The sequence below is a fragment of the Bradyrhizobium sp. SZCCHNS3002 genome, from assembly GCF_032377435.1.
Lineage (GTDB): Bacteria > Pseudomonadota > Alphaproteobacteria > Rhizobiales > Xanthobacteraceae > Bradyrhizobium.
This window is the reverse complement of record NZ_JAUHHY010000021.1, coordinates 1-57,671: the sequence shown is the minus strand read 5'-3', so window position 1 is coordinate 57,671 and position 57,671 is coordinate 1. Positions and strand designations below refer to the sequence as shown.

44 protein-coding genes (1 of these 44 running past the window's edge) are annotated in these 57,671 nt (G+C 65.0%); 30 read left to right on the top strand and 14 right to left on the bottom strand.

Annotated features, from left to right (window positions below; genetic code table 11):
- Nucleotides 1-322, top strand: the end of a protein-coding gene (locus tag QW845_RS31005) for a DUF1223 domain-containing protein (RefSeq protein ID WP_315805314.1). It extends 389 nt beyond the left edge of the window; the window shows 322 of its 711 coding nt (coding positions 390-711); the start codon falls outside the window, past its left edge; it ends in the stop codon at nt 320-322.
- Between the two features lie 9 nt (nt 323-331).
- On the opposite strand, the gene QW845_RS31000 is transcribed toward QW845_RS31005, so the two are convergent.
- The 5 genes from QW845_RS31000 to QW845_RS30980 all read right to left on the bottom strand — a co-directional run bounded on the left by QW845_RS31000 (nt 332) and on the right by QW845_RS30980 (nt 8,636).
- Nucleotides 332-2,551, bottom strand: coding sequence for a tetratricopeptide repeat protein (locus QW845_RS31000; RefSeq protein WP_315805313.1), 2,220 nt, complete (start codon nt 2,549-2,551; stop codon nt 332-334).
- A gap of 57 nt (nt 2,552-2,608) precedes the next feature.
- Nucleotides 2,609-4,831 (bottom strand): tetratricopeptide repeat protein, encoded by a 2,223-nt coding sequence (locus QW845_RS30995; RefSeq protein WP_315805312.1) that lies wholly within the window; start codon nt 4,829-4,831, stop codon nt 2,609-2,611.
- 69 nt (nt 4,832-4,900) lie between these two features.
- Nucleotides 4,901-6,313 (bottom strand): mannose-1-phosphate guanylyltransferase/mannose-6-phosphate isomerase, encoded by a 1,413-nt coding sequence (locus QW845_RS30990; RefSeq protein ID WP_315805311.1) that lies wholly within the window; start codon nt 6,311-6,313, stop codon nt 4,901-4,903.
- 12 nt (nt 6,314-6,325) lie between these two features.
- On the bottom strand, nt 6,326-7,342 hold the full coding sequence (locus QW845_RS30985; protein ID WP_315805310.1) for an NAD-dependent epimerase: 1,017 nt from the start codon (nt 7,340-7,342) through the stop codon (nt 6,326-6,328).
- Nucleotides 7,343-7,352: 10 nt separating this feature from the next.
- The gene (locus QW845_RS30980; RefSeq protein ID WP_315805309.1) at nt 7,353-8,636 is read right to left on the bottom strand and encodes a nucleotide sugar dehydrogenase; all 1,284 of its coding nucleotides are present in this window, start codon (nt 8,634-8,636) and stop codon (nt 7,353-7,355) included.
- A gap of 188 nt (nt 8,637-8,824) precedes the next feature.
- Here QW845_RS30980 and QW845_RS30975 point away from each other — a divergent pair, with 188 nt between their 5' ends.
- Nucleotides 8,825-9,787, top strand: coding sequence for a lysylphosphatidylglycerol synthase transmembrane domain-containing protein (locus tag QW845_RS30975; RefSeq protein ID WP_315805308.1), 963 nt, complete (start codon nt 8,825-8,827; stop codon nt 9,785-9,787).
- 1 nt (nt 9,788) lies between these two features.
- On the opposite strand, the gene asnB is transcribed toward QW845_RS30975, so the two are convergent.
- From asnB to QW845_RS30960, 3 genes are all read right to left on the bottom strand, one after another.
- Nucleotides 9,789-11,759 carry an asparagine synthase (glutamine-hydrolyzing) gene (gene asnB / locus QW845_RS30970; RefSeq protein ID WP_315805307.1) on the bottom strand — a complete coding sequence of 657 codons (1,971 nt, stop codon included), beginning with the start codon at nt 11,757-11,759 and terminating at the stop codon, nt 9,789-9,791.
- A 38-nt stretch (nt 11,760-11,797) separates the two neighbouring features.
- The gene (locus tag QW845_RS30965) at nt 11,798-13,756 is read right to left on the bottom strand and encodes a TIGR04372 family glycosyltransferase (RefSeq protein ID WP_315805306.1); all 1,959 of its coding nucleotides are present in this window, start codon (nt 13,754-13,756) and stop codon (nt 11,798-11,800) included.
- 421 nt (nt 13,757-14,177) lie between these two features.
- The gene (locus tag QW845_RS30960; protein WP_315805305.1) at nt 14,178-15,239 is read right to left on the bottom strand and encodes a hypothetical protein; all 1,062 of its coding nucleotides are present in this window, start codon (nt 15,237-15,239) and stop codon (nt 14,178-14,180) included.
- Nucleotides 15,240-15,689: 450 nt separating this feature from the next.
- Here QW845_RS30960 and QW845_RS30955 point away from each other — a divergent pair, with 450 nt between their 5' ends.
- The 18 genes from QW845_RS30955 (at nt 15,690) to QW845_RS30870 (ending at nt 35,154) form a co-directional block, all read left to right on the top strand.
- Nucleotides 15,690-17,192: an MBOAT family protein gene (locus tag QW845_RS30955; RefSeq protein ID WP_315805304.1), complete on the top strand. Its 1,503-nt coding sequence runs from the start codon at nt 15,690-15,692 to the stop codon at nt 17,190-17,192.
- 266 nt (nt 17,193-17,458) lie between these two features.
- A complete protein-coding gene (locus tag QW845_RS30950; RefSeq protein WP_315805303.1) occupies nt 17,459-18,571 on the top strand; it encodes a hypothetical protein in 1,113 nt (370 codons plus the stop codon).
- A gap of 483 nt (nt 18,572-19,054) precedes the next feature.
- On the top strand, nt 19,055-20,542 hold the full coding sequence (locus QW845_RS30945) for a PfkB family carbohydrate kinase (RefSeq protein WP_409997986.1): 1,488 nt from the start codon (nt 19,055-19,057) through the stop codon (nt 20,540-20,542).
- 9 nt (nt 20,543-20,551) lie between these two features.
- Nucleotides 20,552-21,274 (top strand): nucleotidyltransferase family protein, encoded by a 723-nt coding sequence (locus QW845_RS30940; protein ID WP_315805302.1) that lies wholly within the window; start codon nt 20,552-20,554, stop codon nt 21,272-21,274.
- A gap of 108 nt (nt 21,275-21,382) precedes the next feature.
- Nucleotides 21,383-22,321, top strand: a complete 939-nt coding sequence (locus tag QW845_RS30935) for an NAD-dependent epimerase/dehydratase family protein (protein ID WP_257170486.1) — start codon at nt 21,383-21,385, stop codon at nt 22,319-22,321.
- On the top strand, nt 22,318-22,926 hold the full coding sequence (locus tag QW845_RS30930) for an SIS domain-containing protein (protein WP_315805301.1): 609 nt from the start codon (nt 22,318-22,320) through the stop codon (nt 22,924-22,926). Before QW845_RS30935 ends, QW845_RS30930 begins: the two co-directional genes overlap by 4 nt.
- 12 nt (nt 22,927-22,938) lie before the next feature.
- Complete coding sequence (locus tag QW845_RS30925) at nt 22,939-23,937, top strand: NAD-dependent epimerase/dehydratase family protein (protein ID WP_315805300.1); 999 nt, start codon at nt 22,939-22,941, stop codon at nt 23,935-23,937.
- A gap of 45 nt (nt 23,938-23,982) precedes the next feature.
- Nucleotides 23,983-24,831 carry a transketolase gene (locus QW845_RS30920; RefSeq protein ID WP_315805299.1) on the top strand — a complete coding sequence of 283 codons (849 nt, stop codon included), beginning with the start codon at nt 23,983-23,985 and terminating at the stop codon, nt 24,829-24,831.
- Nucleotides 24,828-25,751, top strand: coding sequence for a transketolase family protein (locus QW845_RS30915; RefSeq protein ID WP_315805298.1), 924 nt, complete (start codon nt 24,828-24,830; stop codon nt 25,749-25,751). The genes QW845_RS30920 and QW845_RS30915 overlap by 4 nt, the downstream gene beginning before the upstream one ends.
- Before the next feature lie 8 nt (nt 25,752-25,759).
- On the top strand, nt 25,760-26,797 hold the full coding sequence (locus tag QW845_RS30910) for a zinc-binding dehydrogenase (protein ID WP_315805297.1): 1,038 nt from the start codon (nt 25,760-25,762) through the stop codon (nt 26,795-26,797).
- 24 nt (nt 26,798-26,821) lie between these two features.
- Nucleotides 26,822-27,439: a hypothetical protein gene (locus tag QW845_RS30905; RefSeq protein ID WP_315805296.1), complete on the top strand. Its 618-nt coding sequence runs from the start codon at nt 26,822-26,824 to the stop codon at nt 27,437-27,439.
- Nucleotides 27,426-28,463: an aminoglycoside phosphotransferase family protein gene (locus QW845_RS30900; protein ID WP_315805295.1), complete on the top strand. Its 1,038-nt coding sequence runs from the start codon at nt 27,426-27,428 to the stop codon at nt 28,461-28,463. The genes QW845_RS30905 and QW845_RS30900 overlap by 14 nt, the downstream gene beginning before the upstream one ends.
- Nucleotides 28,464-28,490: 27 nt before the next feature.
- The gene (locus QW845_RS30895; RefSeq protein WP_315805294.1) at nt 28,491-29,153 is read left to right on the top strand and encodes a class I SAM-dependent methyltransferase; all 663 of its coding nucleotides are present in this window, start codon (nt 28,491-28,493) and stop codon (nt 29,151-29,153) included.
- Nucleotides 29,154-29,832: 679 nt separating this feature from the next.
- Nucleotides 29,833-30,780, top strand: coding sequence for a TylF/MycF/NovP-related O-methyltransferase (locus QW845_RS30890; RefSeq protein WP_315805293.1), 948 nt, complete (start codon nt 29,833-29,835; stop codon nt 30,778-30,780).
- A gap of 57 nt (nt 30,781-30,837) precedes the next feature.
- Nucleotides 30,838-31,926 (top strand): GSCFA domain-containing protein, encoded by a 1,089-nt coding sequence (locus QW845_RS30885; RefSeq protein WP_315805292.1) that lies wholly within the window; start codon nt 30,838-30,840, stop codon nt 31,924-31,926.
- Between the two features lie 44 nt (nt 31,927-31,970).
- Nucleotides 31,971-32,864, top strand: a complete 894-nt coding sequence (locus tag QW845_RS30880) for a hypothetical protein (RefSeq protein ID WP_315805291.1) — start codon at nt 31,971-31,973, stop codon at nt 32,862-32,864.
- A 7-nt stretch (nt 32,865-32,871) separates the two neighbouring features.
- The gene (locus tag QW845_RS30875) at nt 32,872-33,846 is read left to right on the top strand and encodes a hypothetical protein (RefSeq protein ID WP_315805290.1); all 975 of its coding nucleotides are present in this window, start codon (nt 32,872-32,874) and stop codon (nt 33,844-33,846) included.
- A 327-nt stretch (nt 33,847-34,173) separates the two neighbouring features.
- Nucleotides 34,174-35,154 (top strand): TylF/MycF/NovP-related O-methyltransferase, encoded by a 981-nt coding sequence (locus tag QW845_RS30870; RefSeq protein WP_315805289.1) that lies wholly within the window; start codon nt 34,174-34,176, stop codon nt 35,152-35,154.
- A 6-nt stretch (nt 35,155-35,160) separates the two neighbouring features.
- On the opposite strand, the gene QW845_RS30865 is transcribed toward QW845_RS30870, so the two are convergent.
- Genes QW845_RS30865 through QW845_RS30850 form a run of 4 tightly spaced genes read right to left on the bottom strand, consistent with a single transcriptional unit; the run spans nt 35,161 to nt 42,408 of the window.
- Nucleotides 35,161-37,140 (bottom strand): acyltransferase family protein, encoded by a 1,980-nt coding sequence (locus QW845_RS30865; RefSeq protein ID WP_315805288.1) that lies wholly within the window; start codon nt 37,138-37,140, stop codon nt 35,161-35,163.
- Entirely contained in the window at nt 37,118-38,200 is a 1,083-nt protein-coding gene (locus QW845_RS30860; protein ID WP_315805287.1) for a hypothetical protein, read from the bottom strand. Before QW845_RS30860 ends, QW845_RS30865 begins: the two co-directional genes overlap by 23 nt.
- 24 nt (nt 38,201-38,224) lie before the next feature.
- On the bottom strand, nt 38,225-40,189 hold the full coding sequence (locus QW845_RS30855) for an acyltransferase family protein (protein ID WP_315805286.1): 1,965 nt from the start codon (nt 40,187-40,189) through the stop codon (nt 38,225-38,227).
- 14 nt (nt 40,190-40,203) lie between these two features.
- Entirely contained in the window at nt 40,204-42,408 is a 2,205-nt protein-coding gene (locus tag QW845_RS30850; protein WP_315805285.1) for a TIGR04372 family glycosyltransferase, read from the bottom strand.
- Nucleotides 42,409-42,799: 391 nt separating this feature from the next.
- Between QW845_RS30850 and QW845_RS30845 the strand changes: the two genes are divergently transcribed.
- The gene (locus QW845_RS30845; RefSeq protein WP_315805284.1) at nt 42,800-44,869 is read left to right on the top strand and encodes a TIGR04372 family glycosyltransferase; all 2,070 of its coding nucleotides are present in this window, start codon (nt 42,800-42,802) and stop codon (nt 44,867-44,869) included.
- An 87-nt stretch (nt 44,870-44,956) separates the two neighbouring features.
- Here the strand turns inward: QW845_RS30845 and QW845_RS30840 are convergent, their stop codons facing one another.
- Together QW845_RS30840 and QW845_RS30835 are read right to left on the bottom strand one after the other, a co-directional pair.
- Entirely contained in the window at nt 44,957-47,047 is a 2,091-nt protein-coding gene (locus QW845_RS30840; RefSeq protein WP_315805283.1) for a TIGR04372 family glycosyltransferase, read from the bottom strand.
- Nucleotides 47,048-47,194: 147 nt separating this feature from the next.
- Complete coding sequence (locus QW845_RS30835; RefSeq protein WP_315805361.1) at nt 47,195-47,464, bottom strand: hypothetical protein; 270 nt, start codon at nt 47,462-47,464, stop codon at nt 47,195-47,197.
- A gap of 397 nt (nt 47,465-47,861) precedes the next feature.
- On the opposite strand from QW845_RS30835, the gene QW845_RS30830 reads away from it, so the two are divergent.
- From QW845_RS30830 to QW845_RS30790, 9 genes are all read left to right on the top strand, one after another.
- A complete protein-coding gene (locus tag QW845_RS30830) occupies nt 47,862-49,067 on the top strand; it encodes a class I SAM-dependent methyltransferase (protein WP_315805282.1) in 1,206 nt (401 codons plus the stop codon).
- Nucleotides 49,064-49,600 carry a WbuC family cupin fold metalloprotein gene (locus tag QW845_RS30825; RefSeq protein ID WP_315805281.1) on the top strand — a complete coding sequence of 179 codons (537 nt, stop codon included), beginning with the start codon at nt 49,064-49,066 and terminating at the stop codon, nt 49,598-49,600. Before QW845_RS30830 ends, QW845_RS30825 begins: the two co-directional genes overlap by 4 nt.
- Nucleotides 49,597-50,337 (top strand): SDR family oxidoreductase, encoded by a 741-nt coding sequence (locus tag QW845_RS30820; RefSeq protein WP_315805280.1) that lies wholly within the window; start codon nt 49,597-49,599, stop codon nt 50,335-50,337. Before QW845_RS30825 ends, QW845_RS30820 begins: the two co-directional genes overlap by 4 nt.
- Before the next feature lie 69 nt (nt 50,338-50,406).
- Nucleotides 50,407-51,672 (top strand): class I SAM-dependent methyltransferase, encoded by a 1,266-nt coding sequence (locus QW845_RS30815; protein WP_315805279.1) that lies wholly within the window; start codon nt 50,407-50,409, stop codon nt 51,670-51,672.
- 148 nt (nt 51,673-51,820) lie between these two features.
- Nucleotides 51,821-52,663 (top strand): ABC transporter permease, encoded by an 843-nt coding sequence (locus tag QW845_RS30810; RefSeq protein ID WP_315805278.1) that lies wholly within the window; start codon nt 51,821-51,823, stop codon nt 52,661-52,663.
- Between the two features lie 33 nt (nt 52,664-52,696).
- On the top strand, nt 52,697-53,446 hold the full coding sequence (locus tag QW845_RS30805; RefSeq protein ID WP_315805277.1) for an ABC transporter ATP-binding protein: 750 nt from the start codon (nt 52,697-52,699) through the stop codon (nt 53,444-53,446).
- 43 nt (nt 53,447-53,489) lie between these two features.
- The gene (locus tag QW845_RS30800) at nt 53,490-54,557 is read left to right on the top strand and encodes a glycosyltransferase family A protein (protein ID WP_315805276.1); all 1,068 of its coding nucleotides are present in this window, start codon (nt 53,490-53,492) and stop codon (nt 54,555-54,557) included.
- A complete protein-coding gene (locus tag QW845_RS30795) occupies nt 54,554-56,650 on the top strand; it encodes a TIGR04372 family glycosyltransferase (protein WP_315805275.1) in 2,097 nt (698 codons plus the stop codon). Before QW845_RS30800 ends, QW845_RS30795 begins: the two co-directional genes overlap by 4 nt.
- A gap of 269 nt (nt 56,651-56,919) precedes the next feature.
- Nucleotides 56,920-57,671 (top strand): NF038122 family metalloprotease (locus QW845_RS30790; protein WP_315805274.1); only part of this gene is annotated, 752 nt, incomplete at its 3' end.

The window sequence follows — 57,671 nt, the reverse complement described above, 5'->3', positions numbered from 1 at the left end:
TCGCGCCAGAGGCGCGAGCGCGACGGCGGCGCGCCTCAAGCTCGCACGCAATGGCGACAAGCTCACGGTCGAGGTCGGCGGCGGTGAAGGACGCGGACGCCTGCTCCTGGTCGGCTTCGATCATCGGCATGAAACGTCGATCCGCCGCGGCGAGAATGGCGGCCGCACGCTGGAGGAGCTGAACGTGGTGCGCTCGGTGCGCCCGCTGGCAGATTGGAGCTGCAGCGCGCTGCGCCTCACCGAGCCGATGCCGGAGGGCGAGGATGCCGCGGTGATTCTCGAAGCGGCGGACGGGCGCATCGTCGGTGCAGCGCGGCTGTAGCCGCCACGATCAGGAGGAGGCACAATAACGGCGCCAGAACAGACGATAGCCCTCCTCCACCTTGCGCGTGTAGGTCTCGACATTGCCGGCGGCGGAGTTCGCGACCATCGCCGGCAGTTGCGCCCGCAGCTTCGCCAGTTCCGCGGGCTGCGCCGCATGCTTCAGGGCGATGGCGATGTACCCGTCATCGTCCTCCGCCACGAACTCTGCGAGCCCGACCGCCGTGTTGATGGCGGCCGCCGCCCGCGCCGCGGCGCCGTGGCCGAGCCTGGCGACGACGGGCACGCCGGCCTGCAACGACTCCCAGGTGCTGACGCCGCCATTCTGCGGGAACGGATCGAGCGACATGTCGATCGCGGCGAACTGCGCGATGTGCTGATCGCGCGTCGACAGGCCGAGGCAGGTGATGCGCCCCTCGGCGATGCCATGCGCCACGAACCGGGCCACGAGGCCATCGCGCAGCAGGGGCTCGTCGAGCGCACCGTTCTTGATGACGATCCGCGAGTCCGGCAGCGCGCCCATCAGCCGCGACCAGAGCGCAAGCGCTGGATCGGAGATCTTGTCGATGCGGTTGAACACGCCGAATGTGACGTAGCCGTTGCGCAGCATCGGCAGCGGCGTCGGCTGCCATCCCGGCAAGGGATCGGTGGTGATGACGGCCGGCAGGTCGTAGACCTGCTCGGCAAACAGAGGACGCGCGGCCTCGGGCACGGTCACCGGATCGGCGAAGAAGTAGTCGATGGTCGGAAGCCCCGTTCCGGTGCCGCTGCCCCACGCGGTGACCTGCACCGGCGCCGGCTTGCGCGCGAACACCGGCAGCCGGTTGCCGGCGGAATGGCCGGAGAGGTCGACGAGGATATCGACCTGATCAGCCTCGATGCGATCGCTCATTTCCTCATCGGACATCTGCCAGGCGTCGACCCAGAGGTCGGCGGCGGAACGGCAGCGCTCGGTCATGCCATCCTGCAGCGGCGAGCAGGAGTAGCAGACGACCTTGAACGCCTGATGGTCGTGGTGGCGCAGGACGGGCAGGAACACCAGCGCAGCCGAGTGATTCCTGAAATCGGAGGAGACGTAGCCGATGGTCAGCCGCCGCTCTGGATCGCGGTCGCGAACCGGCGGCGGCCGGCGCACGATCTTGCTGCCGATCCTGGTCCACCATTCCCGGCGCGCCGCCTGGTGCTGAGCGAAGTCGGTGTCCGGCATGAAGTCGAGCAGGAAGATCTTGGCAGTGATCGCATCACCGAAATCCGGCTTGATCTCGAGCGCACGCTCGAAGTGCTGCAAGGCCGTTGCGAGATCGCCCTGCTTGCAGAAGCATTCGCCGAGCCAGGTCCAGGCGACCTCGGAGGCCGGATTGAGCTCCAGCACCTTGCGGCACGCGTCCATCGCCGGCGCGATATTGTCCTTGATGGCGCTGAGCTGCGCGAAGCCCAGCAACGCCACGTCCTGCCATGGATCGAGCGCCAGGGCGGCCTTGAAGTCGGCCATGGCCCGCTCGAACCGTCCGGCCTGCTGGTGCAGGCGGCCGCGCTGTGCCAGCACCTGCGCGGCATTGGACTTGATTGCAAGCGCGGCGTCGAACGCCGCGAGCGCCTCGTCGGAATGGCGCAGATTGATGCTGGCGAGGCCCTTGCCGAACATCGCCTCCATGTGGCGGGGATTGAGCGACAATGCGCGGCCGAAGCTCTCGTTGGCCTCCGCGTTGCGACCGAGCGGCAGCAGCGCCATGCCGCGGTTGCAGTAAGCGTCCGCATAGTCGGGCTTGAGCGCGATCGCCCGGTCATGGGCTGCGATCGCCTCCTCCGGCCGTCCCAGGCGCATCAGCGTGTTGCCGAGGCCCGTGAGCGCCACGAGCAGGTTCGGCTTCAGCGCAATCGCCCGCTCCTGGCATTTGCGCGCCTCCTCGAACCGCTTGCGGTTGAACAGCGCAAGGCCGAGATTGGAGAGCGCCTCGGCATTCCGCGGCTCGATCTCGACGGCCTTGATGAGCGCCTGCTCGGCCATCTCCATTTGTCCGCTGTCGAGCGCCGTCACGCCGAGCAGATGCAGCGCATCGAAATGATCGGGCAGCAGCGCCAGGATCTGGCCGCAGATCGCCTGCGCCTCGGCGCGACGGCCGCCGCGATAGGCGGCGACGGCCTGTTGCATCAGCGCATCGGCCTGCTTGCGATGCTTCTTTTGCAGCCTCGCATTCTGAAACGCGCGGGAACCGACGTCGCTTGCCAAAAGACGGCCTCCGGAGTGACGCGTAGATCGACAGAACAGGCGTACTGCGGACGGCGCTCAGCCGCCGGCGGCACAATAGCGGCGCCAGAACTGGCGATAGCCTTCCTCGACCTTGCGCGTGTAGGTCTCGACATTGCCGGCAGCGGAGTTGGCCACCCGCGCCGGCAGCTCGGCGCGGAGCCGAGCCAGCTCGGCCGGCTGGGCCGCGTGTCGCACGGCGATCGCGATGTAGCCCTCGTCGTCCTCGGCCACCCAGTCGTCGAGCCCGACCGCCTTGACGATCGCGCCGCCGGCCCGCGACGCCGCGCTGCTGCCGAGCTTGGCAACCACGGGCACGCCGGCCTGCAGCGATTCCCAGGTGCTGACGCCGCCATTCTGCGGGAACGGATCGAGCGAGATGTCGATGTTGGCGAACGCTGCGATGTGCTCATGGCGCATCGACGCGCCCAGACACGTAAGGCGGCTCTCGCCGACGCCGTGCGCGGCGAAGCGGGCGATCAGCGTGTCGCGCAGGAATGCATCCTCAAGCGCGCCGTTCTTGATCACGACGCGGGCGTCCGGCAGCGCCCGGAGCAGCGCCGACCACACCGTCAGCACCTCGTCGGAGATCTTGTCGACGCGGTTGAAGACACCGAAGGTGACGTAGCCGTTGCGCAACATCGGCAGCGGTGTCGGCTGCGCGTCCGGCAGAGGATCCGTGGTGATCAGTGCCGGCAGATCGTAGACCTGCTCGGCGAACAGCGGCCGTACTGTTGCCGGCACCGTCACCGGATCGGCGAAGAAGTAGTCCATGGTGGGCAGGCCGGTGCCGGTCGCATTGCCCCACGCGGTGACCTGGATCGGCGCGGGCTTGCGGGCGAACACGGTGAGCCGGTTGCCGGCCGAATGACCGGAGAGGTCGACGAGAATATCGACCTGATCGGCCTGGATGCGATCGGCGAGTTCATCGTCGGACAACTGAGATGCCTCGATCCAGCCATCGGCCGCAGCCTTGCACTGCTCGGTGACGGAATCGACCAGCGGCGAGCACGAGTAGCAGATGACCTTGAACGCCGCGTGGTCGTGATGGCGCAGCACCGGAAGGAAGGTCAGCGCGGCCGAATGGCTGCGGAAGTCGGACGACACGTAGCCGACCGTGATGCGGCGATCCGGATCGCGGTCGATGGCGGCAAGCTGGCGCTGCGGGATATGCGCGCCGATCCGCTCCCACCATTCGCGGCGGACGGCCTGATGCAGGGCGACGTCGGCGCCGGGATAGAAATCGAGCGCGAAGATCTTCTTCATGATCGCATCCTCGAAATCCGGCTTGATCTCGAGGGCGCGATCGAAGTGCTGGATGGCGCCGGCCGTGTCGCCCTGCTTCGCGAGGCACGTGCCGAGCCAGATCAGCGCGACTTCCGACGCCGGATTCTGCTCCAGCACCCGCTTGCAGGCCAGCATCGCTGGCGCGATCCGCTCGGTGAGCACGCAGACATGCGCCTTGCCGAGCAGCGCCGCTTCGAGCCCGGGGTCGATCGCCAGCGCGGCATCGAAATCGGCCTCGGCCTCGGCGAACCGTCCCATCTGCACATAGAGCCGGCCACGCTGCGCGATGACGGCCGCCGTCCCCGGCTTCATGGCAAGCGCGGCGTTGAAGGCGGCCAGCGCCTGCTTGAGGTGCCGCAGGTTGACGCTGACCAATCCCTTGCCGAAGGTCGCCTGCATGTGCCGCGGCGCCAGCGCCAGGGCGCGGTCGAAACTCTGTCTGGCCTCTTCGTTGCGCAGCAGGAGCAGTTGCGCCATGCCGCGATTGCAGTAGGCGTCAGCGAAGTCGGGCTTCAGCGCGATGGCGCGGTCGTGCAGATCGATCGCCTGCGCGAACAGCTGCATGTTCATCAGGGTGTTGCCGAGGCTGGTCAGCGCCGTGGCGAAATTGGGCTTGAGCGCGACGGCGCGCTCCTGAACCGCGCGCGCCTCCTCGTAGCGCTTCATGCTGAACAGCACGAGGCCGAGATTCGCCAGGGCCTCGGCATTGCGCGGCTCCACCGCGACGGCGCGAGTCAGGGCCTGCTCGGCGAGATCGAGCCGGCCACTGTCGAGCGCGGAGGCGCCGAGAAGGTGAAGCGCGTCGAAATGATCGGGCACGAGGGCCAGCGCCTGACCGCAGATGGCCTGGGCATCGGCATGCCGGCCGGCCCGATACGCCTCGACGGCCTTCGGCAGCAGGCCGTCGGCCTGCTTGCGGTTCTTCTTCTGCAGGCGCGCGTTCTGGAACGCACGCGATCCGATCGTGCTTTGCAAGGAAGCTCTCCGGCGGACGACTCCGGGGCTGTCTAGCACGGCTCGCGTGATTCGCGGCGAGACCCCGCCCTACTCGCGGCGGTAATCGTCCTCGATGCGGATGATGTCGTCCTCGCCGAGATAGGACCCGGTCTGGACCTCGATCAGCTCCAAGAGGATCTTGCCCGGGTTCTCCAGCCGGTGCACCGCGCCCATCGGGATGTAGATCGATTCGTTCTCATGCACGGTCTGAACGGTTTCGTTCACCGTGACCCGCGCCGCGCCGCGCACCACGATCCAGTGCTCGGAGCGATGATAGTGCTTCTGCAGCGACAGCCGCTGGCCGGGCTTGACGATGATGCGCTTGACCTGATGGCGCTCGCCATTGTCGACCGACTGATAGCTGCCCCAGGGCCGGTGCACCTTGATGTGGGCCTCGGTGACCTCCGGCGCCACGGTCTTGAGCTTGGCGACCAGCCGCTTCAAGCCGTTGGCATCGCGCTGGCGCGACACCAGCACGGCATCCTGCGCCGCCACCACGACGAGATCGTCGACGCCTTCGAGCGCGACCAGCGCCTTGTCGGTGACGACGTTGCAATTGCGGGAATCCTCGAACACGGCGGTGCCGCGCGCGGCGTTGCCCTGCCCGTCCTTGTCGGACAATTCCCAGACCGCATGCCAGGAGCCGACGTCGGACCAGCCGCACGACACCGGGGCCACGGCCGCACGCTCGGTCTTCTCCATCACGGCATAGTCGATCGAGATCGGCTTGGCCGCGGCGAAGGCGTCGGAGTCGAGGATGATGAAGCTGAGGTCGCGGCCGGCCTTGGCAACGGAGTTGGTGACCGTCTGCACGCTGTCGGCATCGAACTTGCGGTATTCGTCGAGCAGGACCGCCGCGCGGAACATGAAGTTGCCGCTGTTCCAGAGATAGCCCTCGCGGATGTAGCGCTCGGCGGTCGGCTGGTCCGGCTTCTCGACGAATTTTGCGACCGCCCGCACCTCCCCGGATACCGGTGCCCCCGGGTTGATATAGCCATACTCGGTGGCCGCGCGCTCCGGATTGACGCCGAAGGTGACGATGCGGCCGGCCTCGGCGGCCGCGAGCCCCTGGCGGCACGCCGCGAGAAAAGCCGGGGTGTCGCGAACGACGTGATCGGCCGCGAGCGCCAGCACGACGGCATCCTGATGGCGCGACTGGGCGAAGGCCGCCCCGGCGGCGATGGCCGGGCCTGAATCGCGCCGCATCGGCTCCAGCAGGACATCGGCCTCGATGCCGATCTCGGCCAGTTGCTCCAGCACCATGAAGCGATAGGCCAGGTTGGTGATGATGATCGGCCGCTCGAACAGATCGGCATCGGAGACGCGAAGCAGCGTGTCCTGGAAGGTGGAACGGGCGCCGAACAGCGGCAGGAACTGCTTCGGCCTGACCTCGCGCGAGGCCGGCCAAAGCCGGGTCCCGGCGCCGCCGCACATGATGAGGGGAATGATGCGTCCGGTCATGAAATCAACCCGTCAAATCCGATGGTAGTCGCGGTACCATTTTGCAAAACGTCCGATGCCGTCGGCGATCGAGGTCGCCGGCCGGAAGCCGATGTCGTGTTCGAGGTCGCTGACATCGGCATAGGTCGCCTCGACGTCTCCGGGCTGCATCGGCAACATCTCCTTGATCGCCGGCCGCCCGAACTCCTTCTCCAGCAGCGTTATCACGTCCATCAGCTGTTCGGGATGATTGTTGCCGATATTGTAAATCCGCCATGGCGCCCGGCTGCTCGACGGATCGGGCCTGTTTCCATCCCAATCCGGGTTTCCCTGTGGCGGACGACCGAGCAGGCGGACGATGGCCTGCACGATGTCGTCGACATAGGTAAAATCACGCCGCATGCGGCCATGATTGAACAGCTTGACCGGCTGTCCGGCGAGGATGGCCTTGGCGAAGATGAACATGGCCATGTCGGGCCGGCCCCAGGGACCGTAGACCGTGAAGAAGCGCAGACCGGTCGCCGGCAGCCGGTACAGATGGCTGTAGGAATGCGCCATCAGCTCGTTGGCCTTCTTGCTCGCCGCATAGAGGCTGATCGGATGATCAACATTGTCCCTGACCGAGAACGGCAGCTTGGTGTTGGCGCCATAGACCGATGAGGACGAGGCGAACAGCAGATGCTCGCAGCCATGATGGCGGCAGCCTTCGAGGACGTTGATGAAGCCTTCGAGATTGGCATCGACATAGGCGTGCGGATTTTCCAGCGAGTAGCGCACGCCGGCCTGGGCGGCGAGATGCACCACGGCTGGAAAGCGATGCTGAGCGAACAGCGCCTTGATGCCGGCGCGGTCGACCAGATCGAGCTTGTGGAAGGTGAAGCCGGGCTGCCTCTTGAGAATGTCGAGACGCGCTTCCTTCAGCTTCGGATCGTAGTAGGCGTTGACGTTGTCGATGCCGATCACCTGGCGTCCGTCGGCGAGCAACCGCTGCGACAGGTGAAATCCGATGAACCCGGCGGCGCCGGTCACGAGGATGGGATGATCAGCCATGGTCGCTCCGTCAGGGTCGCCACAGTTCGATGGCGGCGGGTTTGCTCGCGCGGTCGAGCTTCATCTTCACGTCGAGCACGAGGCCGCTCTCCTCGCGCAGCAGGCCCTGTACGAGAGGCCAGCCTCCGGCGAGATATCGATCGTGCGACACGGCCAGCACGACCGCGTCGGCCGGACGCAGCGACTCGATCGCCGTCAGGCCGATGCCGTACTCCTCATGCACGGCCGCAGCATCGGCCAGTGGATCGGCGACCTGCACCTCGACGCCGAACGACTGCAATTCGCTGATGATGTCGATCACGCGCGAATTGCGGATGTCCGGCACGTTCTCCTTGAACGTCATGCCGAGAATGGTGACGAGGCCACCCCGGCCCTTCCGCCGCAGCAAGCCGCGGATGCATTCGCGCGCGATGCGCCGGCCCATCTCGTCGTTGATGCGGCGGCCCGCCAGAATGACCTCGGGATGATAGCCCGCCTTCTCGGCGCGGTAGGTGAGGTAGTAGGGATCGACGCCGATGCAGTGACCGCCGACGAGGCCGGGCGTGAACGGCAGGAAGTTCCACTTGGTGGCGGCGGCGGCGAGCACGTCACCGGTATCGATCTCCAGTGCCTGGAAGATCAGCGACAGCTCGTTCATGAACGCGATGTTGAGGTCGCGCTGGGTGTTCTCGATCACCTTGGCCGCCTCGGCGACCTTGATCGAGGGCGCGCGATGGATGCCAGCGGTGACGACCGAGCCGTAGACGGCGGCGACGATCGCGAGCGTCTGCGGATTCTGTGCCGAGACCACCTTGGTGATGGTCTCGAAGCGATGCGTCTTGTCACCGGGATTGATGCGCTCCGGCGAATAGCCGACGTTGAAATCCGTCCCCGCCTTCAGCCCCGAGCTGCTCTCCAGCAGCGGGACGCAGTCTTCCTCGACGGCGCCCGGGTATACGGTCGACTCGTAGACGACGATGTCGCCGCGCTTCAGAACGGCTCCCACCGTGCGCGTCGCGGCCAGCATGGCGCCGAGATCGGGCCGCCTTGCGTTGTCGATCGGGGTCGGAACGGTGACGATGAAAAAATCGGCAGTCGCGATATCATCCGGCTCGCTGGTGAAGCGCAGGCCCGGCCGGCGCAGATCGGCCGCATCGACCTCGCAGGTCCGGTCCCTTGCGTCCTTCAGCTCCGCGACCCGGACCGCATCGATATCGAACCCGATCGCCGGGCAGCCTGCCCGCGCGAACGCAGCCGCGACCGGCAGGCCGACATAGCCAAGGCCTATCACCGCAATCTTCCGGCCATGAGACATAAATTGATATTCCGGTCGTTTCGGAGGCCATTGACGCCACCCCTGCGACTGTTTAGCCACCGGGGCATCAGGACCGCAAGGGGCGGCTACGGCTCCCCCTGGACCCGGGGTCCAGCCTTGCCAGGACGGGAGTTGCGCGTATCGCACTCGGCTTGGAGCGTTTCAACCAAGAGCGAAGCCAGCCTGGCATGCGTGCGTTTTTGATTCTTCTCCTCCGGATCGTGGTGTCGCTGGCTCTGCTGTATCTCGCTCTGCGCGGGATCAACTTTGCGGCGATCCGTGAGCGGCTCAGCCAGATCAACATCGGCTGGATCGGACTGGCGGTGGCCATCACGCTGGTGCAGATCTTCATCGGTGCCCTGCGGTGGCGCGAGATCTCGGCGCTGTGCGGCGCGCCGCTGACGGACATGCAGGCGTTCCGCTACAACATGATCGGCGCCTTCTTCAATCAGACCCTGCCGTCCTCGATCGGCGGCGACGCCGTGCGTCTGTGGCTGATCGGGCGCACCGGCGCCGGCTGGCGCGCAGCCAGCTACTCGATCCTGACCGACCGCGCCGTCGGCTTCATTGCGCTGGCACTGATCATCGTCGCGAGCCTGCCGTGGAGCTATGGCATGATCGCCGACGAGCACGGGCGGCTGGCCCTGGTGCTGGTCGACGCGGCGGCGCTGGCCGCCGGCGTCGGCTTCCTCACCATCGGCTATCTGCCGGCCAAATGGATGAAGGCGTGGTGGCCGACGCGGCACGTCTATGCCTGCTCGGTGATCGCGAACAAGGTGATCTTCGGCCCAGGCACGGCTGCGAAGATCGCCGTGCTGTCGCTGTCGATCCATGTGCTGGCGGTCGTCATCGCCTGGTGCGCCGTGCGCTCCATCGCGGCGCCCGCCGCGTTCGAACAACTGTTCCTTCTGACCCCGCCGATCATGCTGATCACGATGCTGCCGATCTCGATCGCAGGCTGGGGCGTGCGCGAGGCGACGATGATGGTCGCGTTCGGCTATGCCGGCCTGGCGCCTGCCGACGGCACCGTCGTCTCGATCCTGTTCGGCGCGGTCTACTTCATCGTCGGCGGCATGGGTGGGCTGGTGTGGATCCTCAGCGCCGAAAAGGGCGCCGGCCGCCTCGCGGTTCCCGCTACGGTCGAAGACTGACCTACGCGGCGCGCGCCCATTCGTCGTGCCAGGCCTGCGCCATCAGCACGTTCCAAAGCCAATAGGAATGATTGTGGCTGCGGCTGAGATGCTCGTCGAACATGCGCGTCACCCGCACCGGATCGAACAGACCCTGCCGCCTCAGCCGCTCCGGCGACAGCAGATCCGATGCCCAGGATTTCAACGGCCCGCGCAGCCACGCGTCGAGCGGAATGCTGAACCCCGTCTTCGGCCGATCGATCATCTCAGCCGGCACGTGGCGATACAGCACCTGCCGAACCAGCCATTTGCCGCGGCCGTCCCGCACCTTCATGCCGGAAGGCACCTTGGCCGAGAACTCGACGACGTCCTTGTCGAGGAACGGCACGCGCGTCTCCAGCGCCACGGCCATCGCCGCGCGATCGACCTTCTGCAGGATGTCGTCGCTGAGATAGCTGAGGGAGTCCGCCAGGGTCATGCGGTCGAGCGGATCGAGCTTCGCCGCAAGCTGCCGCATCTCGTTCCCCGCCCAACTCTCCCGCTCCGTGCCGCCCACCACCGTCCCGGCCGGATCCTGATCGACCGAGCACAGCGCCCGGTAGAGGCCATCAAAGCCATCGGCGGCGATGACGCGGCCGAGCTTGGCAACCTGATCGCCGGCGTGCCGAATCCTCAATCGGGCCGGCAACACCGGCTGCAGCGCCCTGAGGACCGTATCGGCCGGCTCCGGGGCAATCGCGCCGAGGACGGCACCGATCGCGCGCCGCACCGGCATCGGCACACGACCCAGGCGTGCCTGCAGCGTGCCGCCCCAGACATGCCTGTTGTAGCCGCCGAACAGCTCGTCGCCCGCGTCACCTGACAATGCGACGGTCACGTGCCGGCGCGCGAGCTGAGCGACCAGATGCGTCGGGATCTGCGAGGAGTCGGCGAACGGCTCGTCATAGATCCGCGGCAGCTTCGGTACCACGTCCATCGCGGTCCGCGCATCGACATACAGCTCGGTATGATCGGTACCGAGATGCAGGGCGACCCTGCGGGCATCCTCGGCCTCGTTGTAGCCGCCCTCGGCAAAACCGATGCTGAAGGTGCGGACCGGCTGGCCCGACTGCGCCTGCATCAAGGCCACGATGGTCGATGAATCGACGCCACCGGACAGGAACGCGCCGAGCGGCACGTCCGACAGGCACTGCCGCTTCACGGCGACCGACAGCAACTGCTCCAGCCGATCGACGGCCTCGCGCTTGTCGGCAATGCGATCGCCCTGGGCGGCGACAACGCGATCGCGCAGCGACCAATAGGGTTGCGGCGCGGGCCAACTGTCGGGAGCCGCATCCGCGGAGAAGCGCACGAACGACGCCGGGGGCAGCTTGCGGATGCCGGTCCAGATCGTGGCGGGCGCAGGCACGTAGGAATAGCGCATGAACGCCGTGAGCGCCGCGCGGTCGAGCGACGGCGCCCAGGACGGATGCGCCGCCAGCGCCTTGAGCTCGGAGCCGAACACCAGATCGGCGCCGCTCCAGCCGTAGAACAGCGGCTTCTCGCCGAAGCGGTCGCGCACCAGGATCAATTGCCGAGTCTCGGCGTCCCAGAGCCCGACGACGAACATGCCGATCAGGCGCTGAAGCGCCGGCTCAACGCCCCATCGGCTGATCGCGGCGAGCAGCGTTTCGGTGTCGGAATGACCGCGCCAATTCGGTGCGGCGCCGGCGGCCTCCAGCTCGGCACGGACATCGAGATGGTTGTAGATCTCGCCGTTGAAGGTGACGGTGTAGCGTCCGCAGGCACTGTGCATTGGCTGCGCCCCGGCCTCGGAGAGATCGAGGATCGCCAGACGGCGATGTCCGAAGGCAACTCCCCTCGCAGCACTGATCCAACTGCCGGACGCATCGGGGCCGCGATGCGCCAGCGCCGCCGTCATCCGTTCGACGATCCCGGCCAGTTGGGCCTCGTCGGCTCCGCCGGGGCGAAACAGGCCGGCTATGCCGCACATGGTGCCATCTCCGCCGCTTCGTCCCCCCTCTGCATGGCTCAGTCACCCTCACCGGTGTCGTGCAGCAACTCCGTCTCATGATTGGCCAGGAAACCGAGGCTCGGACGGCTGGTGCCATAGTAATAGGGCAGCTCCAGCGCGCGCCTCCAGCGCGACAACAGTCGCGCGCCATCGTGACCAGCTTCGAATTCGGCCAACCGACCGTCGGCGACGGCCAGGACCTCGTCCGCCGTGTGGCGGATGTCGTCCGCCGAGTTGGTCTCTGGATGCGCACCGCTCCGGCCCAGCACGGCCGCGTCGAACACGCGCCAACGCCAGGGCGACGTTGTCAGTTGGTGCTGCGTCAGTACGGTACCGTCTGCCAGTCTGACGGGCTTGAGGGCAAAACGGACGTTGCTGTTCCACAGCTGGGCGTCGGTCGTGATCGCATTCACGATCGCACAGGGAATACCGAAACTGACAGCGACATTCGTCAACCCGGACGTCGTCCCGATGAAGGCGTGGGCGTGGCGGATCAGGTGGATGTCCATCGGCTCCGATCTGAATTCGCCGAGCGCATAATCGATCGTGCGCGCCATCGGCGGAAGCCTCGGCGAGTTCGGACCACCGAGCTTGATGACCCATCCGCCACGGGCGGTGATCAGGCGAATGGCGTCCAACGACGTTTCGATCGGCGCGTTGCGATGGGTCTGCCCTGTGCCCATGAACTCGAAATAATGCGCCGCGTCCCGGGTGTGCAGGCACACATACCAGTCGTCGGGCTTCATGCCGTACCTGGAACGGAACGCGTCGAAGCGAGCCGTTGCCGCTGCCGCCTCGCTCCGATCGTAGGCATCACGCAACGGATGCCCTCTTCCTTCGCGCTCCCATTGCTCGATGGCGATCGCACCCGCATCTTGCCAGGGAACGACCCGCCCATCCGGCAGCCTGAAGGCGTTGAAGTTCAACCCGCACCATCGCTGCAAGGACAGCAGTTCCTCACCCAGTCGCTCCGATACCGTTTCGCCGATCACCACGACCTTGCCGAAACTTTCAAACAGCTTGAAGAAGACCGCGTTGGCGATGCTATCGGGACGGACGACGATCACGGCTTCGCCTGACCACCAGCCCAGCGCTCGCATCCGAAACAGAATGTCGAGCATGCCCAGATGGCCGATCTGCGTCGCCCATTCCTCAGGAACGAGCCGCAACGTATCGAAGGTGACGCCGAGCCGGTCGAGCAGACGCTTCAACTCATCAGAAAGCGGTGGCGGCGATGCCCGCAGTTCCTGCTGCGCATCCAAAGCGCGCTCGTACAACCGAATTGCAATCTCGCCGCGACCGACATGCATCACACGCTGGCCCGTGAAGTTGCACAGGTCGAACAGCCGGCCTCGAGCGCCGCAGAGGAAGTCGAGGCTGTTCGGGACATAATACGGTGAATTCCGAGCCGCGATATTCTGGTGGGGACGGAGAAAATGCAGGCTGCTCCGACACGCCCAGAACATCGCGTCGAGCGCCGCCGCGTCATCCCCTCCGATCACGTCGACCATGGCCTTGTAGAAGGCGAGATCGACCATCGCTTCGAGCTGTTCGGGCTTCGCTCCCGCCGCGGCATCGCGCGCTTCCGAAAACTCGCCCAGCTCGAACAAGGATCGAACCAGCGCGTATCTGGTCTCCGCATCATCGAACGCCAAGGTTTCGCGGCCGACAGTCCCGGCCGCCTCGCGATAGGCGCCGATGCTGCTCAGGGCTTGAATCGAAGGGCCGGGGAAATATCGGCTGAGAGCCGTCGAAAAACGAAACTCCGGCCGAGCTGCAAGATGCGACGTCACATAGGGAAAATACGCCTGAGCCAGGCGCCGCCGGAGTGGAAGTCTCGCGGCGAAAGCGATGACCAGACCAAGGAACACCGCGCGTCGCGGCAGCAGGTTGAGGGTCGCTCCGACTATGACGAAGACCTGGTAGACAATCCGTCGGCGGCCGCCGCGCATCGGCCTTTGCTTTTGCAGTTTCATACGACCAAGTTCCACACAACCTTGAAATCCCGGATTCCGCGCGTTCGGATCAAGGCGGAGCCTGGACGACCGGCCGTTCAAGTCGCCTGCGCGCCAAGGATCTCGTCTCGGGATGAGGACAGTACGCTCGCCGGGTCCAATGCGAGAATTCCCCGTGGAGACATCGCCGCCGCAAATGCCAACCAAGGATTGAGCCGATTGGATCGCAGCTATAACAGAGGTGCCGGGAATTTTCCAAGCCGAACATGGGCATGAACGCGAGCCAAACCGGATGAAATCAGAATTCAGGATTCTAAGCCCCGGCGGCGATTAGTCTCCGGGAGCCCCACCTGATGAGCGAGGGCCCTCGATGGCTCGGACGAAGCGTGTCGGACGAACCGGCGTGCAGCCGGCGGCTGGCTGGAATTCAGCAACATCGGCATCATTTGCCGTCGCCAGTTCCGACTGGAAATGCCCGTTTGAAAGCCGCCGTCTTGACGATCTCGCGAGCGAGATAGCTCGTAAAGACTTGCGCGCCGTGCCTGTCCAAATGGCCGCCGCCGTCGATCGTCGTCAGGCCATCGAATGGCGGCGCGATCAGTTCGATGTTCAATTCCTTCGCCAGTTCTGCCGCCTGCTGGACGCAGGACTGGCTGTGCGGGACCAGCGTGAGCACGACCTCTCCGCCGACCTCGTGGAGAAATCTCTTCGCATAGTCGACAATCGCGGGGGTCGTATGGCAGTCCGGATCACGGGCCGATAGCATCGGCTTGTTGCCGGTGGCAACATAGCCTGGATTGGCATCCAGCCCCATGTCGCCGTCCGTGATGTTGCGATAGAGGCCAGTGGGCGAAAAATGGCCATTCTGATAGGCTGCAACGAGGTCCTCGATGCGCCAATGCAGATTGCGGCCGACCACCGTCAGGTACCCCCGCATTCGGTTGCGCTGGACCGCGGCGACGGGCTGCTTCTGCGGACCAAGAGTGACGCTGAGATCGTTGCTGAAAAAGTGCACGAACTGATCGTCGGCATTGATGACCCACAGACGCGGACGGATTTTCCAGCGCTGGATCACGAGCCGCGAGAACTCCCCGCCGCGAATGCCCACGAAGGCCATGTTGTAGATCCCCAATCGAGCGAGCACCGGCGACTGCGCGAGCGTCTGCCGGTCGACCGCATAGCTGACGAAGGACGGGCCGAGAAAGACGATGTCGGCCTGCTTTGCGGCTTCGACCGATCCCCCCAGATTGCTGTAGAATATATCCTGGTCCTGGATCTGTGGAATGCTGCGGCCGCCGAAATCACGATACCAGTTGGTGTCCCCTTCCCGTGGAATCTGCAGCAGCCCATCACGCAACGTCCACACGTCCGACGAAAAGAGCGACAGACCGAGCGAAAACGCCAGCGCGGCCGCCACGCCGACAATTCCGACTGCGATGAGATAGCGCCCGAATCCGCCCGGTTCAGCTGACTTTTCCGGTGCAGACCGGCCGACTGTCGACATGACGCAATTCCCGCTCGATAGGTTGTCTCGGTGGGTGTCGTGGCAGCTGCTTTCGGCTCCGACAACGAGAGTCTAGACACGACGCCAGCCGGTGGAACAGAGGGCTTTCCACTCCTCCCCAGCTTGCTTGCGCGCGAGAGCGCAGACCTATCGGGATGTCATCGGCATGGTCCATCGAGGGGTTTCTTGGCCGCGGCGGTCATCGGCGAGAGTGATTGCGCGAAACCCCATCATGGCATCATTGAATTGGCGTCGTTGTCTAATTGAGCTGCCATAGCAGAAGAATCATTGATCGAAAAGTGTCCGCCCCATTCGAGAGGCTGGTCCACGTCGCTGTCGTCAGGGGGCGACATCCCCCGAAATTCGCATCGCGAGAGGTGCACCCAACTTGGCAGCGCCCTCAATCATTGATAAAGCAGCGCAATATGCAGCAACATCAAGAAACTTGTTATGCTCTTCACGCAGTTTGAGTTTCTGTTTCTGTTCCTGCCGGTGACCCTGGTCGGCTATTTTCTGCTGGCTCGCTTTTTCGCCGCCCCTGTCGTGCGCCTCAGCTGGCTCGCCGCGGCGTCGCTGACCTTCTACAGCTATTGGGACATTCACTTCCTCCCGGTCATCCTGGTCTCCATCGTCTTCAATTACACGATGGGTCTGCTGATTGCCGGACAGACCGGAAAGCTCCGAACCGGCCTGTTTTCCGCGGCCATCACGCTCAACCTGGCCGCGCTCGCGTTCTACAAATATACGAATTTCGGCATCCAGATCCTCAATGCGATCACCGCATCGAAACACCCCTCGCTCGCGATCGTTCTCCCGCTCGGCATTTCGTTCTTCACCTTCACCCAGATCGCCTACCTCGCCGACGTCTATGGCGGTTATTCCGACGAACGAAGCTTCGTGAAATACGGCCTGTTCGTCACGTATTTCCCGCATCTGGTCGCCGGCCCGATCCTCCATCACCGCGAGATGATGCCGCAATTCGGCTCGGAGGAGAGCCGACGGATTTCCATCGAGAAGGTCGCGGTCGGCCTCACGATTCTGACCATTGGACTTTTCAAGAAGTCGTTCATCGCGGACGGGTTCGGCCTGATCGCGAATCCCGTGTTCCAGGCCGCCAATTCGAGCCACCTTCACCTGATGGACGCCTGGGGCGGCGCTCTCGCCTACTCGCTGCAGATCTATTTCGATTTCTCGGGCTACTCCGACATGGCGATCGGCATCTCGATCATGTTCGGGATCCGGCTGCCTTTCAACTTCGATTCCCCCTACAAGTCGCTGAGCATCGTCGAATTCTGGCGCCGTTGGCATATCTCACTGTCGCGCTTCCTGCGCGACTATCTCTACATCCCGCTTGGCGGCAACCGCCACGGCGAGCACCGGAGAAACGCCAACCTCTTCGCCACCATGCTGCTCGGCGGTCTCTGGCATGGCGCGGGTTTCACCTTCATCATCTGGGGCGCGCTGCACGGGCTGTTTCTCATCGTCAATCATCGCTGGAGCAAATTCGTCGCGCAGCGACCGGGCCTCACCCGCCTGTCGGCGACCGCCTGGTATGCGGTGGCGGCGCTCTTGTTGACACAGTTCGTCGTGGTTCTGGCATGGGTTTTCTTCCGGGCCGACAATCCGAATGCCGCGGTCAGGCTCATCAAGGGAATGCTCGCCCTGTCCAACCCGGAGAAGATCACGGCAACGAACCTGGTCGATCCGCGCCTCATGATCGCGATCCTGGCAGGCTATGTTGCCTGTTTCACCCTGCCCAACGTGAACGCGATGTTCGAGCGTTGGAAGGTCGGGCTGGAAACCTATCACAACCCTCGTCCCTGGAGCATTCTGAACCTGAAGTGGCGGCCGTCCCTGCCGTGGGCCATCGGAACCTCCATCGCGCTCGTGGCGGCGGTTCTGATGAACATCATTGCCGGAGACACCTCCCAGTTCCTCTACTTCCAATTCTGAACGCGCAGGAGATGGCAAGCGACGGGCCTCGGGCCCTCCCCACCGATCTTCGGCACTATGAAGGCGGATATGGTCTCGTCGAGGCTGTCCAGGCGGGCGGCGTGCCGGCGGCGCATCATCCGCTTGCAGCGGCTACGCCCAGCCATTAGCCTGATTCTGGCGCAGTCAACTTCCAGCACGACGCGGATTGCGAGCCAAACTCGCTCACTCCCGAAGCACAATCACCAAGGCGGGCTCGAACTTTGGCGCGGTATCTTGCGATCGTAGTGGCACTGTTCGCCATCGTCTTCCTGCCGCTGCTGGCTGTATTCGAATGGGCCGGCTGGCGATTGGGCGCGACCGTTCCGCTCTCGGTGCTCGCAGCCGAGCAATCGCGCACCGAACGGATGGTCTGGCTCGGCACCTTCAAGGACTACGCTCCCTACAAGCTCGAACGAATCAAACAGGTCCAACCCGAGGTTCTGCTGGTGGGAAGCTCGCGCTGCGGTCAGGCGCGCGAGCAGATGTTCCGTCCCTATGTCGCCTACAATGCGTGCCTGACAGCCTGGCCTCTGACGCACGTCGTGGACTTCGTCGATCGCGCGACCACGGTGGCGAAGCCGCGCGTGGTGATCGTGGCGCTGGACTACTTCCTGTTTGGCGATTTCCTCGCTGACGTCTGGCGGAAAGAGCGCACGATGGACTTCGCCCAAGGCATCGACTCACATCGGCGGAAGCTGCACGACGTCGCGGACTTCGTCATGCGGAATCACGGAGATCTCGATGCGATCCGCTCCGCCATGATGACGCCGCAACTCGAGCCCGTTGACAACAACAGGCTCGTCGGCACGGAGGCAATCCGCGGCAAGTTCGGATTCCGCAAGGATGGTTCCGTCATGGTCGCACCGCCCTATCGAAATGCAGCAGCCGAAACCTTGGCACGCGGCGCTCAATACGTCACCTCCTCGTTTCCGGGCGCCCCTCATCTCAGCGAACGCGAATTTGGCGAGATCGAGCGACTGTCCAGGCTTTCCCGCGAGCGCGGGTTCTCGGTGGTTGCGATCCAATATCCGTTCCTGGAAAGCGCTGGCGCTTTTCTCGACACCGATGAGGCCTATTGGCCCTATTCCGGACTCTGGCGCGAGATCAGGAGTCCACAGACCGTCGAAAGATTTGCGCAGCTTGGCATCCAGTTCTTCGATATGAGCCGCACCGAGATCTCGCGGGATTCCGGCAACTTCTTCGATCCTGCGCATCCCTCGGAAAGGGGCATGCTCAAGACCTACCTCGCCCTGCTGGACCGGCCCGAGTTCAGCAAGCTGTTTCCGCGGATCGACCGCAGCGCCTTGGCTGCCGATCTCGAAAAGGGACAGGGCGAACAGTTCGATCTCTATCACTGAGGCATGCTGCGAGAGACTTGCGTCTCCGAGGCTTTTCCGCGGAGCCCGCTCACCAGCGCGCCGCTGCCCGTCTCTCGTCGGAGCGTCCTCGGATCCATCCTCCGCCTGATTCGCCAGCACAGGCGCTGAGCATCGCCGTGAAAGGACGATGAGCTCTCCGGAAGCCGCGTTCCGACGCGACCACACAACCGTAAGCTAACAGGACTGTTTGTGCTGCTGCGCACACCTGATAAAGAGACCACTGGAAATGATCGGCTGCCGGCCCCTCCATCGCTCCGATCGCGGGACAGCGCTTGTTTTTTCGCAACGAAATCAATGTCGAGCATGAAAGATGCAGATCGGAACGGGATTCGCGGTGCAGATGTGCCGGGCAACAGCGACGCTTTGCATCGGAGTTCCTCGGCCGGCGAATGACACGGTGGCCGATTGTCCGACCTCAGCCCGATCGAGCCGGAGGCGAATTCCTTGGATCAGGTGATCGATATGAGTGAGATGGATCTGGCCTGTCGGACGGTTCGCGCCTCCTGTGACTCCGGGCAGACGATTGCGTTCGTGTCCGGCAATTTCAACGTCGTGCACCCCGGACATTTACGGCTTTTGAAGTTCGCCGCCGAGCAGGCTGACGTGCTGGTCGTGGGCGTGAACCCGGATTCCACGCCTGGCGTGACGCTGGCGCAGGACCTGCGACTCGAAAACGTACGTTCCATCGCGTTTGTGCACCATGCCGTGCGTTTGGAGACAAGCGCATCGGACTTCATTTCCCACCTGAAGCCCACCGTCGTCGTCAAGGGCAAGGAGTTCGAGGATCGCGCCAATCCCGAGCAGGAGGCCGTGGACGCCTATGGCGGTCGGCTGATCTTCTCGTCCGGCGAACTGCGGTTTGCATCTTTGTCGCTGCTGGAGCGCGACGCCAACATCGACATCTCCACCGTCCGCAAGCCGCAGGAATTCCCAAGGCGGCACGGCTTCGAGATCTCGAATCTGAAGGACCTGCTCCGCAAGCTCTCCGGCATGCGAGTCGCCGTCATCGGCGACCTGATCGTCGACGAATATGTCACTTGCGATGCGGTCGGCATGTCCCAGGAGGATCCGACGATTGTCGTGACGCCGCTGATGACCCGCACCTTCGTCGGTGGCGCTGGCGCGGTTGCGGCCCATGCGCATGGCCTCGGCGCAGATGTGAAGTTCTTCACCCTTGTCGGCGATGACGAAGCGGCGAGGTTCGCGCGCAACACGCTGGAACAGCATGGGGTGAACTTCAACGCCTTCACCGACCAGAGCCGGCCGACCACGCGCAAGCAGCGTTTCCGGGCGCTCAACAAGACCTTGCTGCGGGTCAACCATCTGCGCCAGCACGCTTCCGACGCCGACCTGCAGCGGCAGATGCTGACCTCGGTCGAGCGTGCCTTGAAGAGCTGCGATCTGCTGCTGTTCTCCTGCTTCAACTACGGCTGCCTGCCGCAGGATCTGGTTGACGCGATCGCCGATCGCGCCCGCGCCCAGGGCGTGATGATGGCGGCCGACAGCCAGGTGTCGTCGCAGACCGGCGACGTCTCCCGCTTCAAGGGCATGACCCTGCTGACCCCGACCGAGCGCGAGGCGCGCGTGGCGCTGAACGACTTCATCTCCGGCCTCGCTGTCATCAGCGAGCGGCTGGTCGAGCGCGCCCGCACCAAGAACCTCGTGATCACGCTCGGCGCCGAGGGTGCGCTGATCAACACCATGGCCGAGGGTATCTTCACCTCCGACCGTCTGCCGGCGTTCAATCCGTCGCCGAAGGACGTGTCCGGCGCCGGCGACAGCTTCTTCATGGCCTGCTCGATGGGCCTGCGCGCGGGCGCTGATATCTGGCAGGCCTCCTATCTCGGCTCGCTGGCGGCGGCGCTCCAGGTTTCCCGCGTCGGCAACCTGCCGCTGACGACGGCGGAGCTGGTGCGGGAAATCGACGAGACCGGATTCAGCCAGGAGTAGGATGTCGTCATGCGTGCCCTCCTGCTCGCGGCGGGGATCGGAAGCCGGCTGCGCCCGCTGACCAATACGACGCCGAAATGCCTGGTGCGTGTGCACGACCGCCCCTTGCTGGACTACTGGCTCGATCTCGTGTTCGAAGGCGGCATCGAGCGCGCGCTCCTCAACACACATTGGCTCGCCGAACAGGTGCGCGCGCACGTGGCGCAATCGCGCTGGCGGGATCGCATCGATCTCGTTCACGAAGATGAACTGCTCGGGACGGGCGGCACGGTGTTCGCCAACCGCGCCTGGTTCGGGGACCAGCCCTTCCTGGTGGCTCACGCCGACAATCTGACGGATTTCGACGTCGCGGGGCTGCTCTCCGCCCATCGCAACCGCCCTGATGGCTGCATCATGACGATGCTCGCGTTCCGCACCGACGATCCGAGCTCGTGCGGGATTCTCGAGCTGGACGACCAGCACAGGGTCATCGCCTTCCACGAGAAGGTCAAGAATCCGCCCGGGAACCTCGCCAATGGCGCGGTCTACGTATTCGATCCCGCTGTGATTGCCGACATCGCCGCGCTGGGAAAGCCGATCGTCGATCTCTCCACCGAAATCATCCCCAACTATTTGGGACGCATTTTGTGCGTGGAAACCAGCGGTTATCATCGGGATATCGGTAACCCGGAAAGCTTGCGCCGGGCCCATTTGGAGTTTAATCACGAACCGCGCCGTGGCGGGGACGCTTGACGGGCGATTTTCGCCGCTGGGCTGGTCGCCTTCCCCCGCCAATTTGTATAAAGGTGCGCGCGACGCGCCAGCCGGCGACACGACAGGCGAGCCACGGGGATTGCTCAGATGAAGATATTCGTGACCGGAGCGTGCGGCTACAAGGGCAGCGTGCTCGTGCCGAAGCTCCTGAAGGCCGGCCACAAGGTCGTCGCATTCGACATCATGTGGTTCGGCAACTTCCTCGATCCGCATCCGGATCTCACTGTCGTCCAGGGCGACGTGCGCAATCCCGACGCCATCGACCTCACCGGCGTCGATGCCATCATTCATCTCTCCAGCGTCGCCAATGATCCCTGCGGTGATCTCGATCCCAAGCTGACCTGGGAGATCTCCTGCCTCGCCACGATGCAGCTCGCCGATCGCGCCTACCGCCACGGCATCAAGCGCTTCATCTACGCGTCCTCCGGCAGCGTCTACGGCGTCAAGGAAGAGGAGCAGGTCACCGAGGATCTCGAGCTGCTGCCGATCTCGGAGTACAACAAGACCAAGATGTGCGGCGAGCGCATCGTGCTGTCCTACAAGGACGACATGGTGGTGCAGATCGTGCGTCCCGCCACCGTGTGCGGCTACTCCCCGCGCCAGCGGCTCGACGTTTCCGTCAACATGCTGACGATGCAGGCGCTGATGAACGGCCGCATCACGGTGTTCGGCGGCGACCAGACCCGCCCGAACATTCATATCGACGACATCACCGATCTTTATCTGTTCCTGCTCGATCATCCTGAGCACACCGGTGTCTACAATGCCGGCTTCGAGAACATCTCGATCCTCGACATCGCCAATCTGGTCACCAAGCACGTGCCGGCCGAGGTCATCGTGACGCCCTCGAACGATCCGCGCAGCTATCGCGTCAACTCCGATCGCCTGCTGGCGACCGGCTTCCGCCCGAAGAAGACGGTGGAGGACGCGATCAAGGAAATCATCGGCATGTACTCGCAAGGCCAGCTCAAGAACGAGGACCGCTGGTACAATCTGAAATGGATGGAGAAGGAGGTCGTGAAATGAACGTCCTGGCCTTCAAGACCCCCGGCAGCCTGTTCGCCGACTACACCAGCCGCTTCAGCACCGTGCTGAAGGATTTCGACTGGGCCCCCGTCGAGAAGCTCGCCTACGATCTGCGCGACTGCTGGCAGACCGGCCGCCAAGTATTCTTCTGCGGCAATGGCGGCAGCGGCGGCAACGCCAACCATCTCGCCAACGACTTCCTCTATGCGCTGTCGAAGACGCCGGGCTCCGGCCTGCGCGTGCATTCGCTGTCGTCGAACCCGTCGGTGATCACCTGCCTCGCCAACGACGAAGGCTATGACCAGGTGTTCTCGCTGCAGCTCGCGGTGCTCGCACGCAAGGGCGACGTGCTGATCACCTTCTCCGGCTCCGGCAACTCGCCGAACATCCTGAAGGCGCTCGAAGAGGGCAAGAAGCTCGGCATGACCAGCTATGCCGTACTCGGCTTCACCGGCGGCAAGGCCAAGGCGCTGGCCGACGTGCCGATCCATTTCGCGGTCGACGACATGCAGATCGCCGAGGACGCGCAGATGGTGATCGGCCACATGATCATGCAGTGGCTGTACGCCCAGCGCGGCGACATCATCACGACGCGCGAGGTCTGACGGGCAAGGACGATGGCTGCGAACGAAAAGTACCTGATCCTCGGCTCGAACTCCTTTTCGGGCGCAACCTTCGTCGACTTCCTGGCTGCCGCCGGTCACGACGTGATCGCGACCAGCCGCTCGGACGAGCCGCATGATGCGTTCCTGCCCTACAAATGGCAGAAGCGCCCAGGCAACGTGCGGTTCAAGCGCGTCGACCTCAACCACGATCTCGATGCGCTGAAGGCGCTGCTGGTGGCCGAGCGGCCGACCCATGTCGTGAACTTCGCGGCGCAGAGCATGGTCGGCGAGAGCTGGATGTACCCGGACCACTGGATGATGACCAACGTCGTCTCCGCCGTCCGCCTGCACGACATCCTGCGCAACTATGACGGCCTCGATCGCTACGTTCATGTCACGACGCCGGAGGTCTACGGCTCGACCGAGGGCTGGGTGCGAGAGGACGCGCCGTTCAACCCGTCGACGCCCTATGCGGTGTCGCGCGCCGCCGGCGACATGAGCCTGCGGACCTATTTCGCCAACTACCAGTTCCCCGTGGTCTTCACCCGCGCGGCCAATGTCTACGGCCCGGGCCAGCAGCTCTACCGCATCGTGCCGCGCACCATCGTCGCCGCGATGACCGGGCAGAAGCTGCGGCTCGACGGCGGCGGAAAGTCGGTCCGCGTCTTCATCCACATGACCGACGTGTCGGACGCGACGGTCAAGATCGGCCGCAGCGGCAAGCTTGGCGAGACCTATCACATCTCCGGCTACGAGCTGGTGTCGATCCGCACGCTGGTCGAGATGATCCTCGCCCGGCTGGGCAAGAACTTCGAGGATTGCGTCGAGATCGGCCCCGAGCGGCCCGGCAAGGACACCGCCTACACGCTCGACAGCTTCAAGCTGCGCACCGAGCTCGGCTGGCGCGACACGTTCTCGCTGGAGCAAGGCATCGACGACGTCATCGCCTGGGCGCGACGCTTCGAGGATGTCATGGCCAAGCTGCCGACCAAGTACGAACATAAACCCTGATCGAGACCCCTGCGCTTTCAAACGAAAGCGCGACTGGAGAGCACGATGAACGTGGCAGTCCGGAACACAGCGGCCAAGCCCGACGTGGCCGCCCTGAAGGCGCAGGCCGCGAAGCTGCGCGGCAAGATCATCGAGATGTCGCACAAGGCGCAGGCCGCGCATCTCGCCTCCTCGCTGTCCTGCGCCGATGCGATGACCGCCGCCTATTGGCACGTCCTGAACATCGACCCGAAGAACCCGACCGATCCGCTGCGCGACCGCTTCATCCTCTCGAAGGGCCACGCCGCCGCGGCGCTGTTCGCGACCTTGGCGATGAAGGGCTACTTCCCGATCGAGGAGCTCGAGACCTATTGCCAGGACGGCGGCCGGCTCGCCGAGCATCCGCCTGCGAACCTGCTGCCCGGCGTCGAGGCCGCCACCGGCTCGCTCGGCCACGGCCTGCCGCTCGGCTGCGGCATGGCGCTGGCGGGACGTATCAAGGGCGAGACCTACCGGGTGTTCGCGCTGCTGTCCGACGGCGAGAACAACGAGGGCTCGGTGTGGGAAGCGGCGATGTTCGCCGCCGCCCAGAAGCTGGAAAACGTCTGCGTCGTGGTCGACTACAACAAGTGGCAGGCCACCGCGCGCTCCAACGAGACCCTGATGCTGGCGCCGCTGCGCGACAAATGGGCCGCCTTCGGCTGGGACGCGCACGAGATCGACGGCCATGACGTCGGCGCGCTGGCGGAGGCCATGCAGAACATCCCGAACGGCTCCGGCAAGCCGGTGGCGCTGATCGCCCATACCGTCAAGGGCAAGGGCGTGTCGTTCATGGAGGACGACAACAACTGGCATTACCGCGCCCCCACCGCTGAGGAAGTCGTCAAGTCGTTCAAGGAGCTCGGCCTGTCATGAGAAATGCTTTCGCCGACGAGCTGACCAAGCTCGGCAATGAGGACAGCCGCGTCGTGATGCTCTCGGGCGACATCGGCAACCGCCTGTTCGACAAGTTCAAGGACAAGCACCCGAGCCGCTTCTTCAACTGCGGCGTGGCCGAAGCGAACATGATGGGCGTCGCGGCTGGCATGGCCATGAACGGCCTGCGCCCGGTCGCCTACACCATCACCCCGTTCGTGACGACGCGCTGCCTGGAGCAGATCCGCACCGACGTCTGCTATCACGAGGCGCCGGTGACGATCGTCGCGGTCGGCGCCGGCCTCGCCTATTCCGGCCTCGGTCCGACCCATCACGCCTGCGAGGACATCTCGTTCCTGCGCTCGATCCCGAACATGGTCGTGATCTGCCCGGGCGATGCCTTCGAGGTCCGCGGCGCCCTGCGCGCGGCAATGCAGCAGGACCGGCCGGTCTACATCCGCATGGGCAAGAAGGGTGAGCCGGTCGTTCACAAGGGCCCCATCGCTGACTTCAAGATCGGCAAGGCGATCACGGTCGAGGAAGGCTCCGACGTCTGCCTGCTCTCGACCGGCAACATGCTGCCCGAGGCGATCGAGGCCGGCCACAGACTGAAGGAAAAGGGCATCTCCGCCGAGGTCGTGAGCTTCCACACCGTGAAGCCGCTGGATGAGGACAAGCTCAAGCAGGCGTTCAGCCGCTTCAAGCTGGTTGCGACCATCGAGGAGCATTCGCTGATCGGCGGCTTCGGCGCTGCCGTGTCGGAATGGCTCGTCGATTCAGAGACATCGGCGAAGAAATTCCTACGCTTCGGCACCCCGGATGCCTTCTTCAAGAAATCCGGTGAACAGGAATATGCCCGCGAGGTGCTCGGCCTGACCGGCCACCAGATCGCGGACAAGATCATCCACGCCTTGAGCTGAGACATCACATGAAGACCCAAGCTGCCCTGCTGGTCCAGACCGGCCAACCGCTCGTGCTGGCCGATATCGAGACCCCCGCCCTCAAGCCGGGCCAGGTGCTGGTCGAGATCGCCTATTCCGGCGCCTGCGGCACGCAGGTGATGGAGTGGCGCGGCGACAAGGGCGAGGACAAATGGGTCCCGCATTGCCTGGGCCACGAGGGCACCGGCACGGTGATCGAAGCCGGCAGCGCCGTCACCAAGGTCAAGGTCGGCGACAAGGTCGTGCTGTCCTGGATCAAGGGCACGGGCATCGAGGCCGGCGGCGCCGTCTATGACTGGGATGGCAAGAAGGTCAATGCCGGCGGCGTCACCACCTTCCAGCGCCATTCGGTCGTCAGCGAGAACCGCCTGACCCTGCTGCCGCCGGATCTGCCGATGGACGTCGCGGTGCTGCTCGGCTGCGCCGCGCCGACCGGCATGGGCGCCGTCTACAACGTGCTGAAGGTGCAGCCGGGCGATGCGGTCGCCGTGTTCGGCACCGGCGGCATCGGCCTGAACGCGCTGATGGCCGCCGCCCTCGCCGGAGCGATGCCGGTGATCGGCATCGACCCCAACCCGACCCGCCGCGCGCTCGCCCAGATCTACGGCGCCACGCATGTGATCGACGCGGCTTCCGACGTGCTGGCCGAGATCAAGAAGATCGTGCCGCAGGGCGTTGATCTCGCGGTCGAATCCTCCGGCATTCCGGGCGTCATGGATCAGGCCGTCAACGCCACCCGCCAGCAGGGCGGCCGCGCGGTCGTGATCGGCAATGCCAAGCATGGCGCGGCGCTGACGCTGAATCCGGGCGTGTTCAACCAGGGTAAGAGCCTGCTCGGCACCTGGGGCGGCGACAGCGTGCCCGATCGCGATTACGGACGCTATGGGCGGCTGCTGAGCTCCGGCCGCTTCCCGGTGCGGGACCTCTTGTCGAAGCCCTACAGCCTCGCCCAGGCCGACCAGGCGCTGGCCGATCTCGCCGCCGGCAAGGTCGGCCGTCCGCTGATCGACATGTCCTTGCGTTAAGTCCAGGCCATTTAAGTCCAAGCCATGCGGATCGGGATCGACTTCGACAACACGATCGCCTGCTATGACGGCGTGTTTCATGCGGCAGCCCTCGAGCGCGGCCTGATCCCGGCCGATCTCGGCCGCGACAAGAACAGCGTCCGCGACCATCTCAACGGCAGCGGGCGCAAGGACGACTTCACCGAGCTGCAGGGCTATGTCTACGGCGCCCGCATGGACCTGGTGTCGCCCTACCCCGGCTTCGCCGCGTTTGTCACGGCGGCCCGCGCCGCCGGCCATGACCTGTTCATCGTCAGTCATAAGACGAAGCACCCCATTCTCGGGCCCAAGCACGACATGCATGCCGCCGCGCGCGGCTTCCTGACCGATCGCGGCCTGATGGGCGAAGCGCCCGGACAGATCGCGCCTGACCGGGTGTTCTTCGAGCTGACCAAGGACGAGAAGGTCGCCCGGGCCCATGCGCTGGCCTGCGAGCTGTTCGTCGACGACCTGCCGGAGATCCTGGCCATGACCGGCTTCCCCGAGGGCATGCGCAAGGTGCTGTTCGATCCGGAGAACCAGTTCGCGGCCAAGGCCGTGCCGTACGAGCGCCGAGTCTCCTGGGCCGAGATCGCGGCGGATGTCGTCCGTGACCCCCACTGACGCCGGCGCGGATCGTGATGCCGCCCTGCTGGCGCAGCGCCTCACCGCGCAGGCCGGCAGAGCGAGCCCGACGGCGCTGACCCGGCTCGCCGGCGGCCGCAACAACCAGGTCTTTCGCGTCGACACCGCAAACGGTCCGCTGGTCCTCAAGCGTTACTTCACCGACGCGCGCGACACCCGCGACCGGCTCGGCGCCGAGTGGAGCTTCATCAGCCATGCCTGGTCCCACGGCGTCCGCGTCGTGCCGGAGCCCTTGGCCTGCGACCGCGCCGAGCAGGCGGGCCTCTACAGCTTCGTCGCAGGGCGCAAGCTGACCGCGGCCGAGCTCGCACCTGTCCATGTCGATGCCGCGATCGACTTCGTGCTCGCGGTGAACGCCCCGCCCCGCCCCGCGCTGGCGCCGGGATCGGAAGCCTGCTTCTCCCTCGCCGAGCACCTCGCCACCGTCGAGCGCCGGGTGGCGCGACTGGCCACGCTCGATGCCGAGGTGCCGCATGTCGCCGACGCCCGGGCATTCGTGGCGGCGCGGCTGCAGCCGGCCTGGACCGAGGTGAAGGCAACCATTCTGCGCGGAGCGGCGGCCGAAGGGCTCGCCTTCGAGGCCGCCATCCCCGCCGATCAGGTCTGCCTGTCGCCCTCCGATTTCGGCTTCCACAACGCGCTGATCGACGACCAGGACAAGCTCACCTTCCTCGACTTCGAATATGCCGGGCGCGACGACCCGGCCAAGCTGGTCTCCGATTTCTTCTGCCAGCCTGAAGTGCCGGTGCCGCTGCCGGTGCACGAGCATTTCATCGACCGGCTGACGGACGGCCTCGGGCTCGACGCCGCCAGCGTGGCGCGCTGCCGGTTGCTGATCGACGCCTACCAGGTCAAATGGACCTGCATCATCCTGAACGACTTCTTGCCGCTCGGCGCCACGCGTCGCGCCTTCGCCGACACCGGCGCCTGGGCGCAGCGCTGCGCTGCGCAGCTCGCCAAGGCCGAGGCACAGCTCAGCCTGATCGGCGCCACATCCGATTAACCGACACTCACACGCCCGGAGATATTCATGGCCTATCGCGAGTTCGTCAGTCTCGTTCACAAATCGACCAAGCGCGACTATCTCGCGCGCGTCACCCAGCGCGACAAGGCCGATGTCGCGGAGATGGCGATCAAGTTCGACTACGACTACTGGGACGGCAGCCGCGAGACCGGCTATGGCGGCTACAAATATGACGGCCGCTGGCGCAAGGTCGCCGACGCCATGATCGAGACGTACGGCATCAAGCCGGGCATGCGCGTGCTCGACGTCGGCTCCGGCAAGGGTTTCATCCTGCACGATTTCCGCGAGGCCATCCCGGATCTCGAGGTCGCCGGCATCGACATCTCATCCTACGGCGTCGAGCACACGATGGAGAGCGTCAAGCAGTTCTGCCAGGTCGGCTCCGCCGCCAAGCTGCCCTACCCCGACAAGTATTTCGATCTCGTCATCTCGATCAACACGCTGCACAACCTCTACAACTACGATCTCGATGCGGCGCTCCGCGAGATGGAGCGCGTCAGCCGCGGCGCCAAATATCTCTGCGTCGAGGGCTACCGCAACGAGCGCGAGAAGGTGAACCTGATGTACTGGCAGCTCACCTGCCGCATCTTCCACACTCCCGAGGAATGGGCCTTCGAATTCAAGCGCTCCGGCTACACCGGCGACCACGAATTCATCTTCTTCGAATGAGTGTGAGCTGAGAGCGTCGACAGGCGCTCTCGCGACGCGTTGGCGTCCGAGCTATCCGTCGACGATCGCCCTCTCGAACGAGAGGGCGCGAGGAAGGCCGGGAGCCTGCCGCCCCCATGGCCCGCCTGCGAAAGAAAATGCAGGCGGCAGGTACCACAGGTTCGGCTGGGACATCCCGGCCTTCCCCGCGCGACTGGTTTTAACGGTGTCCTTCGTGCTCTCCCTGGGGATCGGCTTTCTTGCCCCCATTTGCGACAACGCGCCCTAGGCACGTTGCGCAGACCTCAGCGTCGAGAGGCCAGGACCACACGACTTCGCCGTCCGCGCCGGCCAGCGCTCGTCTGGCGCAGCCGTCACGTCCATCGCAGCCCACCTCCACGTATCGTGACGACGCGTACGTCCCTCTGCATGAGGCGGGATGACGAGAGAGAACCATATTTTCCGATAAAACGAAAGAAGAATATTTTTCCTGGCGGGACTGGACAGGGGTGATGCACCTGAAGATGCGGGCCAATTCGTCGTGTACGCGCACGCAGGACCAGTTCGGCCACCAGCGCCGCCTCGCCGGCCGACACCCACGCAAAGCGGGTGCAGAGCCCGCATGCCGCTTTTGCGATCTTTGCAAAATGTATCTATAAATTGGCGGCGAACATCGCGAGCGGCGGGGAACGGGGCTGTCATGACGAAGTCATTGAAGGTGGCGATTGCCGAAGGCCTGCCCCCCCAGACGCTGTTCAAGCTGCGCTCGATCAAGCGCGCGCTGATGGGGCAGCCGCCCCCGGAACGGCCGCAGGCCGCCGCTGTGGAGCAGCAGCCCGAACCCGCGCCTGAATCGGTCCCCGCACCGATCGTCGAAGCGCCGTCGGAGCCGCGGACGCGGCAGACCGAAGCCCTGGAACGGCTCGACGCCCACAAGATCAGCGCGCCGTACCTGTTCTTCGACGTCGACGACGTCCTGATCCTGCCCGCCAAGGAGATCGCGCGCACGCTGACCTTGAGCGTGATGTACATCAACAGCGCCGACGTCAAAGGCGACATCGCCGAATTCGGCACCATGGGCGGCTTCACCGCGCGCACCCTGGCGAACGCGATGGTGTTCGACCCGCGCTATCAGCCGAACCAGCCGCTGCGCAAGCTGCGCCTGTTCGACAGCTTCGAGGGCCTGCCGGAGATCACCGCGCAGGTCGACCTCGAGTCGCAGCACGTGAAATCGGGCACCTGGTCGAAGGGCGGCTGCCGGATTCTCAGCGCCGCGGATCTTCGGACCATGGTCGAGGCGATCATTCCGCCGAGCCGGGTCGAGATCTATGAGGGCTGGTTCGCCGACACGGTGAAGCTGCTCCCGGACGATACGCGCTTTGCGCTGATCCATTTCGACGGCGACCTGTATTCGTCGACCATGGACGCGCTGGTGCCGTGCTTCGAACGCGGCTTCATCTCGAAGGGCGCCGTGCTCTGCTTCGACGACTGGAACTGCAACGAGGCCGACCCCGAGGCCGGCGAGCGCAAGGCCTGGGCCGACCTCGTCAGCCGCTTCAAGATCGTCGCCAGCCATTCCGGCGACTACTCGATCCAGGGCACCAAGTTCATCATTCATTCCTATCTCGGAATGAAGCCGAGGGCCTGAGCAGCATGCGCTTCGCTTTCGTTGCGTCGCGGCCCCATGCGGTCAGAGGGTGAGTGCATGAATTGTCCCTACACCACGCTGCCCGCGAGCAGCTTCTGGCGCCAGGCCGTCGCCGAGCGCAGCCCATCCGATCTCGATCCGCATCTGACCGCGCGGCTCCGCTTCGGTCCAGATCAGCGCGTCGCCTCGGCTGGCAGCTGTTTCGCACAGCACATCTCGCGCGCCCTGAAGGAGCGCGGCTACAATTACTACGTCACCGAGCCGGCACCGCCGCATCTGACGCCCGAGCAGGAGGAGCGCTTCGGCTACGGCCTGTTCTCCGCGCGTTACGGCAACGTCTACAGCACCCTGCAACTGCTGCAACTGGTGCAGCGCGCCTTCGGCGCTTTCCGGCCAGCGGATCAGTTCTGGACCGACCGCGACGGCTGGGTGTTCGATCTGCTGCGCCCCCGCATCACGCCGCGCGGCTACGTCTCGATGGTCGAGGCCGAGGCCGATCTGAAGCGGCATTTGCAGGCGGTCCGGAAGCTCATCGAAACCACCGACGTCTTCATCTTCACGCTTGGCCTCACCGAGTGCTGGGTCTCGAAGCTGGACGGCACGGTGTATCCGACCTGTCCGGGCTGCGGCAGCGCCGGCGACTTCGACGACGCCAAATACGCGTTCCACAATCTCTCTGTCATCGAGACCACCGGCTATCTTGCCGAGGCGATCAACCTGATGTCGGCCGCCAATCCGCGCCTGCAGATCATCCTGACGGTTTCGCCGGTCCCGCTCGCGGCCACCATGGAGCCGCGCCACGTGTTGCAGGCCACGACCTATTCCAAGAGCGTGCTGCGCGTCGCCGCGGAGGAGATGGTCCGGCGCTACGACAACGTGCATTACTACGCGTCCTACGAGATCATCACCAATCCGAAGAACGCGGGGAGGTATTTCGCCGACGATGCGCGCTCGGTCACGGCCGACGGCGTCGCGCGCGCGATGAAGCTGTTCTTCGCGCAGTTCACCGCAGAGGACGCCGGCTCAGAGGTGCGATCCGCCGGCGACGGCACAGCGAGGCGGCCGACTGCTCCGGCCGCGGCGCCGCAAATCATCTGCGACGAGGACGAGTTCTACCGCGCACTGGCCGCGCGCCGGAGCAACTGAGGACGAGCGGCAGCCGAGGCTGTGATGTAAGGGGACGTATCAGCGTGGACACCGAACTCGAGACGGTTCTGCCGGTCTATATCGTCGGAGACAGCCATTCGCTGCCGTACCGGAACATGGTGTTCCGGGAACGATGGACCGGCGCCTGGGTGATGGCCCGCACCAAGTACATCCCCGGCGCCACGGCGCGGGAGTTCTACGATCCGGCCACCGGCGAGTTTCATCCCGACTTCATCGCCTTCCTCGAATACGAAGGCCTGGTGCGCAATGGCCGCGCGACGCACCTGTCGATGGACGAGACCGACTTCGCCATTGCCAAGGCGGTCGGCCAGGCCGTGCGGCCGCCGCTGATCATGATCACCGTCGGCGAGATCGACGTTCGCGGTCCGCTCCTGCAACTGCTCAAGGACACCTACGACTTCGTTCCGCCGTTCGCGACGACGTTGCCGCTGCTCGACAAGCCGCTGGTGCCTTGGGATCTCATCGACGAAGCGATCGAGGCGCGGCTCGGACCGTTCGTCGCCGGGCTCGATCAACTGGCCAAGGCCGGCTTCAAGCGCGTCTACGTCCAGAGCGTGGTTCCTCCAACCCGGCAGGAGGCGCGCATCCGCGAGCTGCAGAGCTACGATTGCCCGGTGTCGGTGCGCACCAAGCTGGTCCAGGCGTTCAACTGGAAGCTGGCGCAGAAGGTGCGCTCGGTGAACCTGTTCATGGTCGACCGCTGGTCAGACCTGACGGACGGCGATCTGTTGCGTCCGGAGTTCGATTTCGACGGGGTGCATCTGCCGCCCAAGGGCGCCCGCCTCCTGCTGGAGTCGCTGATCGATCACGCGATCGACAGCCGCGGCCTCGTGGCCAATCATCCGCGTTACGAACTGTATTATCGAATGGCGTGCGGGCTGGATCCGTTCCAGCCCACCAAGCCGAACGCAGCATGAGGACAGCATGGCCTTGGGACCGATGATCAGCACTGCCAAGCAGCGGCTCAAGGGCGGCGTCAACCAGGCGCTCAGCGCTCTCGGCTACCGCCTGGTCCGGGCCGACACGTTCGACCGCCTGAACGGGCATCTCAGTCCTGACGCAGCCCCAGCAGACAAGAACGGCACGGCGCAGCCGCGCCGGCTGACGCTCGTGCCGGCCGCGAACAGCGCTCCACCGCTGTGCACGGCCCATGCGCCGAAGTTCGATCCGCACAAGACGCCGAGCCAGCTCGCCGACAAGATCGTCGCCTTCCAGCAGAACGGCGTCACGGTGATCGGCACGAATCCGGAAAAGGCGGCCATGTTCCGGGAAACCGAGAGCTTCGACCGCGACGTCAGCAATCGCCACTCGGCGTGGGACTGGGCCGGCAACAGTGTCGCTTCCTACACGCAGGATCTGCAGACCGGGATGCCGTCGGCCGCCCTCGTCGACTATCTGCATCAGCTGTTCAGCGGCGGCGATTTCGACTCGTTCTTCCGCGGCGTGCTCGGCTGTCCTGCCAAGGTCGCCAACGTCCGGCTGGTGCGCTCGAAGCCGCATGTGACCGAGGGCGTCGGCCCCCAGGAATGGCACAGCGACCACTGTCCCGCCGGCGTCATTCGCGGCGTGCTCTATCTCTGCGATGTCGACGAGCAGACCGGTCCGTTCCAGTATCGCGACGCCAATTACCGGGAGCACACGGTTCTGGGCAAGACCGGCGATCTGCTGGTGTTCGATGCAACCCGCCTCATGCATCGCGGCAGCCCGCCGTCGCACAAGACGCGCTCCGCGATCGATCTGGTCTTCATGCCGCGCATGCCCGACGAGGAGATGACGATCATGGTCGCCGGCATGAACCACTGGCCGGCGGACCCGTTCTTCGTCAAGCCGCCGAAGGAGCGGCCCGCGGACGTCCACGACGCGCTGGCCGATGGACGCCGCGCTGCCAACCTCTATTGACGCATGGCCGCCCGCTTGCACCAGGGATGGAGGACGGCTAAGCCAGGAGGCAGCAGGTGGGCTTGCGCGCGACGGCGCGCTCACCGCCGATGTCGACCTCTGGATGGCCATGCGCGGGATCGCTCGGAGATTTCGGATGTTCATCCCGTTGCGGCCGGTGCATGCGGAGACGCCGCCGTCACCGAGCGCGCAATCCCGTCCCGGCATGACGCCGCTTGCCTGGCGTTGCCAGGCGAACACCTCTCTTCTCTTCGGCGCAGCGCCATGTCTGCGCCATCCCTCAAGGTCGTTTTGCGGTCATCGAACAGCGCCGCGTTGGAGATTTGAATGCTGCAACCGTTGAAGAATGCGCTCGCCACCTCGCTGCCGCCGGACGTGCTGTACTGGATGCGCTCGGTCAAACGAGCGATCCTGTTCCAGCCGCCGCTGCCCTGGCCCTATGGAAACGGCAGCAGCATCGCCAGCGTGCAGGACAGGCTTCCGGCCGTGGCGATGGCAGCCCCGTCCGTCGACACGGTCGATGACGGACGCATCATCCAGGACATCGCGCTGGAGAAATACAGCGCGCGGCAGCTTCCCTCGCCCGGCGCCTATTACAGCTATGCCGACGTGCTGATCCTGCCGGCACAGGAGATCGCCAAGACGCTCACGCTGTGCGTCCAGTACATCAACAGCGCCCATGTGAACGGCGACATCGCCGAATTCGGCACGATGGGCGGCTTCAGCGCCCGCGCGATCGCCACCTCGATGGTGTTCGACCTGCAGCGCCAGCCGCTCGGCAAGAGCGCGTCCGGGGAAAACCCGTTCCGTATCCTGCGCCTGTTCGACAGCTTCGAGGGCCTTCCCGAGATCACCTCGCCGGTCGACCAGGGCGCGCCGCACGTCATCTCCGGCGCGTGGGCCAAGGGCGGCTGCAAGGTGCTGGCCGCGCCACAGCTGAGCGCGCTGATCGGCAAGATCATTCCGCCGCACCGCTTTCAACTCTACGAAGGCTGGTTCGCCGACACCGTGAAGACGCTGCCGCCCGAGACGCGGTTCGCGATGATCCATTTCGACGGCGACCTCTACCAGTCGACCATGGATGCGCTCGTCCCGCTGTTCGAGCGCGGCATGATCTCGACCGGCGCCGTCATCTGCTTCGACGACTGGAATGCCAATCGCGCCATTCCGACCACGGGCGAACGGCAGGCCTGGAAGGAGCTGGTCGAGATGTTCGCGATCGAGGCGTCCAACGGCGGCGACTATTCGGTCGGCGGCACCCGTTTCATCATCCACGCCTATCGCGGCATCCCAGCCGATCCGGTTTGATCCTGCTTACCGCGGCGGCTGCCGGGCAGGCCCCAGGAGGTCGTCGATGGCGTGGCGCGCCAAGAAGATCGAGGCGGGCACCGTGAGGTGCCCGGGATCGAACGCCGTCAGTTGCGAGCCGCCGGGGCCGATGCGGCTGAGACAGCCTTCGTCGTTGCAGAACACGTCGCGGACGGAGATGAAATCGATGCCGAGCTGACGGGTCAGCTCGCGAAACAGCGCGTCGCGGCCGCTCGTCCATTCGTCATTGGAGCGGAACAGGGTCCGCTCCGGCAACACGGTTCCGGTCTGCCGGTAGTAGTCGAGCACGTTGTGCGACAGGCCGACGCCCTGCCAGCTCGGCGGCGGTCCCATCAGCACGATCTTGGCAATGCCGTTGGCCCTGAGCTGCGCGACCGTGCGCGGCAGATCCTCGCGCAGCACGGACTCGGCGTGGCCCCAGGTCGCGTCGAGGATGACGACGTCGGGCCGGAGACGGCCGATCCGCAGCACGACGTCGTCGTTGATGCTCTTGCAGAACGGGCGGGCCTCCAAGGTATAGCCGATCAGCGGCGGACAGGCGGAGGCCGTATATTGCGCGACGTCATAGCCGCGCTCTGTCGAGAGATGCAGCATCCCCGGATACAGCGCCGCGCCGTAGGAATCGCCCCAGATCAGCAGCAGCGGCCGGCGCCCCTGCCCAGCGCAGTCGGCGCCGAACGCGGAGGCCGGCTGCAGCAGCAGCAGGCAGCGGCCACGGCGCCAGTGCGAGGAGGTCTCGGAGCCCGAGAGCATGAAGCCCCTGATCTCCGGCGCGAACCGGACCGGCAGGCCGCGCGTGCTTGTCGCCGCGACACCGATCGGGACCAGGGCTGCCATCGCCGCCAGCAACGGCCCCACCCGCCACGCGACGGGCGCGGCTCCGAACCTGATCGGCAGCTCGATGAAGCGATAGGTGAGGAAGGCCAGCGCGGTGCTCAGCCCGAGCACCGCGAGCAGGATCCACGCCGGAACCGCTCCGCCGAACTGCAGCTTGGTGAAGGCGATGAGCGGGAAGTGCCAGAGATAGAGCGGGTAGCTGATCAGGCCGACGAACACCAGCGCGGGCCACGCCAACGCCCGCTGAACCGGCGTGCCGCCGGCCGCAATCAGGGCCATGGTCGCCAGCACCGGCACGGTGGTGCGAATGCCGGGCCATGGCGAGGTGGCGCTGAACGCGAAGAAGGCGACGGCGAGTCCCGCCACGCCGACAGCCGCGAGGATGTTGCTGGTGGCCGGACCGATCGGGCGATCGCCCCGCCGGCGCAGCCACACCGCCAGGAGCGAGCCTGCCAGCAGCTCCCAGCCGCGCGTGGTCGGCGAATAGAATGCCCACGCCGCCTCCCTTGCGGGGGTCGACAGACAGACCGCGAGGGATCCGAGCCCGAGCGCGGCCACGATGGCCGCCTTCCGCGACGGCCATCGGGCGATCAGCACGAACATTGCGGGCCAGACGATGTAGTACTGCTCCTCGATGCCGAGCGACCACAGGTGCAGCAGCGGGAGGCGCTCCGCGCCCGGATCGAAATAGCCCACGATCTGCTCGTGCAGCATGAAGTTCTCGATGAAGGCGGCGGCGCCCTTGATGTTGGATCCGAGCGCTTCCATCTCGGCGACCGGGAAGACGAACCAGGCGATCGCGAACGTCGCCAGCACGACGGTGATGAGAGCCGGGAAGATCCGGAGGATGCGACGGGCGTAGAAGGTCACGAAGCTGAAGCTCTTGTCCGCGCACTGCCGATCGATGATGCCCGTGATCAGATAGCCCGAGATGACGAAGAACACGTCGACGCCCGCGAAACCGCCGGGCAGCAGCCGCGGGAAGGCGTGAAAGACGAGCACGGCGATGACGGCGACCGCGCGCAGGCCGTCGATGTCGGGACGATAGAGCAGCGCGTGCGCCCGGCTGATCGGCCGCTCGTGGCGATCCGCTGCGGCCGCAGGGTCAAGGCTTTCGATGATCGCCATTCTCACGCATTCCCTGAAACGCTCGCGTCCTTTCCAGAGCGCCAACGAGGTCGCGGGTGAAATCGGCCGCGCCCCTGGCGTCGAGATGACCCCCGCCATCCCAGCTCGAATAGTCGGTCCGCGCCGGCGTCGCCGTCTCGACGCCGATGGCATCCGCAATCTCACGAACCTGGGTCAGGCAGCCGTGAAAATTCGGAACGAAGGTCAGAACCACGGGCGCGCCGAGCGACTGCACGAAGTCACGCGCATTGGCGATCACCTCGGGGGTGGTGTGACAGTCGGGATCGCGCGTCATCTTCACGCCCGGATTGCCGTCGGCGAGAAAGCGCGGAAACGTGCTCATGTCGGCCGCGCCGGTGCGGTCATCGCGATCGAAGCGCGGCAGCGGTCCGGATCGCGGGCCGGTGATCGCCTGGCGCCATGGCCGGGTCACGTCCTCGAAGCGCCAGCGCAGATTGCGCCGGATGATCTCGTAGGTCGCGCCGTAGCGGCTGAGCTTCGTGCTCGGGATCGGACGGACGTCGGCGCCGAACGCACGGGTCAAATTGCGGTGGAAGAAGTTGCCGCCGCCGCCGCCATCGTCGGCGTTCAAGATCCACAGGCGCGGATGGAGGTGATACTTCAGCGCGATCTGCCGCGCGAACTCGCCGCTGGCAACGCCGACGAACGCCATGTTGTAGAACTTCAGGCCGTAGGGCTGCTCGAGGCGCTCGCGCATGACGCTCTCGTCGAGCGCAAACGACACCAGGGATGAACCGAGGATGATGACGTTGGCTTGGCGGGCATTGTCGATCGACCGGCCGATGCCATGGTAGAACAGGTCCTGGTCCTGGATCTCGGTGACGCTGTCGCCGCCGAAATTGCGGTACCATGACCGATCACCGGCCCTGCTGATCGCGCTGAAATGGTCGCCGCCCTGCGCTGCCAGCCAGAGACCGAGGGCGCCCAGCATCGCCGCCACCAGTCCAAGCACGCTGGCGATATAGCGGCGCCCTGCCCGGCCGACGCCGTCCCCGGCCTCATGCCCGGCCCAACCGGTCTGCTCTGTCCGACGATCCATGGCGACCACGGGCGAACGACGCGACTATTTGTCGAAGCCAGGCAACACCTCAAGCGCCTGTCTGGCAATGAAGAGGGAGCCGGGATAGGTCAAATGGCCGCTGTCATACGCGGTCAGGTCCGATCCGTCCGCGCCGATCCGGGCCAGACAGCCGTCGTCGTTGCACATCATGCGGCGTGCCGAGATGTACTGGATGCCGACACGCTGCGCCTGCGCCTGGAGGAACTCATCGAGCGCCCGCGTCCAATTGTCGTTGGAACGGAATTTGGTGCGCGCCGGCAGCAGCGAATGCGTGCGGAAATAATAATCGAGGATGTTCGCCGGCAGGCTTTCGCCAAGCCAGGTCGCCGGCGGCCCGAGCAGGACGATTCTCGGGACATTGAGCTCCTTCAATGCCGCGACCGTTCTGTCCAGCCCATTACGCAGGTCGTCCGCACCATAGCTCCAGGTCGAATAGAACAGGACCAGATCCGGCTTCAGCTCGGCGACTTTCTGGATGACGAAGTCGTTCGCGCCCTTGCAGAACCGCCGTTCCGGATGGACGAAACCGAGCAGCGGCGGGCAGGCCGAGGCGGTGTATTCCGCGACCTCGAATCCCCGCTCAGCGCCGAAATGAGCAAGTCCCGGATAGAGCGAGGCCGCATAGGAGTCGCCCCAGACCAGGATGAGGGGATGGCGGCCGGTGCCGGCGCATTCTGGTGAGAATTCGGACGCGCTCTGATCCGGCTTCAGCAGGCATTTGTCGGACCGCCAGAAGCGGGCCGTCTCGCTCCCGTCCAGCATGAAGCCGCGAAGCTCGGCGGGAATGCGCGCCGGCATGCCATTGGTGCGGTCGGCCACCACGCCGACGATGCCGAGCGCGACCATGCCGCCGACGAGTCCGCCGACCTTGAGCGGCACCAGGCGCCGGCCGAAGCGGATCGGCCGCTCGATGAAGCGGTAGGTGGCCCAGGCAAGCACCATGCTGGCCACGATGATCGCGAGCATGACCCACACCGGCACCGCATCGATGAACTGGATGCGCGCATAGGCCATCAGCGGGTAGTGCCAGAGATAGAGCGGATAGCTGATCAGGCCGACGAAGACGGCCGGTGTCGACGACAGCACATAACGATGCACCAGCGTGCCGCTGGTCGCGATCAGGGCGGCCGCGCCCAGCACCGGCAGCAACGTGTGAACGCCCGGATGCGGCGTGAGCCGACCGTAGCGCCAGAAGGCGAACACGATCGCGAGCATCGCGGCCAGCGCGACGAGCTCGCGGACGAGCGGGACATCGATCAGCGGCCGCGGACCGGCCTCGGCACTGCGCCCATTGACCCAGAGCGCCAGTCCCGAGCCGACCAGCAATTCCCATGCCCGTGTCACCGGCAGATAGAACGCATACTCCGGCGCGCGCGGCTGCACGATGAGGCAGGCAACGAACGACGCCGCCGCCAGCGCGACCGTGATCGCGAGGCTCCTGCGCCGCCATGAGCCGATCAGCATCAGCAGCAGCGGCCAGACGATGTAGTATTGCTCCTCGATCGCCAGCGACCACAGATGCAGCAGCGGCTTCTTGTCGGCGGCGAGGTCGAAATAGCCGACCTGCCCGAGCAGGACGAAGTTCTGGATGAAGACCGCACCGCCGGCGATGTTGGTGCCGAGCGATTTCAGCTCGCGCGGCGGCAGGAAGAACCAGGCGATCAGGAAGGTGACCAGCACCACCGTGATCAGCGCCGGAAAGATGCGGCGGATCCGGCGGGCGTAGAAATCGGCGATGCTGAACCTGTTCGACAGCATCTGCTTGTGGATGATCCCGGTGATCAGATAACCGGAAATGACGAAGAAGATGTCGACGCCGTAGAAGCCGCCGGGGACGGCCGCGGGAAACGCGTGGTAGAAGAGAACCGGCAGCACGGCGACGGCGCGCAGGCCGTCGATGTCGGCACGGTAGCCGAGCGGCGTGGCGCGGGCTTCTTCCAGGGACATGTTCGGTTGGGCGAAGTTCATCGGACCGTTTCGTTTCAGGAGCGATCGAGCAGAGACGCCGCATATTTGTCCAGGAAATAGCGGGACGGCCGTGAATTGCCGAAGAATCCCTGGATGTTCACACATTTTTCCCAGGCATCGTCGACCGGGGGAATGACGGGCGCCCCGGACGACAGATCCAGCACCTCCCGGGTGGTCTCCAGGATCTCGTCGGCGGAGCTCTCGCCGACCGTGAGGCCGGCGGCCTTGACGGTCTCATAGGTCGGGAACGTCCAGCGCCACGTCTCGGAGGTGACGTCGCTCAACGACAGCATGCGCCCCTCGCGCGTATGAACGGGCTTGAGCGAGAAGCGCGTATCCTTCGACCATAACAGGCCGACGGAGCTCAGGGCGTTGACCATGGCGGTCGGGATGCCGAAGCTGGTGGCGACATAGGCGAAGCCCGAGGTCGTGCCGATGAACATGCGCGCGCGGCGCATCAGGTGGATGTCCATCTCCGCCACCTGATCCTCGCTTCGCGCGTAGTCGATCACGCGCGGCATGTCCGGCAGCGGCGGCGCCTTGCGTCCGCCCATGCGGATCACCCAGCCGCCCTGCTGGGTGACGTAACGAACGGTGTCGAGATAGTTGCCGATCGTGGCACTGCGGATCGACTCGCCCGTGCCGAGAGTCTCGCCGCGCGCCTCGGCGTCGCGCATGTGCAGGCAGACGAACCAATCGCCGGGCGCAAGCCCCCATTTCCGGCGCAGCGACTGGTACAGCAGCTCGGTCCTGTCGTCCGCCTGAATGCGCGCGTCATAGATGTCGCGCAACGGGAAGCCCCTGCCTTCGCGCTCCCACTGCTGAAGTGCCATCGCGCCGGCATCGTTCCAATACATCGTCCGGCCGTCCTCGAACTGGAAGGCCTGATGCGAGTCTCCGAGGAAAGGCGTCAGGCTGGCAAGCTCGTGCCAGACGCCGGCGCTGACGTTCTCGCCCAGGGTGAGTGTCGGACAGATGTCCGAGAACAGCGACAGGAACGGCTTGTTGGCGATCCGATCCTTGTAGGCGAGCAGGACCGGCTGTCCCTTCCACCAGCCCATGCTCCGCATCATCAGGTGCACGTTCAGATGACCATTGTGACCGATCAGCGCGCTCCAATCGGGTGACAGCAATCTGACATCGCCGAGCTCGACACCGACCCCGTCGAGCACGCGCTTCAGCTCGGCGGACGGCCTCGGAAGCTGACGGCGAAGGCGACGCTGCGTGTCCAGACCGCGGCTGTACACGACAGGGACCTTGTCTCCTTCCCCGTTGTGGTAAGTCCTGAGCAGGAGTTCGCGATAGGCATAGAACAGGTAGATGTCGAGACAGACCGTGCGATCAGGCAGATAGCTTGGAAGGCTTTCCCAGTACTGCCCGGACTCGTCCAGCTTACGAAGGACGCCCGTCGAATCGACGAGACCGAGTTCCTGCATCAGGCGAACGATCACCTCGCGGTCGCGGAAGAAATAAGGAATGAATTGCTCGGCCGAAACGTCCCTCGGCACGTGATCGAACTCGACGCGCCCGCGAAAAGCCCGTTCCTCATATTGAAAGTTGCGATGCTCCAACATCATCCGGACGAAGGTCCGCATCGCCGGCGACCCCTCGGCAACATGCTGCCAGTCAAGAAAATGGATCTGCGTCAGCATATCCATCGAGTAGCCGTCACCGACGACGCCCGTTCCTTGCAAGGCGAGCTCGGCGATCGGGCGCTCCCCGTCCCACCTCAACCGGCGAAACAGCGGCAGCGCTTCCTTCCGGTACCCCGCGAGTAGAAGATAAAATGCAACCTCGCTCGGGTAGCGCTGCCAAACGGAGCTGTTGAAGATCCAGGGCAAGTGCCTGCCCAGGAAGGGACCGCAGAAAAAGACGAAGTGGCGGTCCAGGCCCGGGTGCTGGAAGAAATGGCGGAATTGTACCGTCAGCAAGAATCTCGCCCTGAAGGGCAGCACCGTGAATGCCAGATTGCGCAGAAAATGCCGGCCCGGGAGCCGCGCGAGAAGGCGCAACAAAGGATAATATCGGCCGAATGTACGTTCCGCGCGAGTCAGGTCGCGGACCGGAGCGCTGCCGACGGGCCCGCCCTCGGTCGAAATGGTGTCGAGCGGCAAACGGCACCTCCGGCGCAACCTCGGAAACAGCCCGCAACGATTACTGTGAAGGCCCGACCCGATCAACCCGAATCGGGCGGAACAGGCCGGCACGCCCTGGTTCAATCGAGCGAAGCACTGCCGCCGGACTTGCCGACACCCCAGGAGCCCTGCCCCGCTCTCGCGAGCCCAACAGCCGCCTGGACGCCCCGTCCGAGAGCTGCCTGCCATCCCTGAGGGCAGCGGTCCGTTCAAGTCTCCTCCCCCTGACAGGCCGCGAACGCTTGGACTGGCGGCCGACCGACTCGCGCTCTATGCTCCTGCCACGCCTGGGCGCAATCCCTGTCTGGTCTGGAACGCTGGCAGGCCCGTTTCAATGCCGGACAGTCGGGCCGCAGAAGTGCTGCGCCGGTGAAATCTTCGATATCGTCATGGGGCCTTGGAAATGCTCTTCGAGTCCGTCCACTCAAATCCAGCCGGGCATTCCGCGCCACGTCAACGCAGTCTGGTACAATCGTTGAAGTCGAACCTCGCCGGCCGCGCCGCGAGGGCGATCGGCTGGTTTCTGAATGCAGCCGGGCAGGAACGGGCGGAATCGTTGAAAGACCTGATCTTCGCCCTGTTGACCTTCAGACAGGCCTTCATGGTGGCGCTCGTCTTTCACCGCTATGCACATCGGAACGAGTTTGACCGGCAATTTCGCTATTTCTGCGGTCCCGACATCGAAAAGGAGATGCAATGGGTGCTGACCCGCGGCCACTCGGGTCAGTACTGCAACGAGCTGATCCTGTTCCTTCTCATGTGCGAGAAGGAGAAGCGCGTTCTGGAGCTGTTTCCCAAAATCGACTGGGAGCGGGTCGATGACGAGTTCATGGAGGCGCTCGGCAAGCTGACGAAAAAGCTGACGTCCGGCTACTTCATGGAGCTGCTGGCGCAGGCCCACACCATCAATTGGACCGCGCTTCGTCCGCAGGACCTGCGCCGGTTTGCCGAGCTGATCAAGATCATGCTGGAGCACCGGAACTTCCGCTTCGAGCAGACGTCCTTCGAAGGACGGCAATACGATGCGCGCAGGGATGGCGAACCCGAGCTGTTCGAAGCACCGCTCGACCGCTACGTTCCCGACTTCTTCTGCGACAAGGAGCTGATCGAGACCCTCGTCACTCAGCTCGGTCTCCCGCGGCACGACGATATCCTCGTCGCACGCGAGGAGCGCGGCCAATACTGGGAGCGCTTCCCCGCCGACCATCCGCAGCGCAAGGTGCTGTCGGAGATCAACCTGTTCTACGCCTATCGCCACCTCCTGCTGACGACATATCACAGCGGCGAGGGCTTCCATGTCCCGCAGGTCTACACCAAGCTGACGGAGACACAGAAGCGGTTGCGCCGTCATCTTCCCGCGCCCAGCGCCGAGCTCAAGGCCCTTCTCAAGAAGCTCGACACGGATCTGTCGGACGTCAGGCTGCTTTCTCCGGACTGGAGCGCGTTGATCGGCCATAACGGCCATCTCAACGTTCATCTGATGATGCGCGAAATGGGGTGGTGGCAGGGCCAGCCGGTGCTGCTGGCCTACAAGGACCGGATCGCCAACAAGCCGTTCCTGTCGCTGTTCTCCGAGATCTGTCCGACGCTCACCCTGGGGGAGAACGTCACCGCCGGAGTCTGGCACGAACTCGCCAGCCTCACCCCGTTCATTGGCGACTCCCACCAGGCCTTCCGCTTCGAGGACGGACGTGCGGTGTACTGGAACGATGCGGGCTCACTCGCGCTCAAGCAGTGGGAAAGCCGGCAGCGAAGCTTTCCGCTCCGCGACATCTACGACCGCCGCCTGCTTGCCGACAACCGCGTCGAGCAGACGTACCAGGACTACCGGCGCAGGTGGGGGATGGCGGACGGCGACTGGTTCGTCTGCCTGCACGTGCGGGATGCCCAGACCCGGAATGATACCGAAGGCGTCGGCGAATCCATCCGCAACGCGTCGCTCGCGAGCTATCTCGATGCGGTCCGCCACATCACCGAATGCGGCGGATGGGTTGTCCGGATGGGCGGTCGCAAGGTGCCGCCGTTCCCGCAAATGGAACGCGTGGTGGACTACGCCCGCAGCGACGATGCATTTCCGGAGATGGACATTCACTTGATGCGCCGTGCGCGCATGTTCATCGGCACGACCTCCGGCTTCGCCTATGTGGCAAGCAGCTTCGGCATCCCGACTGCGATGGTAAATGCATTGAGTTCGATCGGCCTGCTGTGGTCGACGGACACCCGCTTTGCGCTCAAGCCGGTGCACAGGGCGGACGGCCAGATGCTTTCGCTGAGCGAATGGACCTCGGAGGAGTATCGCTGGGCTTACCCGACCCATGAATCCATGGCGCGTGCCAAACTCGTCGTGAGCGAGAGCAGCTCGGACGAAATCCTGGAAACCGTGCGCGAGGTGCTCGAAATCTCCGATCCCCGGCGGAAAGGACCCGCCCCCGGCGTGGACGGCAAATGGGAGCGTCACGTCCAGGTGCCGGGCTTCTTCGGCAGTTCGCGGCCGAGCAAATATTTCCTCGAGAAATACGCTCAAGACCTGCTGAGAGAACCGTGAGGACAGCGCGATGCATCAAGCGATGCCGCCCGGACTAGGCGCGCACCTGACGACGCAGGCCGCGAACAGTTGGGCCGCGCTGCCGGACTAACGTTGTCGCGCCACAGCGACCTCGGGAAGGCTCCTCGCCGCCGGGGCCGCTCCAGGCACCAGGAATGCGCTTTCGTACTTCGCGAGATAGTGGGCACTGATCGTGCCGCCGCCGTAATAGTGAGGCAGCACAAGCTGCTCCCTCCAGAGCGACAGGAGTTGCTGCGAGGCGGTGTTGGCCGCACGTCCGCAAGCGAGATCGACGACCTCTTCGACGACCGCGAGAATTTCGTCTGACGTGTTGTTCGACGGCTGCGCTCCGTTGCGGCTGAGAACGCAGGCGTCGAACAGGCGCCAGCGCCAGGGGGACGAGGTGAGCTGCGTCTGGGTCAGCATCCTGCCGTCGGCGAGACGCACCGGCTTCAGCGCAAACCGGACAGCGCTGTTCCACAATTGCGGATCCGTGGTGATGCAGTTCACGAGAGCGCACGGAATGCCGAAGCTGATCGCGACATTCGTCAACCCTGACGTCGTGCCGATGAAGGCTCTGGCATTCCGGATGAGGCAGATATCCATCAGTTCGGATCTGAACTTGCTCTGCGCATAATCGATTGCACGGTCGAGCGGTGGAAGTCCGGGTGAATTCGGGCCACCGAGCTTGATCACCCAGCCTCCCCTGCGGGTGATCGCGTCGATGGCATCGAGGTAGGTCTCGATCGGCGCATTGCGATGGGTCTGGCCGGTCCCGTCGACCTCGGAATAGTGAGAACCGTCGCGGGTGTGCAGGCACACGTACCAGTCGTCCGGCTTCATGCCCCAGGATTCGCGCATCCGCCGATAGTCGTCCTGCACCTTCGGCGCCGCCTCGTAGATCCGGTCATACTGGTCGCGCAAGGGATGCCCGCGGCCATCCCGCTCCCACTGCAGCATGGCAAGCGCCCCGGCTTCCTGCCACGGCACGACGTCACCGTTCGGCAGCCGAAACACATTGAAGTTCATGCCGTACCAGCGCTGCAGCGACAGCAGCTCTTCGCCGAGCGCGTGAGAGACGGTCTCGCCGATCACGACGATATCGGCGAACCTTTCGAACAGCCGAAGAAACGCCTTGTTGGCCACGCAATTCGGTCGGACGACGATCAGCGGTCTTCCCGACCACCACCCCAGGTCGCGCATTCGGAACAGGATGTCCAGCATGCCGAGGTGACCAATCTGGGTCGTCCATTCCTCGGGAAGGACCCGCAATTGCTCCAGGGGAATTCCCAACCTGCGCAACAGGTGGCTGGCCTCCGCCGATATGGCCGGCGCCGCCCTGCCGAGCAGCTCCGACTGCGCCGCGAGCGCTCTCGTGAACAGACCGATGCCGATGTCGCCAGAGCCGACATGAGTCACGCGCTGGCCGGTGAAGTTGCAGAGATCGAACAGCCTGCCCGCGGCGCCGCAGGCGAAATCAAGAGGGTTGGGATGATAGTTCCGCGCCGGCCGCGACGCCATGTTCTGGTGAGGACGCATGTAGTCGGGAATACCACGGCATGCCTCCGACATGCATTCGACCGCGCGGGCCTCGTTGCCGACCATGATCTCGAGCATGCTCTTGAGAAAGGTGAGATGTATCTCCGATTCCGACCTTGCCCTCAGATCCAGCTGCGAGGCCAGCCGATAGGCCTTGTCGAACTCCCCGAGCTCGAAGAGCGCGCGAACCATCATGTGCGCCAGTTCCGGCGAGCGGGCTGCGAGCTGATGCTGGAGGACCAGATCATAGGCTTCCCAATCGGCCCCGATCCGAAGCAGCAGTTCCGCTGACAGCATCGGAAAGCTCCGTCTGAGCAATCCCGAAAACCGCAGGTCAGGGTCCTTCGCCAGCAGAGACGCGCAGTGGGCCTGATAGGCCCTTTGCAGCAGGCGGCGGTCGCGAAGTTCTCCGATCTCGAAGAAGGCGAGGATCAGGAACGCCAGCCGCGGCGGCAGCAGGCTCAGCAGCCTGGCAGTGCCGACAATCAGGATGCGCGCCCATCGCTGCGGCGCCAGCAGAGACCGCTCTCTCCAACGCGCCGTTTCGGCCGGCAGAGTCTCCAGTGCGTCGAACAGCTCAAGGAGTCCGCGTCTGCGCACAGGGCTCTGCAGAACTAGCGGCTCCTTGAAGCGCTGCATCGGCTACCCCAACTCCATCTCCGGCTCACGGCCAGCCCCCGTTCTCGAACATCCAGACCGCCCTGCGGCAGACCAGGAGAAGGCTATGCCGATTGTCGCCTGTCTCGAATTGGCTTCAGCAATACACGCCGCATGCCGATCGGGCTGTCAAGCCAACCCACGACCAATGAGTATGATGATCCCATGAACCCACTCGGCGATCGGCAGCAGCCCTGCCCTGTCGACAATCAGCAGAATTGTCGACCACAGAGCCAGCCGCTCGAGCGCGAGCCGGCCGATTCCCAGCGAGATGAATACGAAAGCCACAAATCCCGCAAGCAAGGCGTTGAGGAACCCTGCGCCGACCGCAAGAAGAACACAGAAGAGGACCGTGCTCACGCAGACGGTGCGCAAGATCGATCTTAAAACGAGAACCATATCCTTCACGCAGGCGCCCCCTCTTACCAACGTTAGATCTCATATGGCCGAACAATAGCAGCCAAAGCCCCTGATCATCGTCTGTAGCATCTCCGCTGGAAGACTGCCCAGTCGCGCAATCCCCGTTGCGGCAGAACAAAAATCTGCTGACGTTCTTGACACTGATTCGCCCGTTGAACCGACAGGGAGATGCGAGCGCTCAAAGAACAACAGCAGCGCGAAACATCACAATGGACGCGAGTTCCAGGGTCCGTGCCGGACGAACATTTTACGTTGTCATGTTCCCGATTACACTGCTATTGAGGTTGCCTCCAGATGGCAACATCCGTAGCGGCCGGCGCGCTGGACACAGCGGCGAGCCCGAGCGTGCCCATTGATCGAGCGATCCAGCCGAGCCATGTCCACCGGACCACTATCCGGCTGCCGATTGTGCGGTCAGCCGATCTCCACGCAGGCGCTCCCGCTTGGTGAGCTCCCGGTCTGCAACCGGTTCGCGCGCGAGACCCGTGTCCAGCTTCGGGTAACCCTCGACGTCGTCGCGTGCGACACTTGTCAGCTCGTCCAGCTCCGCGAGCTTCCACCGGCCGAGGCGCTTGTTCCCGAGGTGCCATGGATCCGCTACCGGGAGCCGGAAGGCCATCTCGACGCCCTGGTCGGAGAGCTGCTGTCGTTGAAGCCGCGGGCCGGCACCGCCCTCGGCACCGGTCCGTTCGAGGGTCCTCTGCTGGGCAGGTTGCAGGCCCGCGGGCTCACCGCGAGCGCCCTCGCGCTTGGCGTCGCCAGCGCTCCGGGGCGCTATCCTTATCTGGAAACCTGGCAGGCCAGCCTCCACGCCGAACGGCTGGCCGCCGAAGCGGCGCAGCTTGGCACGTTCGATATTGTATCGTGCCGCTACATCCTCGAGCACACGCCGGAGCCCGTGCAGGCGCTGCAAGCGCTCAAGGTTCTGCTTTCTCCCGATGGCCTGCTGCTGATCGAGGTCCCCGACAGCAGCAAGTTCCTCGCGGCGCGCGACTACTGCTTCCTGTGGGAGGAACACAGCTGCTATTTCGTCGAGGACACGCTGCGGCGTCTCGCTGAAGTGAGCGGCTATCGCGTTCTGACCCTGCTTCGCTATCCGGGCGCCCTGGAAGATGCCCTGGTCGCCGTCCTCACCCCGGCCGATATTCCCGCCCCTCCGGTGGATCCCCGCGGACCTTCCAGCCTGTTCCAGGCCTATCGTGACAATTTCGCCCCCGCCCGCGCGCGACTGCGCAGCAGGCTGACGGCCCTGGCCGGTCCCGACCGCGACCGGATCGCGCTGTTCGGCATCGGCCATCACGCCATCATGTTCGTCAACGCCTTCGGCCTGGCCGACCTGATCGCGGTGGCCGTCGACGATGATGCCGACAAGGCCGGCTTTTTGCCGCCCGGCTTCCGTACACCTGTGGTAGGCTCCGAGCGGCTGCTGGATGACGAACGGATCAGGCTGTGCCTGTTTGCGATCGCGCCGCATATCGAGGGCAAGGTGCGTGAAAAGCTCGCGCCGCTCGCCGCCAGGGGCGTGGAATTCCGCTCGATCTACGCCGCGCTCGACAATTCGATCATGAGGGATCACGCATGACGCTCGTCCAGAAATCCCCCGAGGTCTTCCTGGCCGAGGGCCCCATTTCATCGGTGGGCGCTGCCGAGATCAACACCCTGAAAGCCGCGGTGAAGGCCAGCCCGAAGCGGCGGGCCCGCATCAACGCCCATCCGGACGGCGATGACAGCCTGCATGAAATGATCATCGCGATCGATTCCAGCTCCTACATCCGTCCGCACAAGCACCCGGGCAAGAGCGAGGCCTTCCACATCATCGAGGGCGAGGTCGATATCGTGGTGTTCGACGACGACGGCCAGATCGAGCGTGTCGTCGAATTGGGGCCGCCGGGCGGTGCGCGGCCGTTCTACTACCGGATGTCGAACGCGTTCTTCCACACCCTGATCATCCGCAGCGACCTCCTGATCGTGCACGAGATCACCAACGGCCCGTTCCGCCCCGGCGCCAGCGTGTTCGCCGACTTCGCGCCCGAGGACAGCGACACCGCCAAGGCCGCAGCCTACCAGGCTGATCTCGTCCGGCGTGTCGCCGCACGGCAGGGCGTCGCGGCATGACCGATCATGCCGTCGTGGTCGGCGGCACCCGCGGCCTCGGCCGCGTGGTCGTCGAACGCTTCCTGGCGCGCGGCTGCGCCGTCAGCGTCGTGTCGCGGCAGTGCCCGGCCGATTTTCCCGATCAGCCCGGCCTGAAGCATTTTTCCGCCGATCTCGAGCGCAGCGAGAGCTTTGCCGGGCTCTGGCGCGAGATCGCCGAGGCCTCCGGCCCGGTCCGCTACCTCGTCCTGAGCCAGCGCTTTCGCGGCCAGGGCGATCCCTGGGCCGGCGAGATCCAGGTCGGCCTGACCGCCTCTCGCGACCTGATCGAGGGCTTTTCCGGCCATTTCGCTGGCGATGGCGACCGCGCCATCGGCGTGGTCAGCTCGGTCTACGCCGAATTCGTCGGCTCCTCGCAGCCGGTCGGCTACCATGCCGTGAAGGGCGGCCTCAATGCGATGGTCCGGCATTACGCCGCAACGCTCGGCCGGCGCGGCATCCGCGTGAACGCGATCATGCCGCTGACCTACCTGAAGCGCGAATCGCGCATCTTCTATGAACAGAACGAGAAGCTGATGGAGACCTACCGGAAGCTGGTCCCGCTGGGCCGGCTCGGGACGGCCGAGGAATGCGCCGACGCCCTCGACTTCCTCTGCAGCCCGCGCGCGTCGTTCATCAACGGGCAGAGCCTGTTCCTGGATGGCGGAGTGTCCACAGTCTGGCAAGAAGAGGTCGCCAAGAGCTTCGCCGGCCTGTAAAACCCGCCGCAAATTCCTCTTCGGCCGACCATCCCGCCTGCGGGATCGCCAACCCAGGATCGACACCTCATGCAGCACGTCAAGCACAAGACCGATTGCCGCCTGTGCGGCTCGACCTCGCTCGATCACGTGCTGCCGATCAGGCCTTCGGCGATCGGCGACGCATTCGTGACGGCCGACCGGCTGAGCGAGAAGCAGGATCTCTACCCGCTCGACTGCTATCTCTGCCTCGACTGCGGCCATCTGCAGAATCTCGACGTCGTCGATCCCGACATCCTGTTTCGCGACTACACCTATCGCACCTCGGTCTCGCTCGGCCTCGTCGAGCACTTCAAGCGCTATGCGCAATCGGTGGTGTCCTCGCTCGGCATCCCCAAGGGCAGTCTGGTCGCCGAGATGGGCAGCAACGACGGCTCGCTGCTCAAGGCATTCAAGAACGAGGGCATGCGCGTGCAGGGCATCGACCCAGCCCGCGACATCGCGGCGACCGCCACCAAGGAAGGCGTGCCGACGATCCCGGATTTCTTCACCAGCGCGCTGGCGGCCCGCATCAAGGCTGAACAGGGCGAGGCCAAGCTGTTCTGCGCCAACAACGTGTTCGCGCATATCGACAACATGTCCGACGTCGTGAAGGGCATCCGTCTGCTGCTCGCCGACGACGGCGCCTTTGTGTTCGAGGTCTCCTACATCGTCGACATGATCGACAACATGGTGTTCGACACGATCTACCATGAGCACGTCTCGCATCACGCGCTGATCCCGCTCGAGACCTTCCTGAACCGGCACGACATGACGCTGTTCCACGTCGAACGCACCGGCACCAAGGGCGGCTCGATCCGAGCTTTTGCGCAGCCGAAATCGACCGGCAAGCGGCCGCGCTCGGCGGAGCTGTCGAAACTGATCGCCGAGGAGGAGCGGCGCGGGGTGACCAAGCCGCAGATCTACCGCGACTGGTTCGTCGCCATCGAAAACTGCAAGCGCCGGGTGCTCGCCACGCTCGACCAGGCCATCGCCGCGGGCAAGCTGGTCGCGGCCTACGGCGCCTCGACCACCACCACCACCCTGCTCTACCATTTCGAGCTGGAGAGCCGGATCAAGTTCATCGTCGACGACAACCAGCTCAAGCACGGCCGCTTCAGCCCGGGCGCCCACATCCCTGTGCTGCCGTCCAGCGAGCTCGCGACGCGCAAGCCCGACATCGTCGTGATTCTCGCCTGGATCTATGCGGAGCCGATCCTGAAGCGCAACCAGGCTTACCTGGACGCCGGCGGCCGCTTCCTGGTGCCGCTGCCGGAGCCGCGGATCGTCGACGCCTCGGGCTCGGTCGCGATCTGAGCCCGCGGCGGCGGCCTCAAGCTGACCGGTTGACAGTGCCCGCGTAACATGGTCCAGCAAGCCCCGGCGATTGGCCCCCGGGCGTGACGGACGTCCAACCGCTTTCGGCTGGTAAGCCAAATACTTACGGCTCTCGCGAGGTAGAAGGATGACCACCCTGACCGATGGACAGGTCGAGCGGTTCGTGGTTGCGGATCGGCGCCGCATCTCCTGGGCGCGCTGCCGCGAGGACATCGCGCCGTTCATCACCCGTCACGTCACCTGGCGTGCGCTCGCGGCCGGTGACATCCGATCGAAATACCGCCGCACCATGCTGGGCCCGTGGTGGATCACGGCCACCAATGCGATCACCGCACTGATCATGGGCACGGTGGCCGGCCGCTTCCTCGGCGCCGACATGAAGACCTACCTGCCCCACTTCATGGTCAGCATGACCATCTGGAGCTTCATCTCGTCCTCGCTCAGCGAAGCCTGCTACACGATGATCAATGCAGGCGGCATGATCAAGGCCGTCGACATGCCGATCCTGATCCATGTCATGCGCATGGTTCAGCGCAACCTGATCATCTTCCTGCACAACATCGCGGTGATCCCGTTCATCTGGCTCGTCTATCCATGGTCGGTCGGATTCGGAATGGTGCTCGCCATCCTCGGCCTGATGATCGTCTACGTCTTCGTCGTCAGCGCCTCGGTGATCGTCTCGATGATCTGCGTGCGCTATCGCGACGTGCCGCCCGTCATGGCGGCGGTGCTGCAGCTCCTGTTCTTCATCTCTCCGATCATCTGGGAGCCGTCGAGCATCCGCGGCGGCGAGTTGATCGTCACGCTCAATCCGATCGCCTATCTGCTGGCGGTCACGCGTGGTCCGCTGATGGGCGACGTTCCCGGCCTTGCGACCTGGGCCGGCGCCATTGGATCGGTCGCGGTCCTGACCGCGGCCATGATCTATATCTACACGCGCTATCGGTCGCGCGTCGTGTATTGGGCCTGACATCATGGCCGGAGACCTCTGGATCCGCCTCGAATGACTCTCATTGAAGCCAAGCAAATCGGTATCGAATTTCCCGTCGCCCCCCCGAACGCACGATCATTCCGGCATCTGGCGATCAAGGCGGCCTCACGCGTCGGCGGCCGGGTCTCGAAGAGCGACGGCTCGTTCCAGTTCGTCCAGGCGCTCGATGACATCAGCTTCACCCTGAAGCAGGGCGACCGGCTCGGCCTGCTCGGCCACAACGGCGCCGGCAAGACCACGCTGATCCGCGTGCTCGCCGGCATCTACGAGCCGACGAGCGGATCGCTGCGGACCGTGGGGCGGAACGTTCCGATGTTCGACATCGGTCTCGGCATGGACGAAGAGGCTTCGGGCTACGAGAACATCCGCACCCGCGGCCTCATCCTCGGGCTCTCGCCCGAGGAGATCGAGCAGCGCGTGCCGGAGATCGCCGAATTCGCCGAGCTCGGCGACTATCTGGAGCTGCCGATCCGGACCTATTCCTCCGGCATGCTGCTGCGCCTGGTGTTCTCGATCGCCGCCTCGATTCACGGCGACATCATCCTGATGGACGAGTGGATCGCGGTCGGTGACGCGCAGTTCCGCAAGAAGACCCACGGCCGGCTGCAGGAGATCACGAACCGCTCGGGAATCGTCGTGCTCGCCTCGCATGATCACGGCCTGCTGCGCGACACCTGCAATCTCGGGCTCTATCTTGATGGCGGCCGCGTGAGGGCCTTCGGCGCCCTGGACGACGTTGTCAAGGAACTCCCGAAGCCGTGAGAGACAGGCATCGGGGATGATGTGCCATGACGTTCGCTGAGCCATGACTACGACGACCCGCCCAGCAACCTTGCCGACCGTCACGCTGGTCGTCCCAAACTTCAACCATGCCCGCTACCTGCCCGAGTCGCTCGGCAGCATCGCCGGCCAGACCCGCGCCCCAGACCGCGTCCTCATCATCGACGACTGCTCGACCGATGACAGCATCGCGGTCATTTCGCGCTTCGTGGTGGACCGGCCGAACTGGCGCCTGATCCGCCACGAGACCAACCAGGGCGTCGTGCGCGGTCAGAACGAGGCGCTGGCGATCGCGGACACCGAATGGATCGGCTTTCTCGGGGCCGACGACGCGCTGCATCCGACCTATCTCGAAAAGGCGATGGCACAGGCGGCCAGCCACCCCGAAGCCGGTCTGGTCTTCGCCTGCTGCGAGATCATCGGCCCTCGGGGGCCGTCCGCAAGACGGATGCTGCGGCCGATCATGCTGCCCGCATTGGCATCGACGATGCTTGCACCGGCCGACCTCCGCCAGGCGCTGCGCTTTGGCGACAACTACTTTTCCGGCACCACCTCGCTCTATCGCCTGACCGCCTTGCAGGCGCTCGGCGGATTCGACGTCAAGCTCGGCTCGTTCTCCGATGCCTTTCTCGCCCGGCGGCTGGCCTTGACCTATGGCTGCTGCTTCATCGCCGAGGCGCTCGGCTACTGGCGCATCCACGGCCAGAACTATTCGACGGCGACGGCGACCGATCCGGCTTCGCTCAACGCCAAGCTCGCCGACATCGGCGCGCTGATTGCGCAGAGCAAGTTGTTCCCCGAAGGCTATGGCGATCTATTCGCCCGGCGCAATCGCTTCGGCGCGGCGCGGATGGTGCTCGGCGGTGAAACGATGCCGTCGGCCAAGGCTGCGCGCGTATCCGCCTTGCTGGATGGCAACGCGCTCGACACGCACCTGCTTCGGGTGATGCTGAGCTTCGGGGCCGTCGGCCGCCTGGCCGCGCTGGCTTGGGTCACACTCCGGACGCGGCCGATGTCGCTGACGCGCCTGCTTGCCCAGACCGCCGCCCGGCGCGCGATCTTGTCCGCCACCCCTGGCTATCGCGCGCCATGACGGCCCGCGCCCCCTTCGGCTCTCTCCGTCGCCGCCTCGGCGCCAAGGCGATTCCTGCGCCGAATAGCGCCATGGAGCAACCGTCGCCGCAGGCGCCGCGAGGCCGCTGGTCGCCGCGGACGTGGCTGACGGCATCCGCGTTTCGCCTCTATGCGTTCCTGAGTGCGCGGCGCCGGCAATTGCTGCCGCTGACCACCCGCGCCGCGAACATCGTCGACAGCAGGCTGATCGTCGCGCCGGCCGGTGCGGCGCTGCTCCTGCTGATGGACCGGCAATTGGCAAAGGGATCGCGGCTCGGCCGTTTGCTGGCGCTGACGGCCTCGACCACGCTGGCCGCGGCAGCGCAGGTTCACCTCGCTGCAAGCCGCAAGCCGAGTGCGTTGCGTGCGGTGCGGCTCTTGAACCTGATCTTCCGCGGCAATGTACGCGCGAGAGCCGGTGTGGGCGCGCAGGCCTATTTCACGACGCTGGCGCTGTGCAGCGCCTATGACCGGATCGTGCGCGAGGTGCCGCGGCCGGAAACGATCGACAGCTTCGCGATCAATTTCGCGGTCGGCGTCGCCCACATGTATCGCGGCAATCTTCCGGTCGCGGCGCATTTCCTGACGGCGGCCTCGGGCGACGGCAACGCGCTGCGCAAGCTCGGCGCCGTCCATGCCCTGGCCGGCGACCACGTTCAGGCCGCCGCGTGCTTCAAGGCGTCGGTCGCGCGCGATCCCCGCTCGGTGATGGCGCACCAGAACTATGCCGGCGGCTACGATCCATCGACCTATACGCCGAGCGCCTGGGAGCTGGAGCATGCCGGCGAGCTGCTGATCTACGACAATCTGATCCAGCTCGGCGAGAACTTCTATCACCAGGGCCGCTACGACGACACGTTCCGCAGCTATCAGGCCGCGCTCGACCACCAGGATTCCTTGGCGGCGAAATGGTCGATTCCCGACGCGCTGATCGCGCGCATTGCCGGCGTCAGCAGCATCTTCGATCCCGCGCTCCCGGTCCGGCTGCTCGGCTACGAATGGGTGACGCTGATCGGCCACGTCGGCTTCATCGACTGCCATTTGCGCATGGCCGCGCTCGGCATGCTGCCGCGCGCCAACTACGTGCTGCTTGCCCCGGCGAGCAAGGTTGTCAACCAGCCGTTCCTCAGGCTGTTCGATCAGCATGTCACGATCATCGAAGACCCCGCTCTCGTCGACGATCTGCTGCCCTATCAGCGGCTGGTCGGCGACCAGTTCATCGCCGTCCGGGGCAAGGACGGCATCGCCGAGCCGTGGGCTCACGCGGCGTCGCGCGCGCAGGTCGCCTGGGCCGAACAGCAGCGGCTGCCGATCGTGAAGGTCCCGTCGGAGCTGATGCAAACCGCAACGGCCAGGCTGCGTGCCGCCGGTGTCACCGCCGACTGGTTCGTCGCGATGCACATCCGCGAGGGCGGCTATCACGGCGATGGACCCGGCACCACGCGCCAGCATCGCTCCGCCAATGTCGGCGACTACCTCGACGCCATCGCCGCGATCACCGCACGCGGCGGCGCCGTGGTCAGGCTCGGCGATCGCAGCATGACGCCGCTGCGCGGCATGGCAGGCGTCTTCGACTACGCCCACAGCGACATCAAGTCGGCGGAGATGGACCTCTATCTTTGCGCTGCCGCCCGCCTGTTCGTCGGCACGACATCGGGCCTGACCACGGCCGTGCAGGCGCTGGGAACGCCGATGCTGCTCGTCAACTGCATCTCCAACGACTGCCAGTTCTGGCATGAGCGCACCGACTTCACCGTGCGCCCGGTCTATGACCGGCGCGCGCGGCGCTACCTCTCGCTGCGCGAGACCTATCGCCAGCCGCTGCAGGCACTGCTGATCGACACCGCCGTGCTGGCGCGCCACGGGCTCGAAATTCACCCGAATACCGCGCAGGACATCACGGCAGCCGTCCGCTACAAGCTCGATTGCCTGGACGGGATCGGCCGGCCCCTGCGTGAGGGCGGGCCACAGCTCGATCGCTATCGCGCCGCGCTCAGCGGCAACCCCTATAATTTCGGTGCTGCACTACCGGTCCCTGCGTTCCTGGACCGCCTGCCTGAGCTGCTGGATTGAACGCGTAAGCGAACCTCGGTTCGATGAACGCCCGCGACAGCCATCGCCGGTCGTTTTCCGGGGCTTCGGAACGCCCATTAACCTCCGAGCAAGATCGTTGCCCTGTAACTTGGGACGGTCACGATTCGACTCGGCAGCGTGTCGATACGGTCGAGCCATGCGCCCTCACGCGATGAGCCGGAACTGAGGCAATGCCTGGAGCATCCAACTTACAGTCGGTCACGACTTCACCTCCATACGACGCGGGGGTCCCTCCGCCATCGAATCCGGTGGAGCTGCCCGACGAGGCGGTCGAGGCCCAGCTCGCGCAGGGCGATTTCGGCGGGATTGGCGCGGTCACCGCGGTGAGCGCCGGCGGACTGACCATCAATCTGCTGTTCGACACGGCGGCGATGAATGCACCGGCGAGCTTTCGCGCCGGCATCCAGCAGGCCGCCGCGATCCTCACCTCGATGATCTCGGACCGCATCACCGTCAACATCAAGATCGACTATAGCGGCGTCGGCGGCGGCGCGGCAGCCGGTCCTGACGGCGGCCAGTGGATGAGCTATTCGAGCGTCAGGTCCAACCTGATCAACTATGCCAGCCCCGGCGATACCACCTTCAATGCCCTGCCGGCGGGATCCAGCATCCAGGGGCAGTCCTACGTCGCGGTGTGGAATTCGCAGCTCAAGCTGTGGGGCGGCCTCGGCGCCAACGATGCGACCACCGACGACGGCAGCGCGACGTTTGCGACCGATATCAATTCAAACCTGCTGGTCGGCGTGGCGCTGCACGAGCTGACGCACGCCTTCGGCCGCGTGCCCTACGGACCGCAGCCCGACATCTTCGATCTTTTCCGCTTCTCCAGCCCCGGCGTGCGGCTGATGACCGGCGGTGCGACGGCGGGGACCGCCTATTTCTCCCTCGATGGCGGCTATACCAAGCTCGCCGATTACGGCCAATCCTCGGACCCCAGCGACTTCCTGAACAGCGGCGTGCAGGGCGGCAACGATCCGTTCAACGAGTTCTACACCTACAG

Excerpts from the sequence above, each read along its gene's own strand:
- QW845_RS30990 (WP_315805311.1), bottom strand. The coding sequence starts at position 6,313 with ATGACCGGACGCATCATTCCCCTCATCATGTGCGGCGGCGCCGGGACC.
- QW845_RS30985 (WP_315805310.1), bottom strand. The coding sequence starts at position 7,342 with ATGGCTGATCATCCCATCCTCGTGACCGGCGCCGCCGGGTTCATCGGA.
- QW845_RS30980 (WP_315805309.1), bottom strand. The coding sequence starts at position 8,636 with ATGTCTCATGGCCGGAAGATTGCGGTGATAGGCCTTGGCTATGTCGGC.
- QW845_RS30975 (WP_315805308.1), top strand. The coding sequence starts at position 8,825 with ATGCGTGCGTTTTTGATTCTTCTCCTCCGGATCGTGGTGTCGCTGGCT.
- asnB (WP_315805307.1), bottom strand. The coding sequence starts at position 11,759 with ATGTGCGGCATAGCCGGCCTGTTTCGCCCCGGCGGAGCCGACGAGGCC.
- QW845_RS30965 (WP_315805306.1), bottom strand. The coding sequence starts at position 13,756 with ATGAAACTGCAAAAGCAAAGGCCGATGCGCGGCGGCCGCCGACGGATT.
- QW845_RS30960 (WP_315805305.1), bottom strand. The coding sequence starts at position 15,239 with ATGTCGACAGTCGGCCGGTCTGCACCGGAAAAGTCAGCTGAACCGGGC.
- QW845_RS30955 (WP_315805304.1), top strand. The coding sequence starts at position 15,690 with ATGCTCTTCACGCAGTTTGAGTTTCTGTTTCTGTTCCTGCCGGTGACC.
- QW845_RS30945 (WP_409997986.1), top strand. The coding sequence starts at position 19,055 with ATGAGTGAGATGGATCTGGCCTGTCGGACGGTTCGCGCCTCCTGTGAC.
- QW845_RS30940 (WP_315805302.1), top strand. The coding sequence starts at position 20,552 with ATGCGTGCCCTCCTGCTCGCGGCGGGGATCGGAAGCCGGCTGCGCCCG.
- QW845_RS30935 (WP_257170486.1), top strand. The coding sequence starts at position 21,383 with ATGAAGATATTCGTGACCGGAGCGTGCGGCTACAAGGGCAGCGTGCTC.
- QW845_RS30930 (WP_315805301.1), top strand. The coding sequence starts at position 22,318 with ATGAACGTCCTGGCCTTCAAGACCCCCGGCAGCCTGTTCGCCGACTAC.
- QW845_RS30925 (WP_315805300.1), top strand. The coding sequence starts at position 22,939 with ATGGCTGCGAACGAAAAGTACCTGATCCTCGGCTCGAACTCCTTTTCG.
- QW845_RS30920 (WP_315805299.1), top strand. The coding sequence starts at position 23,983 with ATGAACGTGGCAGTCCGGAACACAGCGGCCAAGCCCGACGTGGCCGCC.
- QW845_RS30915 (WP_315805298.1), top strand. The coding sequence starts at position 24,828 with ATGAGAAATGCTTTCGCCGACGAGCTGACCAAGCTCGGCAATGAGGAC.
- QW845_RS30910 (WP_315805297.1), top strand. The coding sequence starts at position 25,760 with ATGAAGACCCAAGCTGCCCTGCTGGTCCAGACCGGCCAACCGCTCGTG.
- QW845_RS30905 (WP_315805296.1), top strand. The coding sequence starts at position 26,822 with ATGCGGATCGGGATCGACTTCGACAACACGATCGCCTGCTATGACGGC.
- QW845_RS30895 (WP_315805294.1), top strand. The coding sequence starts at position 28,491 with ATGGCCTATCGCGAGTTCGTCAGTCTCGTTCACAAATCGACCAAGCGC.
- QW845_RS30890 (WP_315805293.1), top strand. The coding sequence starts at position 29,833 with ATGACGAAGTCATTGAAGGTGGCGATTGCCGAAGGCCTGCCCCCCCAG.
- QW845_RS30885 (WP_315805292.1), top strand. The coding sequence starts at position 30,838 with ATGAATTGTCCCTACACCACGCTGCCCGCGAGCAGCTTCTGGCGCCAG.
- QW845_RS30875 (WP_315805290.1), top strand. The coding sequence starts at position 32,872 with ATGGCCTTGGGACCGATGATCAGCACTGCCAAGCAGCGGCTCAAGGGC.
- QW845_RS30870 (WP_315805289.1), top strand. The coding sequence starts at position 34,174 with ATGCTGCAACCGTTGAAGAATGCGCTCGCCACCTCGCTGCCGCCGGAC.
- QW845_RS30865 (WP_315805288.1), bottom strand. The coding sequence starts at position 37,140 with ATGGCGATCATCGAAAGCCTTGACCCTGCGGCCGCAGCGGATCGCCAC.
- QW845_RS30860 (WP_315805287.1), bottom strand. The coding sequence starts at position 38,200 with ATGGATCGTCGGACAGAGCAGACCGGTTGGGCCGGGCATGAGGCCGGG.
- QW845_RS30855 (WP_315805286.1), bottom strand. The coding sequence starts at position 40,189 with ATGAACTTCGCCCAACCGAACATGTCCCTGGAAGAAGCCCGCGCCACG.
- QW845_RS30840 (WP_315805283.1), bottom strand. The coding sequence starts at position 47,047 with ATGCAGCGCTTCAAGGAGCCGCTAGTTCTGCAGAGCCCTGTGCGCAGA.
- QW845_RS30835 (WP_315805361.1), bottom strand. The coding sequence starts at position 47,464 with ATGGTTCTCGTTTTAAGATCGATCTTGCGCACCGTCTGCGTGAGCACG.
- QW845_RS30830 (WP_315805282.1), top strand. The coding sequence starts at position 47,862 with ATGTCCACCGGACCACTATCCGGCTGCCGATTGTGCGGTCAGCCGATC.
- QW845_RS30825 (WP_315805281.1), top strand. The coding sequence starts at position 49,064 with ATGACGCTCGTCCAGAAATCCCCCGAGGTCTTCCTGGCCGAGGGCCCC.
- QW845_RS30820 (WP_315805280.1), top strand. The coding sequence starts at position 49,597 with ATGACCGATCATGCCGTCGTGGTCGGCGGCACCCGCGGCCTCGGCCGC.
- QW845_RS30815 (WP_315805279.1), top strand. The coding sequence starts at position 50,407 with ATGCAGCACGTCAAGCACAAGACCGATTGCCGCCTGTGCGGCTCGACC.
- QW845_RS30810 (WP_315805278.1), top strand. The coding sequence starts at position 51,821 with ATGACCACCCTGACCGATGGACAGGTCGAGCGGTTCGTGGTTGCGGAT.
- QW845_RS30805 (WP_315805277.1), top strand. The coding sequence starts at position 52,697 with ATGACTCTCATTGAAGCCAAGCAAATCGGTATCGAATTTCCCGTCGCC.
- QW845_RS30800 (WP_315805276.1), top strand. The coding sequence starts at position 53,490 with ATGACTACGACGACCCGCCCAGCAACCTTGCCGACCGTCACGCTGGTC.
- QW845_RS30795 (WP_315805275.1), top strand. The coding sequence starts at position 54,554 with ATGACGGCCCGCGCCCCCTTCGGCTCTCTCCGTCGCCGCCTCGGCGCC.